We start from the raw sequence: 57,671 nt of genomic DNA, 5'->3' as shown, positions 1-57,671 counted from the left end.
CAGGAACCGGGCTGCACCTGGGGACAGGCCGGTCGCGGTGCCGATGGCAGTGATGGCAGCAATGGTCAGCCGGGGGCACCGGGGGCGCTGGTCAAACTGGCAGTGCCGCACGACTTTCCGGCCGACCGGATCAAGGTTCAGGTGGCCGGTGGTGTCGGTGGCCTGGCCGGCCCTGGCGGCAAACCGGGTGCGGGTGGCAAGGCCAAGGGCTGCCTGGTTTACAAGGCCGATGGCGGCAAGAGCGGTAAACCTGGGGCTGATGGTCAGCCTGGGCCAGAAGGCGCGGCGGGTTCGGTGACTGTGCAGCGGTTGTAAAACTCACCAAGCCCCCTGTGGAGAGGGAGCTTGTCTGTGGCGAGGGGGCTTGCCCCCGTTGGGCCGCGAAGCGGCCCCAATTCCGATAATCGCAATACTGCTGAAGGTTAGCGGTGTCTGGATTTACGACTGCTTCGCAGCCGAACGGGAGGTGCGGCGATCCGACAAGCCCCCTCGCCACAAAAGCTCGGCAGATTTAAAACATCGGCCGTGCTGCAGCAATCGCCACCACAGCCAACCCCACCAACAAATTGATCCCCACCAATCGGCGAATCCGCCCCAGTACCGCCGCCCCGGCCGGCCAATCCTGCTCGGCCACGGCTGCGCGCAACTCCGGCAGCATCAGCGCCTGAATGCGGATAAACAACGCGGTCATCACCACATACAACCCCATCATCACCTGCACATAGCGCGGTGCGGCTTCAAAACCGTTGAAGTGCAGATGTAGCATGCCCACGCCGCTGATTGGCAGCAGTACAACCGCCACCCAGACCCAGCGGAAAAAACCTTGAAACACTTCTACCCACAACTTCAGTCGGGCAGGGCCTTCAAGTGCCTTCATCGCGGCGGGGCGCAGGACCATCCAGGCGAAAAACATGCCGCCGACCCACACCAGGGCGGCCAGTACATGCAGGCTATAAACGAGGCTAAAAGGTGTCATTGGGTTACTCCGTTCTGCGCAGGATTCATTAGCGGGGTATGATAGCGACCGAACCGAACTACTGAAAATTTATCCAGCGTTTTTTGCGCCCGACAATCCATGATCAGCACCGAACTCAAAACCACGATCCAGGGCGCCTACTCGCGTTTTCTCGAAGCCAAGAGCCTCAAGCCGCGCTACGGCCAACGCCTGATGATCGCCGAAGTCGCCAAGGTCCTGGGTGATATCGACACCGACGACGAAGGCCGGCGCAGTGGCGACCCCGCGATAGTCGCGGTGGAAGCCGGCACCGGTACCGGCAAGACCGTGGCCTACAGCCTGGCGGCGATTCCCACGGCCAAGGCCGCCGGCAAGCGCCTGGTGATCGCCACGGCTACCGTGGCCCTGCAGGAGCAGATCGTCTACAAGGACTTGCCCGACCTGATGCGCAACAGCGGGCTGAACTTCAGCTTCGCCCTGGCCAAGGGGCGCGGGCGCTACATGTGCCTGTCCAAGCTCGACATGCTGCTCCAGGAAGGCCACGCGCAGACTGCCACTGCGCAACTGTTCGAAGAAGAAGGCTTCAAGATCGAGGTCGACGAGGCCAGCCAGAAGCTGTTCACCAGCATGATCGAGAAGCTCGCCGGCAATAAGTGGGACGGCGACCGCGACAGTTGGTCCACCGCCCTGGAAGACGCCGACTGGGCGCGCCTGACCACCGATCACAGCCAGTGCACCAACCGCCATTGCCCGAACTTCGGCCAGTGCGCCTTCTACAAGGCCCGCGAAGGCATGGGCAAGGTCGACGTGATTGTCACCAACCACGACATGGTCCTGGCTGACCTGGCCCTGGGCGGCGGCGCTGTGCTGCCGGACCCGCGCGACACCATCTACGTGTTCGACGAAGGCCATCACCTGCCGGACAAGGCCATCGGTCACTTCGCCCATTACACGCGCCTGCGCTCCACCGCCGACTGGCTGGAAACCACCGCCAAGAACCTCACCAAACTGCTGGCCCAACACCCGTTGCCCGGCGACCTGGGCAAGTTGATCGAGCAGGTGCCGGAGCTGGCGCGGGAGATCAAGACCCAGCAGCAATTCATGTTCACCGCCTGCGAGCAGATTGCCGATTTCAAACCCGGCGAAGACGTTGAAGGCCGCGAGCGCCCGCGTCACCGATTCGTCGGCGGGGTGATTCCCGAGCACATGCGTGAAATGGGCATCGAACTGAAGAAAGGCTTCGCGCGCCTGACCGATCTGTTTACCCGCCTGACCGACCTGCTCAAGGAAGGCATGGACGGCGAGGTCAACATTGGCATCGCCAGCAACCAGGCTGAAGAGTGGTATCCGCTGTTCGGCAGCCTGTTGTCGCGTTCTTCCGGCAACTGGGAGCTGTGGACAGCCTTCACCGTCGAAGACCCGGAAGACAACCCGCCCATGGCCCGCTGGCTGACCCTGGCCGAAAGCGGTTCGCTGTTCGACATCGAGGTCAACGCAAGTCCCATCCTCGCGGCGGAAATGCTCCGGCGCAACCTGTGGAACGTGGCGTATGGCTGTCTGGTGACTTCGGCGACCTTGACGGCCCTCGGCACCTTCGACCGCTTCCGCATGCGCGCCGGCTTGCCGAAAAAAGCCGTGACAGCGGTGGTGCCGAGCCCGTTCCATCACGCCGACGCCGGTGTGCTGCGGGTGCCGAACCTGAACGCCGACCCGCGTGATGCAGCGGCGCATACCGCCGCGATCATTCGTGATCTGCCTGAATTGGTCGAAGGCTCGCGGGGCACACTGGTGCTGTTTTCCTCGCGTAAACAGATGCAGGACGTGTTCGATGGCCTCGACCGCGACTGGCGCAAGCAAGTGTTCATTCAAGGCAACCTGTCGAAACAGGAAACCCTGAACAAGCACAAGGCGCGAGTCGATGGCGGGGATTCCAGCGTGTTGTTCGGCCTGGCGAGCTTCGCCGAAGGGGTCGACTTGCCCGGTGCCTATTGCGAGCACGTGGTCATTGCCAAGATTCCTTTCTCGGTACCCGATGATCCCGTCGAAGCGGCGCTGTCGGAATGGATCGAAGCCCGGGGTGGCAATCCGTTCATGGAAATCTCCGTGCCGGACGCCTCGCTGAAGCTGGTCCAGGCCTGCGGGCGCTTGCTGCGCACCGAAGAAGACCGCGGCACCATCACCTTGCTCGACCGGCGCCTGGTGACCCAGCGCTATGGCAAAGCCATCCTCAACGCGTTGCCGCCGTTCCGTCGAGAAATTTCCTGAAGCACCGGTGGGCAGTTTTGCCCACCGCGTTGTCTATCTCTCTGCCATCGCTTTTCCACTGGCCCATTGAAGGTCGTTAGGGAGATTTTCGTTCTCATGATTTGCCGTTCGTTGCCTGCCGTATTTGCCCTGCTGTTCGCAACACCGCTGTTGGCCGCTCCTGCCAGCCAGCAGACGCTGTTCAACTTTGTGCGCCCCGCCGACGTGGTCCAGGTGGCGACTCAGGACGCCAGCCTGCCGCAGTCCAACGCCGAGCAAACCCCTGAAGGCGAAGTGCTGCGCCGGGTGACGTTCAACCCGGTCGCCCGGCCGACTTTGCGCCTGACCCCGCAAACCGGTGCCTGGGACTGGTCGCAGTCGGGCGTCATGAGCCTGCGGATCCAGAGTGCGATGAACTGGGCCTTGACCCTGTACGTAACCATTCAGAGCAACGACGGCAAGACACTGGTCAGCCGCGTCGATCTGCCGGCGGGGCCTGCGCAAACCCTGTTGGTGCCTTTGCAGGCGACATCACCGCTGAGCCAGGGCATGAAGGCTGGCCCGCCGATGCCGATGACCGTCGAGGGGCAGCGTGTGTTGCTGGCCAGTAGTGCCGGTGAGCTGGATCGCAGCCAGGTGGTGTCCGTGACTTTGTCGATGGACCAGCCGAAAGCCGCGCAAAGCATCCTGCTGGAGCGCTTTGGTGTGCAGGACGACGAGTCGGTCACCCAAGCCGTGTATGGCGGGTTGGTGGACGCGTATGGCCAGTCGACCCGGGCTAAATGGCCGGAAAAAGTCAGCAGCGACGAACAACTTAAAGGTGCAGCTGGCAAGGAGCAGCAGCAACTGAAAACCTGGCTGGCCGAGCGCGAAAAGTCCTCCCTGGACAAATTCGGTGGTTTGACCAAAGGCCCGTCATTCAAGGCCAGCGGCTTTTTCCGCACGGAGAAGCGTAACGATCGCTGGTATCTGGTGACGCCTGAAGGCCACCCGTTCTATTCCCTCGGGGTCAATACCGTTGCCCCGGATGTCAACCAGACCTATGTTGCCGGTCGCGAGTGGATGTTCGAATCCCTGCCCAAGGCTGACGAGACCCTGGCCAATCACTACGGCGAAGGCGACAACCGTGGCGGTAACGGTGCCGATCAAGGGCGCGGCTACAACGCCGGGCGCTGGTACGACTTCTACGGTGCCAACCTGCAGCGTCTGTATGGCGATCCATGCGCGAAGGGCAGCGATGCCAAGGCCAGTGTCGCCGAAGCGGCGGTAGAGAAAGCTGCTGAGCCAAAATCTGTCGAACCGTGCAAAGTGCTGTTCGACGAGCAGCGCTGGGCCAGTCACACCCTTGACCGCTTGCAGGCCTGGGGCTTCAACACCATTGGCAACTGGAGCGCACCCGTACTGGGCAACGCTGATCGCGTGCCGTACACCTTGCCGCTGTCGATTGTCGGCGACTATGCCAGCATCAGCACCGGTACCGACTGGTGGGGCGGCATGCCCGACCCGTTCGACCCGCGTTTCGCCATGGCCACTGAACGGGCCGTGGCCATTGCCGCCCGCGATCATCGTGACGATCCGTGGCTGATCGGTTACTACGCCGACAACGAACTGGCCTGGGCCGGTCCCGGCGATGACCCGAAAGCCCGTTATGCCCTGGCCTACGGCACCTTGAAAATGACCACCGACGTGCCGGCCAAGCGCGCGTTCCTCAAGCAACTGCGCGACAAGTACCGCAACCAGGCGGGCCTGTCGAAAGCCTGGGGCATTGATCTGCCGGCCTGGGAATTGATGGAAGACCCGGGGTTCGTGCCGCCACTGCCAAGCGCCGATCACCCGGAAATCGAAGCCGACTTCAAATACTTCCAGAAGGTCTTTGCCGACACTTATTTCAAGACCATCTCCGACTCACTCAAATGGCACGCGCCGAACCAGCTGCTGCTCGGCGGCCGTTTCGCGATCAGTACGCCGGAAGCCGTGGAGTCCTGCGCCCAGTATTGCGACGTGTTGAGCTTCAACATGTACACCCTGCAACCCCGGGATGGTTACGACTTCGCCAAACTGCGCAGTCTCGACAAACCGGTGCTGATCACCGAGTTCAATTTCGGCTCGGCTGATCGTGGGCCGTTCTGGGGCGGCGTCACGCCGTTGGTGAAGGAGGAGGACCGCGGTCCGGCGTACGCCAACTTCCTCAAGCAGGCATTGAGCGAGCCGTCGATTGTTGGCGTGCATTGGTTCCAGTACCTCGATCAACCGGTCACCGGGCGCCTGCTTGACGGTGAAAACGGTCACTTCGGGTTGGTGGGTATCACTGATCTGCCGTTCCAGGGCTTTGTCGACAGCGTGCGCAAGAGCAATCTGGCGACGGTCGAGCATTTGGGCAAAGAGGCCGAGAAGGCTGCGGCCGCAGCCGACAAAGCCAGCCACGATGCCGAGGGCGGCAGGAAAGCCGAGGCCGGAAAGGGCCCGGGGAAGGGCGCCGGTGGGCATTCGGGGAAAGGCCATTAATCGCTGAAACCGCGTCATCGTTCTTCGCGAGCAAGCCCGCTCCCACATTCGACCGTGTTCTTCCAGAAGGAATACGGGCGAATGTGGGAGCGGGCTTGCTCGCGAAGGCGTCTATACAGACGCGATGCATTTCCGATCAGTTTTATGAGTGACAGACCATCCAGCCCAACCCTGTTCCCAAAACCCTCAAGGGCTGGAACAATGCCCGCCACTTTGTAGAGCGTTAATCCGGGGAGTTGCGGGTGCAGATTCAGGGTCATTACGAGCTTAAGTTCGAAGCGGTGCGAGAGGCGTTCGCGGCGCTGTTCGACGATCCCCAGGAGCGTGGCGCAGCGTTGTGCATTCAGATAGGTGGCGAAACCGTCGTCGATCTGTGGGCCGGCACTGCCGACAAGGACGGGGCCGAGGCCTGGCACAGCGATACCATTGCCAACCTGTTCTCCTGCACCAAGACCTTTACCGCCGTCACCGCGCTGCAACTGGTGGCCGAAGGCAAGCTGCAACTGGATGCCCCGGTTGCGCGCTACTGGCCCGAATTTGCCGCTGCCGGCAAAGAGTCCGTCACCCTGCGTCAACTGCTCTGCCATCAGGCCGGCCTTCCGGCATTGCGCGAATTACTGGCCCCTGAAGCCCTGTACGACTGGCAAACCATGGTCGACGCCCTGGCCGCCGAAACGCCGTGGTGGACGCCGGGCGAAGGTCACGGTTACGCGGCGATCACCTATGGCTGGCTGGTCGGTGAATTGCTGCGCCGTGCCGACGGTCGTGGGCCGGGGGAGTCCATCGTGGCGCGGGTCGCCAGGCCGTTGGGACTGGACTTTCATGTGGGGTTGGCCGACGAAGAGTTCTATCGTGTGGCCCACATTGCGCGGGGCAAGGGCAATGTCGGCGATGCTGCCGCCCAGCGCCTGCTGCAAGTGACCATGCGTGAGCCAACGGCCATGACGACCCGGGCGTTCACCAACCCGCCGTCGATCATGACCAGCACCAACAAACCCGAGTGGCGACGCATGCAACAGCCAGCCGCCAATGGCCATGGCAATGCCCGCAGCCTGGCCGGGTTCTACGCCGGCCTGCTCGACGGCAGCCTGCTGGAAAGCGAAATGCTCGATGAATTGACTCGTGAGCACAGCCTCGGCGAGGACAAGACTTTATTGACACGGACCCGTTTCGGCCTGGGTTGCATGCTCGATCAACCGGACGTTGCCAATGCCACGTTCGGCCTTGGCCCGCGGGCGTTTGGTCATCCGGGTGCCGGCGGTTCCATCGGTTTTGCTGACCCGGAGCACGATGTGGCCTTCGGATTTGTGACAAATACCCTGGGGCCGTACGTCTTGATGGACCCACGCGCGCAAAAGCTGGTGCGGGTCCTGGCCACTTGTCTGTAAAAACGATTATCGGGTTCCCGGACTGGAACCCGATAACCTTTCCAGTTTCAAAGCGTCTGTTTACACGGGCCGATGTGGCTAATGCCGATCAGTCAAGCGGTAAGGCGATCTGTAGCAGCTGCCGAGCCTGCGAGGCTGCGTTCGGCTGCATGGCAGTCGTGAGTCCAGCTGACGCGGCCTGCCTGATGTACCGCGATTACTGATTTACGACTGCTTCGCAGCCGAACGCAGCCTCGCGGGCTCGGCAGCTGCTACAAAGGTGTCGCGGCTGAAATTGCTTAACTGACTGGCATTAGGCCGATGTGGCCTGATTTTTTTGACTTCATTTTTGTGGATATCCAATGTCATCCAATAAAACCCTCGCCTTGGCCCTGTGCTTCGCCATTACCGGTTGCGCACAGACTCCACAGAAAGACGTGACGGCACCTGTCGCCAAGACTGAAAGCAGCAGCCACTGGTACTGGCCGTTCAGTTCCGACGACAGCGCCGGCAAACCCGCGGTCAAGCCGGAAGTGAAACCTGAAGTCAAACCCGTTGCAGTGGCCAAGGCCGGAACCGATAGCGGCAGCAAGTGGTACTGGCCGTTCGGCGGCAGCGAGCAGAGCGCGGCCAAGGCTGTGCCGATGCCAGACCCGAAAGTCACCCAAGCCTGGCTTGACGACTACGAACCGCGTCTGCGCGAGGCGATCAAGGGCAGCAACCTGGAGCTTGAGCGCCGCGAAAACGTGCTGGTGGTGACTGCGCCGGTCGAAGGCTCGTTCAACCCGGATCGCCCGGCCATGTTGTTGCCGGTCACACTCGGTCCGTTTACTCGCGTTGCCAAAATCCTTGAAGCCGATCCAAAGACCGCTGTCCTGATCCTCGGTCACAGCGATACGTCCGGCGCTGCTGCTGCCAACGTCAAACTGAGCCAGGAGCGTGCCCAGGCCGTTGCGGCAATTTTCCGACTCAGTGGTTTGCAGCGTGATCGCTTGATGCTGCGTGGCCTGGGCGGTGATGCGCCGCGTGCCGCCAACGACAGCGTGCAAGGGCGTGCGTTGAATCGCCGCGTGGAGCTGCTGGTGACCCCGCAAAACACCATGGCCGCACTGCTGAGCAAGTACAACATGCCGGCGCCGGCCCCTGTGACCAAGGTCACTGCCGCTGACGTCAAGCCGGTCGCCAAGCCTGTGACACCGGCCCCGGCTGCTAAAAAAGCGACCGTCCCGACCACGAAAAAAGCGCCAGCCAAAAAAGCTCCGGCCAAGAAAGCACCTGCGAAAACTGCAACGCCGGCGAAGAAGACCACGCCAGCCAAAGCCTCCGCGGCTGACAAGAAAGTCTCCGCCACCGATACTGCAAAGCAGTGATCCGTTAACCAAAAGGAATGCGCCATGACCAAGGGCCTGGCTGATATGCGTCGTGACTACACCCGTGATGGCTTGACCGAGGCACAAGCCCCGGCCGAGCCGTTTGCGCTGTTCCATCAGTGGTTCGCCGACGCGGTGAAAACCGAACAGGCGCCCGTGGAAGCCAACGCAATGACCCTGGCCACCGTCGACCCGGACGGTCGACCACACTGTCGCATTCTGTTGCTCAAGGGCCTGGACGAGCTGGGCTTCACCTTTTTCACCAACTACGAAAGCGCCAAGGGCCAGCACCTGGCCGCGAATCCGTTCGCGGCCATGACGTTTTTCTGGCCCGCGCTGGAGCGCCAGGTGCGCATCGAAGGGCGGGTGGTGAAGGTTACGCCTGAGGAGTCCGACGCCTATTATCAGGTCCGCCCACTGGGAAGTCGCCTGGGGGCCTGGGCTTCGCCGCAGAGCCGCGTGATCGCCGATCGTGGCGAACTCGAAGCGCTGCTCAAGGACACCGAGCAACGTTTCAGCGATACCCAGCCGCATTGCCCGGAACACTGGGGCGGTTATCGCCTGCTGCCGGAACGCATCGAATTCTGGCAGGGTCGCCCAAGCCGCCTGCACGATCGCCTCAATTACCGCCAGCAGGGCGCCGACTGGATTCTTGAACGTCTGGCACCCTGAAGTCTATCGACCGGGATAGCCTGCCGCAGCGGCCTCCAGCCACTTCGGCAGGTCTCGACGCTTGATCTTCTGCGCCCGGGCGCTCGCCAACTGTTCGAGCATGAAGGCTTTTTTCTGCTCGTCCTTGCCCGCCAGCGCTAGCGCCAGGTCTCGGTCCATCCAGCGTTTGATCCGCACGTACAGCCACCAATGGAAGTACAAACCGGCAACAGTCGTGACGACGATGATAAAGTAGTCCATGAGAATCCTTGGCCAGTGGGCAGTTTTCCGATTTTGCCGCTACTGTGTGAGTTCGTGGAGGCGCCTTAACGGAGCCTGAATCAAACCAATTTTACCCGGGCGATGCCGTGACAGGCGTCAAGCTGCGGAGTTTAATGAATATCTGTTTTTTTGGAGTTGATGCTATGCGTAAGTCTGTTCTGCTGGTTGCTTCCTTTTCCACGATGGCGATGTTGCTCACGGGTTGCCAATCGAACCTGACCGGTGACTCCTACTCCCGTGACGAGGCGCGTCGCGTGCAGACCGTTCGCATGGGCACCATCGAAGCATTGCGCCCGGTGAAAATCGAAGGCACCAAAACCCCGATCGGCGGCGCTGCAGGCGCAGTGGTCGGCGGCGTTGGCGGCAGCTCCATCGGTGGCGGCAAAGGCAGCGTCGTTGCTGCCGTCATCGGTGCTGTGGCCGGCGGTCTGCTCGGTTCGGCCGCCGAAGAAGGCCTGACCCGCACCCAGGGCGTGGAAATCACCGTGCGCGAAGACGATGGCAGCATGCGCGCCTACGTTCAGGAAGTTCAGCCGAACGAAGTGTTCCGTGTTGGCGAGCGTGTGCGCATTGCCAGTGTGAATGGCACCAGCCGCGTTTCGCACTAAGCGAAAACGCCGGATAAACAAAAAACCCGATCAGGTGACTGATCGGGTTTTTTGTTTTTAGCTGAGGTGAGTCTTGATTGGCGCCAGGCGTTATCGGTATATCAGGATGCCAGGTTGGAGCTCTTGCGGCTCGCCATCGCCGTTACCCCATAACCGATCAGCGCGGCCAGAATCGAACCTGTCAGGATCCCCATGCGGTCCATCCCGGCGAAATCACTCACGCCCGGCTCAAAGGCCAGCGAGCCGACAAACAGACTCATCGTGAAACCGATGCCGCAGAGAATCGCCACGCCCAGTATCTGGCCCCAATTGGCGCCTTGGGGCAGGGCGGCGATACCGGTTTTCACGGCCAGCCAGGTCAGGCCGAAGACACCGACAGTCTTGCCCAGCAGCAGCCCGATGGCGATGCCCATGGGCACGTGGTGGGTGAAGCTTTCGACGGTGACGCCGCTCAGGGACAGGCCGGCATTGGCGAAGGCGAACAGTGGCAGGATGCCGTAGGCCACCCACGGATGCAGGGCGTGTTCCAGGGTCAGCAGCGGGGAGGGCTCGGCATTTTTAGTGCGCAGCGGAATGCAGAAGGCCAGGGTCACGCCGGCCAGCGTGGCGTGGACACCACTCTTGAGCACGCAGACCCAGAGGATCAGGCCAATGATCATGTACGGCCCGAGCTTGACCACACCAAGCCGGTTCATCCCGATCAGCGCCGCAATACAGGCTGCGGCCAGCGCCAGGGACAGGGTCGACAGCGCGCCGGAATAGAAGATCGCAATGATGATGATTGCGCCGAGGTCGTCGATGATCGCCAGGGTCATCAGGAACAGTTTCAGTGAGACCGGAACGCGTTTGCCCAGCAGCGCCAGCACGCCAAGGGCGAAGGCGATGTCGGTGGCGGTCGGGATTGCCCAGCCGTTCAGGGCCGGTGGCGTGTCGCGATTGAGATACCAGTAGATCAGCGCCGGCACCACCATGCCGCCAATCGCCGCTGCGCCAGGCAGGACGATTTGCGACGGTTTGGACAACTGGCCGTCGAGGACTTCGCGCTTTACTTCCAGGCCGATCAGCAGGAAGAACAGCGCCATCAGGCCGTCGTTGATCCACAGCAGCAACGGTTTGGCGATTTTCAGCGCGCCGATCTGCGCCACCACGGGGGTGTCCAGCAGGCCGTTGTACAGCCACGACAGCGGCGAGTTGTTGATGATCAGAGCCAGAACGGCAGCGGCGATCAATAACAGACCGCTGGCAGCTTCCAACTGAAAGAAACGCGTGAAAGTGCTACGCAGAGGCAAGGTCGCTCTCCATCCGTGAATTCAAAAGGTGTTACACCCTAACAAGTACCGTTAGTTGTTAAAACAAAAGTTATATTCTTTTTTGTTATATGTCGTTACAACGTGATCTGCCAGCAGCGAACTGAGCCTAGCAGTTGCCGGGCGTATTGGATCTCAGCTGTACCTGTGCTGGATGTAGGTTTTTTCCTAAGCTTGATGGTTGAGCCCTGTGACAAGGCCGACTCTTGCCTGATTCAATGAGAAAACCATCATGAGCGACAACCGACAGTGGTCCCGCGAAGCGATCCGGATCATCGAAGCCGACTACCAGCGCAGCGCCGACACCCACCTGATCCCTTTGCCGCTGCCAGGTTTTCCGGGTATCGAGTTGTACTTCAAGGATGAGTCCAGCCACCCCACGGGTAGCCTGAAGCACCGGCTGGCGCGCTCGTTGTTCCTCTATGCACTGTGTAACGGCTGGCTCAAGCCCGGTGCGCCGGTGATTGAAGCATCCAGCGGTTCGACGGCGATTTCCGAAGCGTACTTCGCGCGCATGCTGGGCTTGCCGTTCATTGCAGTGATGCCGGCAACTACCTCGAAAGAAAAGATCGCGCAAATTGCCTTCTACGGTGGCCAAAGCCATCTGGTGGATGACCCGACACAGATCTACGCCGAGTCCGAGCGTCTGGCTCGCGAACACGACGGGCATTTCATCGACCAGTTCACTTACGCCGAGCGCGCCACCGACTGGCGGGCGAACAACAACATTGCCGAGTCGATTTTTCATCAGATGCGTTTCGAGCAGCATCCCGAGCCGAGCTGGCTGATTTCCAGCCCAGGCACTGGCGGCACCACGGCCACCCTGGGCCGTTACGTGCGTTATCGCCAGCATTGCACCCGCGTGCTGTGTGCCGATGCCGAGCGTTCGGTGTTCTTCGATTACTACCAGACCGGCGATGCCAGCCTGCGCCTGGACCACGGCTCGCGCATCGAAGGCATTGGCCGGCCGCGTGTGGAAGCGTCGTTTCTGCCCAAGGTGATCGACGCGATGGTCAAGGTGCCGGATGCCCTGTCACTGGCGGCCATGCACTACCTGGCCGAGCGCCTGGGACGCCATGTGGGCGGGTCGAGCGGGACCAACCTGATCGGCGCATTGATGGCTGCTCAGCACATGAAGGCGGCGGGGGAGACGGGGTCGATGGTGGCGATTCTATGTGACAGCGGAGAGCGCTACGCCACGACCTATTACGATCCGGAGTGGCTCAAGGCTCAGGGGTATGAGTTGAGTGGCTTGATGGCAGCGGTGGCCGCGACGGTGGAGAGAGGGGAGCCGCTGCCGGACTCGGTTTTGCGCGCCAATATCTGACACGGCGAAGATCAAATGTGGGAGCGGGCTTGCTCGCGAAAGCGGTCAATCAGCCAACACATATGTTGGATGTGAAACCGTCTTCGCGAGCAAGCCCGCTCCCACATTAGAGTGCTATCAGGCCTCGAGGCCGAGGATGTCCCGGGCCACTGCTTCTGCAATGCGAATACCATCAACACCCGCTGACAGAATCCCGCCCGCATAACCGGCACCTTCACCGGCCGGGAACAAGCCTTTCACGTTCAGGCTCTGCATCGACTCGTTGCGGGTAATACGCAGCGGCGACGAAGTACGGGTCTCGATCCCGGTCAACACCGCGTCGTGCAGCGAGTAACCGCGAATCTGCTTTTCGAATGCCGGCAAGGCTTCGCGAATCGCTTCGATGGCGAACGCCGGCAGCGCCAGCGCCAGGTCACCCAGGGCAACTCCCGGTTTGTAGGATGGTTCGACCGTGCCCAGTTCGGTGGACGGTTTGCCCGCGATAAAATCGCCGACCAGTTGCGCCGGGGCTTCGTAGTTGCTGCCGCCCAGCACAAAGGCATGGGATTCCAGGCGTTCCTGCAGCTCGATTCCGGCCAGCGGGCCGCCCGGATAATCGACTTCCGGGGTGATACCGACGACGATCCCGGAGTTGGCATTGCGCTCGTTACGCGAGTACTGGCTCATGCCATTGGTAACCACGCGGTTCGGCTCGGACGTCGCCGCCACTACAGTACCGCCCGGGCACATGCAGAAGCTGTAGACCGAGCGGCCGTTCTTGGCGTGGTGCACCAGTTTGTAGTCGGCGGCGCCCAGTTTCGGGTGGCCGGCGTACTTGCCCAGGCGCGCACGGTCGATCAGCGACTGCGGATGCTCGATGCGGAAACCCACCGAGAACGGCTTGGCTTCCATGAACACGCCACGGCCGTGGAGCATGCGGAAGGTGTCGCGGGCGCTGTGGCCGAGGGCCAGGATCACGTGTTTCGAGTGTATCTGCTCACCGCCATTGAGTTCGACGCCGACCAGTTGGCCGTCTTCGAGCAGCACGTCGGTGACCCGCTGCTGGAAACGCACTTCACCGCCCAGAGCGCGAATCTGCTCACGCATGTTTTCCACCACGCCGGTCAGACGGAACGTGCCGATGTGCGGTTTGCTGACGTAGAGGATTTCTTCCGGTGCGCCGGCTTTGACGAACTCGTGCAGGACCTTGCGACCGATGAACTTCGGGTCCTTGATCTGGCTGTAGAGCTTGCCGTCGGAGAATGTCCCCGCGCCGCCTTCGCCGAATTGCACGTTGGATTCCGGATTGAGCACGCTTTTGCGCCACAGGCCCCAGGTGTCCTTGGTGCGCTGGCGCACTTCAGTGCCGCGTTCGAGGATGATCGGCTTGAAGCCCATTTGCGCCAGCAGCAGCCCGGCGAAAATTCCGCACGGGCCGAAGCCGACGACGATCGGACGTGCGCTCAGGTCGGCCGGTGCCTGGCCAACCATTTTGTAGCTGACATCCGGCGCCACGTTGACGTTACGGTCATCGGCGAACTTGTGCAGCACCGCCGCCTCATCGCGAACTTCAAGGTCGATGGTGTAGATGAAACACAGCTCGGAGGACTTTTTACGCGCATCGTAGCTGCGTTTGAACAAGGTGAAATCGAGCAGGTCATCGCTGTTGATGCCCAGGCGCTGCACGATGGCAGGGCGCAGGTCTTCATCGGGATGGTCGATCGGCAACTTGAGTTCGGTAATTCGTAACATGGCGGGATCCGGTTCGCGGGGCGCACAACTGCGCCAGGGCGTTTGAAACCCGCGATTATAAGCCTCAATGGCCGCGTCCAGTGAGGCAAAAACCGCCTCCCGTCGAATCAGTCGTCGCGTGATCCGCCGAAATAGCCGCATCCGCGCTGAACCTGGCCATCAATTCGCAGTTCGGCGCTCATGTGCTGGATGCTGCCGGTGCTGCTGTCGACGCAACGTTGCGGTGCAACCCACAGTTCGATGTGCTGATTGTTGGCTTCGGTGCTGAGATTGAAACGGCCATCGCCCAGTTGCTCTTCGACGTAAGGCACAGCCAAGGGGGGCTGGCCGGCGCGGTCGATGACCATGCCTTTGCCGCTGACTTTCACGCTCCATTCCGGGGTGTGGCCGGCGGCGCGCAGGATCAGTTGCTTGAAATTCGGATCGTCGCACGCGGTGCCCGAGCGCTCGACGCGGTACAACTGCTCAAGATCGAACTGGCCGTCACCACCGCTGCCGGCTATAACCCGCCCGCGCACGTCGGCAAACAGCTTGCCCTGCTTGTCCGCCAGGTTTGCGGCCTGCTGCAGGACGCTGGTACCGCCCGTGTCGTTGACCACATAGCGGTTTGCCTGGTTGCACGGCTGGAACACCAGTTTGCCGTCCGCCGCGGTCAACTGGCCTTGCATGCGTGTCTGGCCGACATGGGAGGCGCTCTGCCGCTCACCCTCGAACAACTGGCAAGCGGCGAACAGCGGAAGCAGGGCAACGAGGACTAAGGAACGGGCAACACACATCTTGGGGTCTCCTGACAAGTGCCGCCACGTTACTCAGGCTGACCGTTCATCACAAGCCATGAGTTGGACTTGTCACTGAGTCGAAGCTGCGCAAGTAACATTCGGCTTTACTTCAGGCACCAGGGCGAGAGGGATTTTGGCGTAACCTCGTCGTCCTTTTTCGTGGGAGATCGTATGAAAATTGCCGGAAAGCTGGTTTTTGCAGTGTTGCTAATGTCGGGAGCGCTACAGTGTTTCGCCGCTGAAATCGCGCTTTCGTCCGGGACGGACTTTACCGAAATGACGCTGAAACTCAGGCAGACCGACAACTTGAATCCCGATAGCGTGGAGCTGAAAGTACAGCTCAGCCCCGACGCGCAGCGCCGGTTCACACTCGTGACGCGTCAGGCAATGCATCAGTATTTGCAGCTGTCGATCAACGACATAGTGGTGTCAAACGCGATGATTCATGTGGTGATCGAAGGCCCTGGGCTGGTGATAATGGTGCCGCGTAAAATTGCACGCGATCTTCTGCCCACATTGCTGGAGCCTTCGACACCCTGATGCGACGCTGAAGCAGCGCCGCATGCCGAGCCAGTTCAACCCACGTGAAACGTCTGGCCCGTCTGCAACCCTTCGACACTTTTGGCATAGGCCAACGCCACATCCGCTGCAGGAACCGGCTTGAAGCCGCGGAAATACGGTGCGTACTTGCCCATGGCTTCGACCAGCACGTTGGGGCTGATCGAGTTGACGCGCAGGCCGCGGGGCAGCTCGATGGCGGCGGCGCGGACGAAACTGTCCAGCGCGCCATTGACCAGCGCTGCCGAGGCCCCGCTGTAAATCGGATCGTGACTGAGCACGCCAGTGGTGAAGGTGAACGAGGCGCCGTCATTGGCAAACTCGCGGCCGATCAGCAGCAGGTTGACCTGGCCCATCAGTTTGTCTTTCAGGCCCAGAGCAAAGCTCTCTTCGGTCATCTCGTTGAGCGGCGCGAAGGTCACGTTGCCGGCGGCACAGACCAGGGCATCGAACTTGCCGGTTTGTTCGAACAGTTTGCGAATCGAAGCGCTGTCGCTGATGTCCACCTGAAAGTCGCCGCTGGTGCGACCGATGCGGATGATTTCGTGGCGTTGCGACAGTTCCTTGTCGATGGCCGAACCGATGGTGCCGCCTGCGCCGATCAAAAGAATTTTCATGGAGGCTGATCCTCGTTGTGGGTTGAACGAGGTATCAGTTTAGGGTGGTTTTTTCCGTAAATAAGCGCACTAATAGGCAACCTTTGGTTTTCAAATGGAAACAATCCGTGAGCGAGATGGATGACCTGGCCGCGTTCGCCGTATTGATCGAAGCGGGAAGTTTCACCCTGGCGGCGCAACAGCTCGGTTGCAGCAAAGGCCAGCTGTCCAAGCGCATCAGCCAGCTGGAAGCGCAGTTTTCCGTGGTGCTGTTGCAACGTACCACTCGCCGCTTGAGCCTGACTGCAGCCGGTGCGGCGTTGTTGCCACAGGCACAGGCGCTGGTGGTGCAAGTCGAGCGGGCGCGTCAGGCCCTGGCGCGTCTGAAGGACGACATGGCTGGTCCGGTGCGGATGACGGTGCCGGTGTCGCTCGGTGAAACCTTCTTCGATGGTCTGTTGCTGGAGTTCTCCGCCAAATACCCTCAGGTGCAGATCGAGCTGGAGCTCAACAACAGCTACCGTGATCTGTCCCGCGACGGCTTCGACCTGGCGATTCGCTCTGACGTGGCCATTGACCAGCGACTGGTGGCGCGCCCGTTGCTGGCGTGGCAAGAACTGACCTGTGCCAGCCCGGCCTATCTGGACCAATACGGTGAACCGCAAACGCCCCAGGCGCTGGTCGAGCATCGCTGCCTGCTCAACAGCCATTACAGCGGCCGCGAAGAATGGCTGTATCACCAGCAGCACGAGTTGTTGCGGGTGCGGGTATCGGGGCCGTTCGCCAGCAACCACTACAACCTGTTGAAGAAAGCCGCACTGGTCGGCGCCGGTATTGCGCGCCTGCCATCCTACTGTTTGCCAACCGAACTGGCCGACGGGCGTTTGCGCTGGCTGCTGCGCGATTATCAGACCCGCAGCATGCCGATGTACCTGGTGCATCCGTATCAGGGTGGGTTGCCCAAGCGCACGCAGGTACTGGCGGATTATTCATTCAAAAGAGATGTTGCCTGACCCACCGCTATCGCGAGCAAGCTCGCTCCCACAGGGATTTTCGTCATCACCCGAGATTGTGGCGGGCATAAAAAAACGGCCCGCGAAGGCCGTCTTTTGTTTACCGCAATGGCTCAACCGCCGAGGTACGCTTCGCGCACTTTCGGGTCGGTGAGCAGCGCTTCACCGGTGCCTTGCATCACCACCCGGCCGTTCTCCAGAACGTAGGCGCGGTCAGCGATCTTCAGCGCCTGGTTGGCGTTCTGTTCGACCAGGAACACGGTCACACCGTCCTTGCGCAGCTGTTCGATGATGTCGAAGATCTGCTGGATGATGATCGGTGCCAGTCCCAGGGAAGGCTCGTCGAGCAACAACAGCTTGGGCTTGCTCATCAGCGCACGGCCGATGGCGAGCATTTGCTGTTCGCCGCCGGACATGGTGCCGCCACGCTGGGCGAAGCGTTCTTTCAGGCGCGGGAAAAGTCCGAGGACCTTGTCCATCTGTTCCTGATAATCGCCCTTGTCGGTGAAGAAACCACCCATGGAGAGGTTTTCTTCCACTGTCAGGCGGGAAAACACCCGACGACCTTCCGGCACCACGGCAATGCTCTTGCGCATGATATGCGAGGAGTCCTGGCCGACCAGTTCCTCACCCATGTAGCGGATGCTGCCGCTGTGGGCCTGCGGCGAACCGCAGAGCGTCATCAGCAGCGTGGACTTGCCGGCACCGTTGGCGCCGATCAGGGTCACGATCTCGCCCTGACGGACTTCGACGTTGACGCTGTGCAGGGCCTGGATCTTGCCGTAGAAGGTGGAAACGTTTTCGAACTGCAGCATTTACGCTTCCCCCAGGTAGGCTTTGATCACTTCAGGATTGTCGCGGATCTGTTCCGGCGTACCGTTGGCCAGGGGGGTGCCCTGGTTGATCACGACGATGTGGTCGGAAATGCTCATGACCAGTTTCATGTCGTGCTCGATCAGCAGCACGGTGACGTTGTGTTCTTCACGCAGCACACTGATCAGCGCCTTGAGGTCTTCGGTTTCCTTCGGGTTCAGGCCTGCGGCCGGTTCGTCGAGCATGAGGATCCGAGGGCGGGTCATCATGCAGCGAGCGATTTCCAGGCGACGTTGCTGACCGTAGGCCAGGGTGCCGGCCGGACGGTTGGCGAACTCCTTGAGGTGAACCTTTTCCAGCCAGTACTCGGCGTACTCCATGGCCTCGCGTTCGCTTTTGCGGAACGCCGGGGTCTTGAACAGGCCGGACAGGAAGTTGGTGTTCAGGTGACGGTGCTGGGCGATCAGGAGGTTCTCGACCGCGGTCATGTCCTTGAACAGCCGCACGTTCTGGAAAGTACGCACCACGCCTTTGAGGGCGATCTTGTGGCCGGGCAGGCCCTCGATGGCCTCGCCGTCCAGCAGGATGCTGCCGCCGCTCGGCTTGTAGAAGCCGGTCAGGCAGTTGAATACGGTGGTCTTGCCGGCGCCGTTGGGGCCGATCAAGGCCACGACCTGTTTTTCCTTCACGCTTAAGGCTACGCCGTTGACCGCCAGCAAACCGCCGAAGCGCATGCTCAGGTTTTCTACTTTCAGGATCTCGCGGCTCATTTGCGCAGCTCCATGTGAGGACGTTGCATGGGCAGCAGACCTTGAGGACGCCAGATCATCATCAGCACCATCAAGGCACCGAACATCAACATGCGGTATTCGCTGAAGTCACGCATCAGCTCGGGCAACAGGATCATCACGACAGCCGCGAGGACCACGCCCAACTGCGAGCCCATGCCGCCCAGCACCACGATGGCGAGGATGGTGGCCGACTCGATGAAGGTGAACGATTCCGGCGTGACCAGCCCTTGACGCGCGGCGAAGAAGCTACCGGCGAAACCGGCGAAGCAGGCACCCAGGGTGAAGGCCGACAGCTTGATCACGGTCGGGTTCAGGCCCAGGGCACGGCAGGCGATTTCGTCTTCGCGCAAGGCTTCCCAGGCACGGCCGATCGGCATGCGCAGCAGGCGGTTGATCACGAACAGCGCGAACAGCGCCAGCAACAACGCAACGAGGTAGAGGAAAACCACCTTGCTGACGGGGTTGTAGGTCAGGCCGAAGAACTCGTGGAAGGTTTGCATGCCTTCGGCGGCCGTTCTATCGAAGCTCAGGCCGAACAGCGTCGGTTTGGGGATGTTGCTGATGCCGTTCGGTCCGCCGGTGAGGTCGGTCAGGTTGCGCAGGAACAGACGGATGATCTCACCGAAGCCCAGGGTCACGATCGCCAGGTAGTCACCGCGCAAACGCAGTACCGGGAAACCCAGCAGGAAACCGAAGGTGGCCGCCATCAACCCGGCGATCGGCAGGCAGATCCAGAAGCTCAGGCCGTAGTAGTGCGACAGCAGCGCATAGCTGTAGGCGCCCACCGCGTAGAAACCGACGTAGCCCAGGTCGAGCAACCCCGCCAGACCGACCACAATGTTCAGGCCCAGACCGAGCAGTACATAGATCAGAATCAGCGTGGCGATATCCACCGCACCGCGCGAACCGAAGAACGGCCACACCAGAGCGACCACGATCAACCCCATGATGATCCAGCGTTGGGTGCTGGGCAGGGTCATGAAGTGGCTGACCTTCGGCGAAACCAGCGAGCCTTTCGGCGCTGACTTCATCATGGTGCTCCACTGCTTGTCGAACAGCACCCGCAGGAACATCAGCACCGAGCTGGCGGTGATGATGAACAGCGTAGAGGTACTGGCACCCAGTACTTCGAGGTTGATGCCGGCGATGGACAGTTTCAGACCGAGTACCGGATAGGCCACGGCCCAGACCAGCAGGGCGCTGAACAGCGCTTGTTTAAGATTCCTAGTCATACTTTCTCAATCTCCGGACGCCCCAACAGGCCGGTTGGCCGGAATAACAACACCAGAACCAGAAGGCCGAAAGCCACCACGTCCTTGTACTGGTCACCGAATATATCGGCGCCGAATGCTTCGGCCACCCCCAGCACCAGGCCACCGAGCATGGCGCCCGGAATGCTGCCGATGCCACCCAGTACCGCCGCGGTAAAGGCCTTGAGACCCACCAGGAATCCGGCGTTCGGGTTGATCACGCCATACTGCATGCTGAGCAATACAGCCGCCACGGCCGCCAGGGCAGCACCGATAACGAAGGTCAGGGCGATGATGTTGTTGGTGTTGATGCCCAGCAGGTTGGCCATCTTGATGTCTTCGGCACAGGCCCGGCAGGCACGTCCCAAGCGTGAACGCGAGATGAACTGGGTGAGGCAGAGCATCACCACCAGGGTCACCACGAACACCAGGATCTGCATGTAGGAGATCAGCACTTCCTGTGCGCCGCCCGGACCGAAGCTGAAACTGCCCGGAATCAGGTTGGGGATCGATTTGTCCTTGGAGTCCTGCGAGAGCAATACGGAGTTTTGCAGGAAGATCGACATGCCGATGGCCGAGATCAGCGGGATCAGGCGGTTACTGCCCCGCAGAGGGCGGTAGGCGATCCGTTCGATGCTGTAGCCGTAGGCACTGGTTACAACGATGGTCGCCAGGAATGCGGCGGTCATCAACAGTGGCAGAGAATGGATACCCAGCATGGCCAGTCCGGCAAGGACGATGAAGGCCACGTAGGAGCCGATCATGTAGACCTCGCCATGGGCGAAGTTGATCATTCCAATAATGCCGTAAACCATTGTGTAGCCAATGGCAATCAGGGCATAGGTGCTGCCAATGGTCAGACCATTAACCAGCTGTTGGAAGAAGTGATAGATCTCAGGCATTACAACGCTCCTAAAAACCTGATACGCATTTCACTGGTGGAGTCATGTTCCGGCCCGGGCTATGTGGTCTGTAGCCACCTTCGCACGAGCGTTTGCCAGCGAACCGCTGGTGACGGTTTTAAGATTTTCAGGTAAGTCAGCTCCCGGATCGCGGGACTCTGACCCATTAACCTCGTAAAACAAAGCCCACTGCTTGCGCAGTGGGCTCTATTACTTATGGAGCCAGTTTACTGAGGCGAAACTTCGGTCTTTGGTTTACCGAAATGCCACTGATAAACCACGAACTTGAAGTTCTTCAGGTCGCCCTTCTCGTCGAACGACAGGTCGCCGGTCGGAGTCTTGAAGGTGCCGGCGCGGATAGCTGCGGCCACTTTGGCAGTGTCTTCGCTCTTCGCTGCCTTGATGCCTTCAGAGATCACTTCGACGGCCGAGTAGGCCGGGAACACGAACGGGCCGCTCGGGTCCTGTTTCTTGGCGGCGAACGCCTCAACCAGCGCCTTGTTGGACGGGTCCTGGTCGAAAGACTTCGGCAGGGTCACCAACAGGCCTTCGGAAGCGTCCTGGGCGATTTGCGAGATGGAGTCGTTGCCGACGCCTTCAGGCCCCATGAACTTGGCGTTCAGACCCTTTTCCTTGGATTGACGCAGGATCAGGCCCAGTTCAGGGTGGTAGCCGCCGTAGTAGACGAAGTCGACGTTGGCTTGCTTGAGCTTCTGGATGATCGAGGAGAAATCCTTGTCGCCGGCGTTGAGGCCTTCGAACACGGCAACCTTGACGCCTTTCTTCTCAAGGGTCTGTTTAACGGAAGTGGCGATGCCTTCACCGTATTGCTGTTTGTCGTGCAGCACAGCAACGATTTTCGGTTTTACGTGATCGGCAATGTAGTTACCGGCGGCAGGGCCCTGGGCGCTGTCCAGACCGATGGTGCGGAACACCATTTTGTAGCCACGATTGGTGATGTCCGGGCTGGTGGCAGCCGGGGTGATCATGATCACGCCTTCGTCTTCGTAGATGTCCGAAGCCGGTTGAGTGGAGCTGGAGCAGAGGTGACCTACAACGAATTTCACACCATCGTTGACCACTTTGTTGGCGACGGCCACGGCTTGTTTAGGGTCGCACGCGTCGTCGTATTCCTTGGCTTCGAGCATCTTGCCGTCGACGCCGCCCTTGGCGTTGATCTGCTCGATGGCCATCTTGGCGCCGATGAACTGCATGTCGCCGTATTGAGTGACCGGACCGGTTTTAGGGCCGGCGATGCCGATCTTGATGGTGTCAGCTGCGAACGAATGGCTGGCAACCCCGGCCAGAACCATAGCGGCAAACAGTTTGGAAATCTGCTTAGTAGCCTTAGTCATAGTGCTCCACTCTTACTGTTGTAGTTTTTATAGTCCTGGCGCCTTGGGCAGCAGAACCGGGTCAGATAGCTGCGACATTCCCCGGAAAAGCCCCTCGGCAACTGTACCGGTACAGTGTAGAGCGCCGATTGTCAGCCTGGGAAGGCGGCGCCGAGGGGCAAAACCTGCAAGTGTCGCTTTATTGAAAGTAAAAGACAGAATTGCGGCGGGGACATTGAGAGGCTTATAGCCGGATTCATTGCATTCCCTGGCTTTCCTGCGTTTTTCATTTCGGTCACTCAATTGCATCCGGGTTTTTCTGCCGGACCACCGACGTTATCATTCGCGTCGATTTCTTTTCCGGACAGTCCCATGAATCAAGAACCTAGCACCCTCTATGCCAAGCTGCTTGGTGAAACTGCATCTATTACCTGGAAAGAGCTGGAGCCGTTCTTCGCCAAGGGTGCCCTATTGTGGGTCGATCCCGGCCTGGATTTGATCGCCGCCGCCGAGGCCGTGGCCCAGGATGAAGGGGAGAAAGTGGCTGCCTGGCTGGCCACTGACAAGCTCGCCAAACTGTCTGAAACGCGGGCGCTGGACCTTTTTGAACGTGATCCGCAGTTGTGGGCGGTGGTTGTTTCGCCGTGGATTCTGATCCAGGAAAGGGCGCTGGCTTAAAAGGTTGCACCTGTTTGGTGCGCTCTTTTCAAAGGGAAAAGTGTGTAGCCGAGTAGCGTGATGGCATGTTGCCGTAGAGAAAGGCCACAGCTTCACGGTGACGTAAACGTAACGGGAACAGTTGAGAGCGCAACTGAACGGCTGCTCAATTGTTTCTTAATGTTGATTAAGTGGTGCGTTTGAGGGCGCCATCGCGAGCAGGCTCGCTCCCACAGGTGACCGCGTTCTTTCAGTCAGAACGCGAATCATGTGGGAGCGAGCCTGCTCGCGATTGGCAGCGACGCGGTTTTTCGCCGGTCCTAGTACGCAGTCTTGCCCGTATGGTTATTCAACGAAATAACCTTGGTCTTGCCAATGCGGTGACGGTAGATCTCGCGCAGGTACTTGATCGCTTTCTTCACACAGTCGCGTGACAGGCGGATGTCGTTGATCGAGACGAATTTTTCCTTGTCGTTGATCAGCTCGCGATATTTCTTCTCGTACATCGGCTTGATCGCGTACCAGTTGGTATCGAGGATCTTCGCCGGGTTCTCGAATTCGTTGAGCAAGTCGTCGATGCGGTCCTCATCGAATTCCTCCTGGACGATGAAGTCCAGAATCGAGTTGTCCAGGGTCTCGTCGAAACGGTACGCAGGCTTCGCAAAGCAGCGCTTGATGAAGGCCACGATCAGCGTCAGGAAGTCGTCCGACAGGCACGGGCTCTTGGCGATCAGGGTGGTCAGTGACAGGTTGGCGGAGGCACCGATCACCAGCGCGTAGCGCTTGAGCGTGGTGTTGGGGAACAGGCTGTTGAGGTGAGTCTTCAACCGGTTCAGATCCATGTAGGACAGCTTGTAGTCTTTCGGCAAGGAAACGATCGACACCACCGACGAGCAATTCTTGAAGAAGTGCAGGTCATGCAGGGCCGCCGCGTCGTAACCCGAGTTCTTGTACTGCTCCAGCGACGCACGATAGCGCTTGGATTCGATCGGCAACAGGCTGATGCCTTCGATGGCCTGGGTGACCTTGTTGAAATGCGGCAGGTCGATCGAACGGAAGAACAGGTCGTCGATGTTCAGGCGTTGCGGCTCTTTCTCGAATACCTTGAATTTGTCGCTGCTCGGCGGCGGGGTTTCCGGCACCACGGACTCGGCATAGGCAATCGCCACCGGGCCGGCCAGGCTCATGAACAGGTCGTTGGCGTCCAGGCGGATGGTTTCGCCGATGTCGATGCCGGCGCGACGGAAATAGTTCTGGTCGTAGTCGGTGGTAACCGCCTGGGCCGTCAGAATGTTGAAGATCTGCTGCGAGATATATTGGTTGGCGTGCTTTTCCATCGCATTGACATCAATGTTCTGGATGTTGCCGTCATCGTTTTCTTCGGCGTAACGCATGATGTCGTTGGAAATCAGCATCATCGCGTTCCATGGGCGGATACGACCCATGACGCTGGCTTCGCTGCTGTCTTCATTGGCGAAGTTGTAGGAGAAGTCCCATTCTTCCGACAGGTATTTGCACAGCAGGCGGCCGGCATTGATGTGCAGCGCCTCGGACATTTCACTGCGGTGATCGGAAATGTTCGGCAGTACACAGATGCCACTGGTGAAGATCGGTTCGAAGACGAAGGAGTGGCCGCTCTTGCTGTCGTGCTCGTCCATCGGCTTTGTGTCGAACGTCTTGTTCATGTACGAGTGCTGCTGGGCCAGGCCGAATTCCGAGGCCATGCCCGAACCGGTACCGCCGCCGGCACTGAAGATCGAGAAATACAGGCGCGACTGGTTGGCCTTGATGCCGCAGCTGTCGATCAGGTACGAGTGAATCATTTTCCAGTCAGGGCTGGAGAAACGCTGGGTGTCCTTGTTCAGGATGATCTTGGCCAGATACTGGCCGAGGATTGGCGCGTTACCGGCGCCACCGGCGTGGACTTCCGACAAGTCCATGATTTTCATCTTGCTGTAGTCGCGCAGGAAGCCGCTTTTTTCGCCCTTGCGCGAGAAGCGGATGCGTCCGGCAATGTCCTTGTCCAGGTCGCCGAGCATCACCAGAGGCTCGACCAGAAACACCGGCTTGGTGTTTTTGTTCTGGCCCAGGCGCAGGTTGTTGCGGATCCACTGGGCCGGGCTGTAGCCCTTTTCGGCAAAACGCTTGTCCGGTGACAGGCGATCTTCGTTGTTGAATTCGTTGAGGTAGAACTTGCGGGCGTTGTACACCAGCTCCGCCACGTCCAGCGCAATGTTCGAGCCGCAGCGGCCCAGGCCGATCAGGCACACCGAGGGGAATTCCTGATCGTTGTGCTGTTCGCTGTCGCCTTCCAGGTGCGGTGCGCGCGGGAACACCATGTCGCGCAGGCCGTCGAGGTTGTCGAGGATGCGGTCGGTGTTGGTTTCCGTGAAGTACAGGTATTGCTGGGTCGCCAACGGACGGGATTGAATCAATGGCTTCGGTGATGACGGGCTGTTGGCCGCGGGGCTCAACGTCAGATCGGTTACCGCAGTGGCCGGGTTGTTTTTAGAAGTCATTGTTCGCCATCTACCTGGGCTGATTGGTTGGCCGACTCGCTGTCGTCGAACCGTCACGGAATAGAATCGCGTCTTTTTTCAGCGCGTACTCGGACCATGCCTTGGTCTTTAGCCTGAGCATCACTCGGGGGGGAATCCTTTCCTAAGTCATGATGAATCGGCCAGTATTCGGTGATCTTTAATCAAAAGGAGGCTAAATGATGTCAATGCTACCTTCGCTAGGGTTTGCCGGGATCGGCCTGATGGGGTTGCCGATGTGCCGGCGCCTGCTGGCCGCGGGTTATTCGCTGGCGGTATGGAATCGCAACCCGGACAAGTGCAAGCCGCTGGTGGAAGCCGGCGCCCGTCAGGTCGCCAGCCCGGCCGAACTGTGCCGGCACGCTGACGTGGTGATGTTGTGCCTGGCGGATACGTCGGTCGTACGCGAGGTAGTGTTTGGTCCGACAGGCATTATCGAAGGGGCGAAAAAAGGCCAGCTACTGGTGGATTTTTCCAGCCTGGAGCCCAACGCAACGCGGGAGATGGCCGCAGACCTCGCCAGTAGAACCGGCATGCACTGGCTCGACACGCCGGTGTCCGGCGGCGTGGTGGGGGCTGAGGCCGGGAGCCTGGCGATCATGGTCGGCGGTGACGTACAGGATCTGGAACGGGTCCGGCCTGTTCTGTTGAGCCTGGGGCAGCGTGTGACGCACATGGGCGGCGTCGGGGCAGGGCAGGTGACCAAGGCGTGCAATCAGATGATCGTCGCCTGCAATGCATTGGTGATTGCCGAAGTGGTCGCGCTGGCGGAGCGTTCCGGGGTTGATGCGAGCCTGATCGCCGAAGCGCTGGCCGGCGGCTTTGCCGATTCGAAACCGTTGCAGATCCTGGCACCGCAGATGGCGGAAAACCGTTTCGAACCGGTCAAGTGGCATGTGCGCACGTTGCTCAAGGATCTTGATACTGCGGTGAAGTTTTCCCGTGAACAAGGCTCGGCAACACCGATCAGCGGTCTGGCCGCGCAGTTGATGCGCCTGCATGGGAGTCAGGGTTTCCTTGAGAAAGACCCGTCTACGTTAGTGCAGATGTACCGTGAGCCAGGCTCGGCGTCGTGACGGTATAGGCGTGCTTGCGCTGGTTGATTTCGTTCAGCACCGGATGCAGCTCGGCCAGTGGTACCGGCCGGCTCAGCAGATAGCCCTGGACGAAGTCACAGCCGTGGTTTTCCAGGAATTGGTATTGCTCGAAGGTTTCCACCCCTTCGGTGACCACTTGCAGGTGAAGGGTATGGGCCATGACGATAATCGCCTGGACAATCTCCATGTCCTGGGTGGCCTTGGGGATGTCCTGGATGAAGGAACGGTCGATTTTCAGCGTGTTGAGTGGCAAGCGCTTGAGGTAGGCCAGGGATGAATAGCCGGTGCCGAAGTCATCGATCGACAGCGAAACGCCGAGGGCGCGAATCTGTCGCAGCAACACCAGTGTGTTGGCGATATTGCCCATCAAGGCGTTTTCCGTGACTTCCAGTTCCAACCGGTTGGGCGCCACACCGGCGACCCGCAATGCGTACTCGATTTCATCGGCCAGTTCTTCGCGTGCGAGGTTCAGCGGCGAGCAATTCACGGCGATCTTGAGGTCTTCACAGCCTTTGCGCGACAACTCACCCAGATCCTCGCAGGCCTTGCGCAGCACCCAGTTGTCCAGCTCGGCGATCAGGCCGTTGGCCTCGGCGATGGCGATAAAACGATCCGGTACGAGTAAACCATGGACCGGGTGTTGCCAGCGAATCAAGGCTTCGAGCTTGCTGACCTGACCGGTCTTGAGGTCATAGATCGGCTGGTAATAGAGCATCAGTCCGGTATCTTCACGCAGGGCGTGGCGCAATTCTTCTTCCAGCTGCAGCTCCAGTATGGCGCGGGCTTTCAGGTTGGCGCTGAAAAAATTCAGCCCGTTGCGGCCGCTGCCCTTGGACTGATACAGCGCCAGGTCGGCGTTCTTCAGCAGTTCCTCACACGTCTTGCCGTCTTCCGGAAACAGACTGATGCCGATGCTGGTGGTCATGACCATGCGCCTGCCGGCCAGCTCGATGGGCTCCTTCATTTTCAGCATGATGCGTTGGGCCATATGCCGCGCCTCCTCACGATCATGCAGGTTGATGAGCAGGCAGAACTCGTCACCACCGAAGCGTGCGACCACATCCTCGTGACTGCGAATCGAGCTCTTGATGTGTTGGGCAAGTACTTTGAGCAGATCGTCACCGGCATCGTGACCAAGGCTGTCGTTGATCCGCTTGAAATGGTCGATGTCCAGGAACATGACCGCCAGCATCCCGCCTTCGTTGGTTTTCTCCATGAGTTTTTCGGCGAAGATCTGGTTGAACCCGCGGCGGTTGATCAGGTTGGTCAGCGGGTCGTAGTGCGCCACCTGTTGCAGTGACATGCGCGCCTGGTCCAGTTGGCTGAGCAGGGAGTTGACCCGCTGCAGGTCGTGATCCTTGTGTTGCAGTTTCTTGTCCGCCAGTGCCGCGCTGATGCTGCTGCCGATGATCAGCAGGGCCATGACCGTTACGGTCAGTGCCAGTTGCAGTTGGCTGTGTTCGCCGGTTTGCGCTGGCAGGCTGTCGCCCGGCAGCACCATGTTGAAGGCGGCCATCGCAGTGAGGTGCATGCTGAGGATGCCAGCCCCGAGCAACAGGCTGGCGCTGTATTTGAAGAGCTGATGCAGCATGCCGGTGCCGTCGCGCAGATACCATGCCAGCAACAAGGCTGCCAGCGCGGCACCGATCGCGATCGCGATGGAAAGGGCGAACAGGCCCGGATGGTAATAGACCTCGGCATTGGAGTGCATGGCCGTCATGCCCACGTAATGCATGGTCGCGATACCCAGGCCGATCCCGATCGATGATGTGAGGCACTGTCGGAAACTCAGCTCAGGAAGGCTGAGGGTGTGCATGGCCAGCCACGCGGCGAGCAGCGCGATGGTTAGTGAGAACACTGTGACAGGCAGTTGATAGTGAAGATCGATAGGTGTCTGGAATGCCAGCATCGCGACGAAGTGCATGGCCCAGATACCGCCGGCCAGGCATCCGCTGCCAACCCAGCGCCAGCGTGTCTTGGAAGCGGAATTTTCAGCGTGAGCAACCCGTTCGGCCATGTCCAGCGTCGCGAAACAGCCGACACAGGCGACCAGGTAAGCCAGCAGCACCAGAAAAGGGTCATGTGTGCAATTAAGTACTACCTGCCCACTCTCTGGTAGCTCGGTAAGGAAATGCAAACCAAGCCATTCCATAGCATGCCCCATTGTTATCCTCAGGCTGGCGCAAGGAGCGCCGGCGAATGCCTTGGAGTATAGAGGGCATGGATGGAGCGCAAGCGGTGGTGGCACATTGATGCCAATCTTTTTGATATTAGGCTAATAGCGATTAGTGCTATGACTCAGGCGAATTGCTTCTGAGGCGTCTCGAATACGGGTTGCAGGGCCGGCAAGCCGAAAGCGGCACGGGCCGCGTCGCAATCGGGATTGGCCACGCCATCGACCCAGGAAGCTTCGAATTCCCGACAGGTGCTGGAGCGTTTTTCGTAAATCGAGCATTGCACCGTACTGCCCACCTCTCCCACCAGACTGGTGCAGCGTACGGGTTTGCAGCCGGTGCCGAGCATCGCGACCCGACTGGGGCTGATCTGCTCGACAAGCTCATCGGGTACCGTCCCCCCGGACGAAGCGCATTCACCCCAGAAAAATGACACGCGAAAATGAGAACAGCAGGCACCGCAATTCAGACACGGACTGGCTTCGGACATGGGCGATTATCGTAAGGAGGAGTGGAGACACAGGGGGGAAACAAGGCCGCTATTCTAGGCTTCGCCAACGGCTTGGGAAGGGGGGGTGAAAGGTATTTTTTATCGGCCGGACGAACTGCTGGATATCCATCCGGAGAACGCTGCGACCCTGTGGGAGCGGGCTTGCTCGCGAAGGCGGTCTGTCAGTCACCGCCTGTATTGAATGTGCCGGCCTTTTCGCGAGCAAGCCCGCTCCCACAGGCTGTGCGCCATGGGCAGGTATCAGCCTGGCGAATAATGAAAGACAGTTATGACCGGCCTGTCTAGATTGCAAAGTCCGGGGGCAGTGACGCCCCAAAAACAATAAAAGAGACGGACCCATGCAGAACTCGACCCAAGCGGCCAATGCCTGGCGCATCCTGTTCCTGTTGTTCCTGGCCAACCTGTTCAATTTTTTCGACCGCACCATCCCGGCGATCATCATCGAGCCCATTCGCATGGAATGGCACCTCAGTGATTTCCAGTTGGGGATCATCGGGACGGCATTCACCATCGTCTACGCCATTGCCGGCTTGCCGCTGGGGCGCATGGCCGATACCGGCTCGCGCAGCAAACTGATGGGGTGGGGGTTGGCGGTGTGGAGCGGGCTGACGGCTGTCAACGGCATGGTGGGCAGTTTCTGGAGTTTCCTGATCGTGCGCATGGGCATCGGCATCGGCGAGGCCAGCTATGCGCCGGCCGCCAATTCGCTGATCGGCGACTTGTTTCCGGCACATCGTCGGGCGCGGGCCATGGGCATCTTCATGCTCGGTCTGCCATTGGGGCTGTTGCTGGCGTTCTTCACCATCGGTGCGATGGTCAAGGCCTTCGATAGCTGGCGCGCGCCGTTTTTTATCGCGGCGGTGCCCGGGCTGATCCTCGCGATCTTCATGTTTTTTATCAAGGAACCGAAGCGCGGCGCCGCCGAGAACGTTCAGGTTTCGCAGGAAAAGATCGATCGGCCGATCCGTCGGGTATTGGCCGTGCCGACCTTCCTGTGGCTGGTGATGGCCGGCCTGTGTTTCAACTTCGCCACTTATGCCTGCAACTCGTTTCTGGTGCCGATGCTGCAACGCTACTTCCTGATGCCGTTGCAGGAAGCAGCGGTCGCTACCGGGGTTATTGTCGGCGTGACCGGGCTGTTCGGCCTGACTCTGGGGGGCTGGATCGCGGACAAGATTCACCAACGGGTCGCCAACGGGCGCCTGTTGTTTGCGGCCTTCAGCCTGATGATTTCGACACTCTGCACCGCGTGGGCACTGCATTCCGGGCGAATCGAGATCGGTGTGTTTGTGGCGGTGTTCAGTCTCGGATGGTTGTTTGCCTATAACTTCTACACCTGCGTGTACACGGCGATTCAGGATGTGGTCGAGCCGCGGTTGCGGGCAACGGCGATGGCGCTGTTCTTTGCCGGGTTGTACCTGTTGGGCGGTGGTCTGGGGCCGGTGGTGGTCGGGGCCTTGTCGGATCACTTTGCGCACACGGCGATGCTTGCGGCGGGGGCGGAACAGATGACCGAAGCCTTCAAGGCGGTCGGCCTGCATGACGCGATGTACCTGATTCCGGTGGCGCTGTTACTCACCGTGGTGTTTCTGTTCCTGGCTTCGTGTTGTTTTGTGCGCGATGCCAAGCGGATGAAGGAAGGGTTGGTGGCTGTTGTTGAGCCTGAAGGTTCTGCGGTGACTGCTTAACCGCTATCGTCGGAACGCCGCCCGGAGCAAGCTCGCTCCCACAGTGGATCTTCGGTGCAAATGAGATCCCTGTAGGAGCGAGCCTGCTCGCGATGAGGCCATCCGCATCACTGCAAAAACCAGATAAACAAAAAAGGCCCGCATCGCTGCGGGCCTTCTATTTAACAGGGCAAAGGAGGGGATTAACCCGCCACCAGCACCCGGATCGCTTCCAGTCGCAGCGCAGCCTTGTCGAGCATGGCCAGGCCTTGCTCGCGTTGTGCGCGCAGGGCCATCAGTTCGCTGTCGCGTACGGTCGGGTTGACCGCTTGCAGCGCGGTCAGACGTGCCAGTTCTTCTTCGGTATCGGCAGCCAGGCGACGCTGCGCCTCGGCGACACGTTCAGTGTGGCGAGGCAGGATCTTCGCTTCACCGGCATTGATCCGTGGCGTCAGTTGGTCACGCTGGGCCTGGATGAACTTGTTGGCGCTGGCACGGGGCACGCTTTCGAGCTGATCGTTCAAGGTTTCGAACGACACGCGGGCCGACAGGTCGTTGCCGTTGGTATCGAGCAGGCAGCGCAGGGCAGCCGGCGGCAGGTAGCGGCCCAGTTGCAGTGAGCGTGGTGCAACCACTTCGCTGACATACAACAGTTCCAGCAACACGGTGCCCGGCTTGAGTGCCTTGTTCTTGATCAGCGCCACGGCGGTGTTGCCCATGGAACCGGATAGCACCAGATCCATGCCGCCCTGAACCATCGGGTGCTCCCAGGTGATGAACTGCATGTCTTCACGAGACAGCGCCTGGTTACGGTCGTAAGTGATGGTCACGCCTTCGTCGTCGCCCAGCGGGAAGCTGGCGTCGAGCATTTTTTCGCTCGGCTTGAGGATCAGGGCGTTTTCCGAGTGGTCTTCGCTGTCGATGCCAAAGGCGTCAAACAGGGTTTCCATGTAGATCGGCAGCGCGAACTGGTCGTCTTGCTCAAGGATATCTTCCACCAGCGCATCGCCTTCGCCCGCGCCACCGGAGTTCAGCTCCAGCAAGCGGTCACGGCCGGTGTGCAGCTCGGCCTCCAGGCGCTCACGCTCGGTGCGGGCTTCGTCGATCAGCGCTTGCCACTCGCCATCGTCGGCTTCTTCGAGCAGCGGCAGCAGGCGCGGGCCGAACTGGTGCTGCAGGGCGTTGCCGGTCGGGCAGGTATTGAGGAACGCGTTCAGCGCTTCGTGGTACCACTGGAACAGACGCTCTTGCGGGCTGGTTTCCAGGTACGGCACGTGCAGTTCGATGATGTGCTTCTGGCCGATCCGGTCCAGACGACCGATGCGTTGCTCCAGCAGGTCCGGGTGGGACGGCAGGTCGAACAGCACCAGGTGATGGGAGAACTGGAAGTTGCGACCTTCACTGCCGATTTCCGAGCAAATCAGCACTTGCGCGCCGAACTCTTCGTCGGCGAAGTAGGCGGCGGCGCGGTCACGCTCGAGGATGTTCATGCCCTCGTGGAACACCGTGGCCGGGATGCCGGAGCGCACGCGCAGGGCGTCCTCCAGGTCCATGGCGGTTTCGGCGTGGGCGCAGATCACCAGCACTTTGGTGCGCTTGAGCATTTTCAGCTGGTCGATCAGCCACTCGACGCGCGGGTCGAACTTCCACCAGCGTTCTTCTTCGCTGGCATCCGGTTGGGCCTGGAAACTGACTTCCGGGTACAGCTCGGCGTGATCGCCCAACGGCAGCTCAAGGTATTCGTCCGGGCACGGCAGCGGGTACGGGTGCAGCTTGCGCTCCGGGAAGCCTTGCACGGCGGCGCGGGTGTTACGGAACAGCACGCGGCCGGTGCCATGACGGTCGAGCAGCTCGCGCACCAGGCGGGCGCTGGCTTCGGTATCGCCATCGTTGACGGCGGCCAGCAGGGCTTCGCCTTCGTTGCCGAGGAAACCGTGGATGGTCTTGTGGGCTTGCGGCGACAAGCGTCCCTGATCCAGCAACTCCTGAACGGCTTCAGCCACCGGGCGATAGTTTTCGCTTTCGGCGCGGAAGGCTTGCAGGTCGTGGAAGCGGTTCGGGTCGAGCAGGCGCAGACGCGCGAAGTGGCTGTCCTGGCCCAGTTGTTCCGGGGTGGCGGTCAACAGCAGCACGCCAGGAATGGTTTCGGCGAGTTGCTCGACCAGCGAGTACTCAGGGCTGACCTGATCTTCGTGCCACACCAGGTGGTGAGCCTCGTCGACCACCAGCAAGTCCCAGCCCGCCGCGAACAGTGCGTCCTGGGCTTTCTCGTCGTCCACCAGCCACTCAAGCGCGACCAGCGCGAGTTGGGTGTCTTCGAACGGGTTGCTGGCATCGCTTTCGATGAAGCGCTCTTCGTCGAACAGCGCGACCTGCAGGTTGAAGCGGCGGCGCATCTCTACCAGCCACTGGTGCTGCAGGTTCTCCGGAACCAGGATCAGCACACGGCTGGCACGGCCCGAGAGCAATTGGCGATGGATCACCAGGCCGGCTTCGATGGTTTTGCCCAGGCCCACTTCGTCGGCCAGCAGAACCCGTGGCGCGATACGGTCGGCGACTTCGCGGGCAATGTGCAACTGGTGCGCGATCGGTTGCGCGCGCACGCCACCCAGCCCCCACAGCGAGGACTGCAATTGGCGGCTGGTGTGTTCCAGGGTGTGATAACGCAGGGAGAACCAGGCCAGTGGATCGATCTGGCCGGCGAACAGACGGTCGCTGGCCAGGCGGAACTGGATGAAGTTCGACAGCTGGGTTTCCGGCAGGGTGACCACTTCGCTCTGCCCGTTGAGGCCGTGGTAAACCAGCAGGCCATCAATGTCGTCGACTTCGCGTACGGTCAGTTTCCAGCCTTCGAAGTGAGTGATGGTGTCACCCGGCGAAAACCGCACACGGGTCAGAGGCGCATTCCGTAGCGCGTACTGGCGGGTGTCGCCAGTGGCCGGGTAGAGCACGGTCAACAAGCGGCCGTCCTGTGCCAGAACGGTGCCTAAACCCAGCTCGGCTTCGCTGTCACTGATCCAGCGTTGCCCCGGTTGATACTGCTGCGCCATGCTGCCTGACTCCCACCTGAAAAAGCGGGCTATCTTAACGGAATGAGCGCTTCAGGGCCAAAGGACTCTCAGAAAAACTCACAGTCATACGTTAGCCCACCTGTGCATGACGCGCCGCTCAGTGCACTAATGAGTGCCAATTGGGTCACAGTTTGCGACCGATGGCTCAAGTCGCCATCCCCGCAGCCGACAGCCTGCTGACAGGAGACCGAAAACCATGCTGCCACCGATGCTCCCCTTGAGTGCCGTGCCGATCACTTCACAGACTGACCCGATCCGCCAGCGTCCGGATATTCCACCGGTGGTGCCGGTGCAGGAAAGCTCCAGTGAAAGCACCATTGACCTGCAAAAGCGCAATCCTGAGGAAGACGGGTTAGTGCTGCGCGAGGAACAGCGCCGCAGGCAGGAGCAGGAACGGCGCCGCCGTGAAGCCGACAATGACCCCGAGGCGCACCTGGCGATTCCCGGCGATGAACTCAATGCCGACAACACCGTGCCGGTGGCGCCGCTGATGGAAGATCAGCCGCGGCAGGGGCTGTGGGTCGATATCGAGATTTGAGCGCAGGCTGGTCAGCGCGGCCGTCAGGCCGCATTATTGGCGCAGGGTTGCCGAACGCTACGGTGGCTGAAATTCATTTCAAGCGATGCACTGACCGCCATGAGCCAAGATGACAAACTGATTGACCTCAACGCTGAACGCGCCAAGCGTATCCATGACCTCAATGACAAGCGGCTCAATGAAGTCCGCCAGGCGTTCGAGCAGGCCATGCCGTTGGGCAAGGCAAAGAAAAAGCCGAAAAACAAACCGAAAAAGCGCTGAAGTCCCCCCGCATTCATTGATGCGGGTCAAACTTTCCCCTTCCTCTTGCCCAGTCTCGGGCGACATTGATCCCGGTCAATATTCTCTCCTGCCCGTTTGGTTAACTTAGCCCTATCGCAACAGGCCAGGTGCAGGAGACGCGTCATGTTTTTCGACAACGTGGTGATCGCCGGAGTGCTGACTGTCAGCCTCATGTTTGTGTTTTTTGCAGGGTTCGGACTTTTTATCTGGAAGGATTCGCAGAAGCGGAAATAACCGTGGTTCTTTCTGGGTGTAATGAGCACGCAAGGCATTTTGGGCAACTTCGGTTGCCCTTTTTTTTGCCTGTAAAACTCTATCGATACACGCAAACCCTGTGGGAGCGAGCTTGCTCGCGATGAGGCCATAACATTCAGCATCTATATTGACTGCAAGGCCGCTATCGCGAGCAAGCTCGCTCCCACTATGATTTGTGGTGTGGCGAAAATTATGGCAATAAAAAAGGCGCGATCCTTGCGGAGCGCGCCTTTTTCGTTTGGCTGCTTATCAGCTGCCAAGTGCCTTCGAGGCCAGCCAGAACAACCCGGCCGACAGGGCCACGGTGGCTGGCAGGGTCAATACCCAGGCCAGCAGGATGGTTCTGACGGTGCCGCCTTGCAGGCCGCTCTTGTTGGCGACCATGGTGCCCGCCACGCCCGAGGAAAGCACGTGGGTGGTGGAAACCGGCAGGCTGAAGATGTTCGCCATGCCGATCAGGCTGGCAGTGGTGATCTGAGCCGACATGCCTTGGGAGTAGGTCATGCCCTGCTTGCCGATCTTCTCGCCAATGGTCAGTACCACGCGTTTCCAGCCGACCATGGTGCCCAGGCCCAGGGCCAGTGCAACCGCCAGGATCACCCAGAACGGAGCGTATTCGGTAGTTGTCGTCAGGTCCTTGCGCAGCTTGTCCAGGTCAGCCTTTTCACGGGCCCCGAGAGTTGGCAACTTGCTGACTTTCTTCGCTGTATCGTCCAGGCAGAGCAGATAGCGACGGACTTCGATACGGCTTTCCGCCGACAGCGAATGGTAGTCAGCTACACCCTTGAGGGTGCCGAGCAGGGCGGCAATGGTCGGTTCGGTCTGTTGCGGGTTGCAACGGAATTTCTCCGGCAGATCGCCTTCCACGCTCTTGCCCAGGGCCAGGAATTCGCCCAGGGTTTCGGAATTGCGCTGGTAGAACTGGCTCAGGTGCAGGGTCGCGTCGCGAGTCCGCTCGATCTGATAGGTCGTGCTGTTCAGGTCGAGGACGAACTGCGCTGGCACGATACCGATCAGGACCAGCATGATCAGGCCGATACCTTTCTGGCCATCGTTGGAACCGTGCACGAAACTCACGGCCATGGCCGAGATCACCAGTACCAGGCGATTCCAGAACGGCGGGTGTTTCTTGTCGTCGATCTTGCGGCGCTGTTCCGGCGTCTTGTGCATCTTCGACAGCGGACGCCACCATTTAAGACCGATCAGGATCAGCGCGGCGATCAGGAAACCTGCCATTGGCGAGAACACCAGTGACATGCCGATATCGATCGCCTTTTGCCAGTTCACCCCGTCGGCCAACGGAATATCGTTGATCAGGGCGTTGGCCAGGCCGACACCGAGGATCGAACCGATCAGCGTGTGGGAACTGGAGGCGGGGATACCGAAGTACCAGGTGCCCAGGTTCCAGGTGATGGCGGCGGCGAGCAACGAGAACACCATGGCCAGTCCGTGACCGGTGTTCACATTGATCAGCAGTTCTACCGGCAGCAGGTGGACGATGGCATACGCCACGCCGACCCCGCCCAGCAGCACGCCGAGGAAGTTGAACACACCGGAGAAGAACACTGCCAGGTGAGGCGGCATGGCCTTGGTGTAGATAACGGTCGCCACCGCGTTAGCGGTGTCATGAAAGCCGTTGATGAACTCGAAGGCGAGGACAAAGGCCAGGGCGAGCAAGAGGCTCACAAGCACCCAAGCATCCAGTCCGCTGAATAAATCGATCATGAAGGTTTTCTGACCCGGTCATAAGGGGGCGCGATTATGCCAGAAAAGACTGCTAATCAATGCACTAGCTGCTCGTCGGTAACATTCTTCAACGATTTTTTTTGCCGCAGCACCTGAAAACCCACGGTTTTGCTGTGTTTTTTAAGTCATTGATTTTATTGAAAAAATATACTGTCACAAAACCTTCACGGCCCGCTGAGAGGGGCTTGAAAAGTTGTGTGAAAAATCTGAGAAATAGGTCAGATACCGGAAATCTGCCGGATTCGACGACGGTGATGGCCGCTGCCCGCTCGTAGCGGGCGCGCAAGGCAACATCGATACATCCCGCTTTTAACGGGTGCAGAGGCAGGCCCTTGTAAGGATCAGGCAGAAGCAGTCACGGCTCTTCGGCTTTGAGTTCCTTTTCCATTTTTTGAAGTTCTTGCTGGAAAACCTGATCCTGAACGGTGGCGCGTTTGCGCCAGGGTTTGCGTTCGGGTTCGGGTTGAGCGGCGTAAGTGGTGACTTCTCCGCCGTAAACTTCCTTGTAACGTTGTTCCTGGCGCTCTAGCTCCGCGCGCAGTTCGTCTTTCGTCACAGTGCTACCTGATTGAGTTGGGATTAATTCTGGTGAAAACGCGCTGCATCAAATCGATTGATCACGTTCGTCGAATGGGCAATGCCCGGAAGGCATTGTTTAGGCAACAGGGTGATCAATACTTCCATGTCGCAGGCGGCCACGGCACCAGAGATAAACAGCTGTCGTAGCTTCAGTTTCCTGTTTCAGCAAGCGCACCGGCAAAGCTGTGCAATGCAGGTCTGGCGCTCGCTATGGGCAACGGCGACGAAACATCGCCTTGCCCGGTAAGCGGGTTCGGTATGTAAAAAACCGAAGCGCTACTGAATTGTATTATAGCGGCCGATTTGAAGAACACTATCTCCAAAAAGTTAAAAGTGGATCTTGGTGTGTGACCATTTTGTTGCTCGAAACTTTACGATGAACTAGAACGTCGACTGATGCCACGTTGCTGCGATGCCTTTCTGACGCCATTAAGTCGAGCAAGTTACGGTAATTAGATTGGGCCATTAAGTCTTGGGTCGAGACGATGTAAACATAGGTTACTGAGTCGGCGAAAAACCGCACATCGGCTGATTTGGCTGTTTACACGGCGGATTGCGATTATCGGTCGAGCGTTCGATAATCGCCCAGAGTTGGCCGGTCGGGCTTGAGCGTCAGACGCTAGCCCCTTGTAATAGTCGCTGATCCGAGTGGGAAAAAGGTCCTTATATGAACGATCAAATGCGCAATTCCTTCGCTTCAGTGGCTCCGCCCATCGTTGCTTCACCGGCCAAGCGGATCCAGGCACTGACTGGCGACCCGGATTTCATGACGTCTCTGGCCCGTGGCCTGGCCGTGGTGCAAGCGTTTCAGGAGCGCAAACGGCACCTGACCATCGCCCAGATCAGCCACCGCACGGAAATTCCCCGCGCCGCCGTGCGCCGTTGCCTGCACACCCTGATCAAACTCGGCTACGCCACCACCGACGGCCGCACCTATTCGCTGCTGCCCAAAGTGCTGACCCTCGGCCATGCCTATGTGTCATCAACGCCGCTGGCGGTTTCCGCCCAGCCTTACCTGGACCGCATGAGCGAGCAACTGCACGAGGCCTGCAACATGGCCACGCTGGAGGGTGATGACATTCTGTACATCGCCCGCTCCGCGACCACGCAGCGGCTGATTTCGGTGGACCTGTCGGTGGGCGGTCGCTTGCCGGCCTATTGCACGTCGATGGGGCGGATTCTGCTGGCCGCGCTGGATGACACGTCGCTGGGCGAATACCTCGATCACGCCGAATTGCAGGCCAAGACAAGCCGCACGATTCACACCCCCGAGGCATTGCTCGAATGCCTGCAAGAGGTGCGACAGCAAGGCTGGTGCATCGTCGACCAGGAACTTGAGCAAGGGCTGCGTTCGATTGCCGTTCCGGTGTACGACGCCTCCGGCCAGGTGGTCGCGGCCCTCAATGTCAGCACCCATGCCGGGCGAGTCAGTCGCAATGAGCTGGAACAGCGTTTTCTGCCCGGGCTGCTGAGTGCCAGCCGCGACCTCAGTACCCAGCTGTTCACCTAAGGTGTTCGATAAACGCACAGAGTCGCGCTTGGCGAATTGACGCTGTTTCCCGTGGATCATTAATGTCGCTGCTGCGTCAGCCCCGGCTGGCTCCTTTTCGACTGTGATCCATGGAATAAAAATAATGAACCAACCTCAGTCTGCTGTAGGAAACTGCCTCGACGTGCAGTCCTTCATCAATGCCCAACCCATTTCACGCTACCAGTGGCGGGTAGTGATCCTGTGTTTCCTGATTGTCTTCCTCGATGGCCTCGATACCGCGGCCATGGGTTTCATCGCGCCGGCGTTGTCGCAGGACTGGGGCATCGATCGCGCCAGCCTAGGGCCGGTGATGAGCGCGGCGCTGATCGGCATGGTGTTCGGCGCACTTGGTTCGGGGCCATTGGCTGACCGCTTCGGCCGAAAAGTCGTACTGGTCGGTGCGGTGCTGGTGTTCGGCGCCTTCAGCCTGGCCTCGGCCTACAGCACCAATGTCGATCAGTTACTGGTGTTGCGCTTCCTGACCGGCCTGGGTTTGGGCGCCGGTATGCCAAACGCTACGACCCTGCTGTCGGAGTACACCCCGGAGCGCAAAAAGTCCCTGCTGGTGACCAGCATGTTCTGCGGTTTCAACCTCGGCATGGCTGGTGGCGGATTCATTTCGGCCAAGCTGATTCCGGCGTTCGGCTGGCACAGCCTGTTGCTGATCGGCGGGATTCTGCCGTTGATCCTTGCTGTGGTCCTGTTGTTCTGGCTGCCGGAATCGGCGCGATACCTTGTAGTCCGTAACCGTGGCACCGACAAAGTGCGCAAGACCCTGGCACCCATCGACCCGACACTGGTGGCCCAGGCGTCCAGCTTCAGCGTGCCGGAACAGAAAACCGTGAAGGCGCGCAATGTGTTCGCGGTGATTTTCTCCGGCACCTACAGCGCCGGTACCTTGCTGTTGTGGTTGACCTATTTCATGGGCCTGGTGATCGTTTATCTGCTGACCAGCTGGCTGCCGACGCTGATGCGTGACAGTGGCGCGAGCATGGAGCAGGCAGCCTTCATTGGCGCGCTGTTCCAGTTTGGTGGCGTGCTGAGTGCGGTGGGCGTGGGCTGGGCGATGGATCGGTTCAATCCGCACAAAGTCATCGGCATTTTCTACCTGCTGGCCGGGGTGTTTGCCTACGCGGTAGGGCAGAGCCTGGGCAACATCGCGCTGCTGGCGACTCTGGTGCTGGTGGCCGGGATGTGCGTCAACGGTGCGCAATCGGCGATGCCGTCGCTAGCGGCGCGATTTTATCCAACTCAAGGGCGGGCCACCGGGGTGTCGTGGATGCTCGGCATCGGCCGCTTCGGCGCCATCCTCGGTGCCTGGATGGGCGCGACGCTGTTGGGGCTGGGCTGGAACTTCGAGCAAGTGCTGACGGCGCTGGTGATCCCGGCGGCTTTGGCAACAACAGCGGTGGTGATCAAGGGCATGGTCAGTCATGCGGATGCGACATGACAGCCTGATCCGGAGTCTCGTGTTGGTTTGAGGACCCATTCGCGGGCAAGCCCGCTCCCACAGGGATACGCGGTCACCTGTGGGAGCGGGCTTGCTCGCGAAGCTTTTGATCTGCATTGTTAGTCGAGCAACAATATGTTCGATTATCGAACGGTTAGTCGATTATCGGATTGTTTGGCGTTTTGCACAGGCTTAACCTTCAGTCATTCCGGCGCTGCGCATCGGCGCCTTCTTCCACTGTCGGTTAACAACAAACGGGAGCCTGCCCCATGGCTGAAATCCTTTCGCTGCACGACGCGGTGAAGAAATTCGTAAACGACGGCGATACCGTCGCGCTCGAAGGCTTTACCCACCTGATCCCTACGGCGGCGGGTCATGAAATCATTCGTCAGGGCAAGAAAGATCTGACGCTGGTGCGGATGACGCCTGACCTGATCTACGACCAGTTGATCGGTGCCGGTTGTGCCCGCAAGCTGATTTTTTCCTGGGGCGGCAACCCGGGTGTCGGCTCCCTGCATCGCCTGCGTGACGCGGTGGAGAAACAGTGGCCGCATGCGCTGGAGATCGAAGAGCACAGCCACGCCGACCTGGCCAATGCCTACGTCGCCGGCGCCTCCGGCCTGCCATTCGCAGTACTGCGTGCCTACGCCGGTTCCGACTTGCCGAAGGTCAACCCGCTGATCAAATCCGTCACCTGCCCATTCACTGGCGAGGTGCTGGCCGCCGTGCCTTCGGTACGCCCGGACATTACCGTGATTCACGCGCAGAAAGCCGACCGCAAAGGCAATGTGCTGCTGTGGGGCATTCTCGGCGTGCAGAAAGAAGCCGCGCTGGCCGCCAAGCGCTGCATCGTCACCGTTGAGGAAATCGTCGACGACCTCAATGCACCGATGAACTCCTGTGTACTGCCAACCTGGGCCTTGAGCGCGGTTTGCCACGTGCCTGGCGGCGCGCATCCGTCCTACGCCCACGGCTACAACGAGCGCGACAACCGCTTCTACCAGGCCTGGGACCCGATTGCCCGCGACCGTGAAACCTTCACCGCGTGGATCAACGAATACATCCACGGCAGCGCTGACTTCAGCGAGTTCCAGGCCAAACTGGCCGCCGCTTCGGAGGCGAAGTAATGACTTACACCACCAATGAAATGATGACCGTCGCCGCCGCCCGCCGCTTGAAGAACGGTTCAGTGTGCTTCGTCGGCATCGGCCTGCCGTCGAAAGCGGCCAACCTGGCGCGCCTGACGTCCTCGCCGGATGTGGTCCTGATCTATGAATCGGGTCCGATCGGTGCCAAGCCAAGCGTACTGCCGCTGTCGATCGGTGACGGTGAGCTGGCGGAAACCGCCGACACCGTGGTCCCGACCGGCGAGATTTTCCGCTACTGGCTGCAGGGCGGGCGCATTGACGTTGGTTTTCTCGGTGCTGCGCAAGTGGACCGTTTCGGCAACATCAACACCACCGTAGTCGGCGATTACCACGCACCGAAAGTGCGTCTGCCGGGTGCCGGTGGCGCGCCGGAAATTGCCGGTTCGGCCAAGAGCGTGCTGATCATCCTCAAGCAATCGGCGCGTTCGTTTGTCGACAAACTCGATTTCATTACGTCCGTCGGCCATGGCGAGGGCGGTGATTCGCGCAAGCGTCTCGGTCTGCCGGGCGCCGGTCCCGTCGGCATCATCACTGACCTGTGCACCATGGAGCCGGAAGAGGGCACCCACGAGTTCGTGGTCACCGCGCTGCACCCGGGCGTGACCCGGGAGCAAGTGGTCGCCGCCACCGGTTGGCCGATTCGCTTTGCCGACAGCGTTGCAACCACCGCCGAGCCGACCGAAGTCGAGCTGACCGCGCTGCGTGATCTGGAAGCCCGTACCGCCGCCGCCCACGGCCAAGCCCCTGGAGAAGCCTGATGCGTGACGTTTATATCTGCGATGCGATTCGCACCCCCATCGGCCGTTTCGGCGGTGGTCTGTCGACGGTACGTGCCGACGATCTGGCTGCCGTGCCGATCAAGGCCTTGATGGAGCGTAACCCGTCGGTGGACTGGAACGCGGTGGACGAAGTGTTCCTCGGCTGCGCCAACCAGGCCGGGGAAGACAACCGCAACGTAGCGCGCATGGCGCTGCTGCTGGCGGGCCTGCCGGAAACCATTCCCGGCGTGACCCTTAACCGCCTCTGCGCTTCGGGCATGGATGCCATCGGCACCGCGTTTCGTGCCATCGCCAGCGGCGAGATGGAGCTGGCGATTGCCGGTGGCGTCGAGTCGATGTCCCGTGCGCCGTTCGTGATGGGCAAGGCCGACGCTGCGTTCTCGCGCAACATGAAGCTCGAAGACACCACCATCGGCTGGCGCTTCATTAACCCGTTGATGAAAGCCCGGTACGGTGTGGACGCGATGCCGCAGACCGGTGACAACGTGGCCGACGATTACCAGGTCTCCCGCGCCGATCAGGACGCCTTTGCCTTGCGCAGTCAGCAACGCACGGCTGCCGCACAAGCCACCGGGTTCTTCGCCGAAGAAATCGTCGAAGTGCGCATTGCCCACAAGAAGGGCGAAACCGTGGTCAGCCAGGACGAACATCCTCGCGCCGACACCACCCTGGAAGCCCTGACCAAACTCAAACCGGTCAATGGCCCCGATAAAACCGTCACCGCCGGTAATGCCTCGGGTGTAAACGACGGTGCAGCAGCGTTGATCCTGGCCTCGGCCGAAGCGGTGAAGAAACATGGCCTGACCGCCCGCGCCAAAGTGCTGGGCATGGCCAGCGCCGGTGTTGCGCCGCGGGTGATGGGCATTGGCCCGGTGCCGGCGGTGCGTAAACTGACCGAGCGCCTCGGCGTGGCAGTCAGCGATTTCGATGTGATTGAACTCAACGAAGCCTTCGCCAGCCAAGGCCTGGCGGTGCTGCGTGAACTGGGGATCGCGGACGACGCGGCCCAGGTCAACCCGAACGGTGGCGCGATTGCCTTGGGCCATCCGTTGGGCATGACTGGCGCGCGACTGGTGTTGACTGCGTTGCATCAGCTGGAAAAAAACGGCGGCAAGAAAGGCTTGGCGACCATGTGCGTCGGCGTTGGCCAGGGTCTGGCCTTGGCGATCGAGCGCGTTTGAGCGTCCTGTCGGCTAACAAGAACTGAGGAAAGTGTAATGACTGACAAGCCTGGATACCGCCGCCCGCAGGCGGGCACTCAGCCGCAATACCTGCACCCGACCTATCAATCCACCAACCTGCGCTCGCCGTCCAAGCCATTGGTGTTCCTGCCGCATTCGTTGTCGGAAATCACCGGGCCGACCATCGGCGCCGAGCGGGTCAACGAGAAAGACAACGACCTGACCGCCCAGCACGAGGGGCAGCCACAGGGTGAGCGCATCATCATTCACGGCCGTGTACTGGATGAAAACGGTCTGCCGGTGCCGGGGATTCTGGTGGAGATCTGGCAGGCCAACGCCGCCGGTCGCTACGCCCATGCCCGCGATCTGCACGACGCACCGCTGGACCCGAACTTCACCGGTACCGGCCGCACCGTGACCGACGCCGATGGCTGGTATCAGTTCCAGACCATCAAGCCCGGCGCCTATCCGTGGGGCAACCACCACAACGCGTGGCGCCCGGCGCACATCCATTTCTCGCTGTTCGGCCCGAGCATCCTGACGCGCCTGGTGACGCAGATGTATTTCCCTGGCGACCCGTTGCTGGCGTACGACCCGATCTACAACTGCGTGCCCGATACCAGCGCCAAGGAGCGTTTGATCGCCACGTTCGATCTGGAAAAAACCGTCCCTTCCTATGCCCTCGGTTATCGCTGGGACATCGTTTTGCGCGGCCGCGACGCCACGCCGATGGAGAAATAAGATGACGCTGACTGCGACCACGTCCCACACCGTCGGGCCGTACTACCACATCGGCCTGACCTGGCTGAACCGCGAAAACCTGACCGTCGAACAAACCCTGGGCGAGCGCGTGGCGATCACCGGCCAAGTGGTCGACGGCAATGGCGACATCGTCAATGACGCGATGCTGGAAGTCTGGCAGGCCAACGCCGCCGGCAAATACGACCACCCGGAAGACGACCAGGACAAACCCCTGGACCCGAACTTCGAAGGCTTTGGCCGGGTGCCGGTGGACGCCGAAGGGCGTTTTCGTTTCACCACCATCAAACCGGGTACGGTTGAGGGGCTCAAAGGCACGACCCAGGCACCGCATCTGGTGGTACTGGTGTTTGCCCGTGGCCTGGTGAAGCATTTGCTGACGCGGATTTACTTTGATGGCGAGGCGGCCAACGTGAACGATCCGCTGCTGGAGTGTGTGCCAGTTGATCGTCGCGGCACGTTGATCGCCAGGCAGGATGCGTCGGGTGTTTATCAGTGGAATGTGATTCTGCAAGGCACCGATGCCGAGACGGTGTTCTTCGATTATTGAGTGAACACCGCTACACCTGTGGGAGCGAGCTTGCTCGCGATCGCGGTGTGTCAGGCAACATTGATACTGGATGTGCCGACGCCTTCGCGAGCAAGCTCGCTCCCACAGGGATATGTGTTCGCCAATGCATCTGTGGAACGGGATTGTTGCAAAGTGTGTCTAGACTCTCACTGTCCCCATTGAGTGAAAAAACAATGACAACACCCACAGCTCCTATAGCTCTTTATACGGGCGAAGAACGCAGCAAGCGGATCTTCGCCATTGTCGGTGCCTCGTCCGGCAACCTGGTCGAATGGTTCGACTTCTACGTCTACGCCTTCAGTGCGATCTATTTCGCCCCGGCGTTTTTTCCGTCCGATAACCCCACGGTGCAACTGGTCAACACCGCCGGTGTGTTCGCCGCCGGGTTCCTGATGCGGCCGATTGGCGGCTGGATTTTCGGTCGGGTGGCGGACAGGCACGGGCGCAAGAATTCGATGTTGATCTCGATTCTGATGATGTGCTTCGGCTCGTTGCTTATCGCCTGCCTGCCGACCTACAACAGCATTGGGGTCTGGGCACCGGTCCTGCTGCTGTTCGCCCGTTTGCTGCAAGGCTTGTCGGTGGGCGGTGAGTACGGCACTACCGCGACCTACATGAGCGAAGTGGCGCTCAAGGGGCAGCGTGGGTTCTTCGCTTCGTTCCAGTACGTGACCCTGATTGGCGGCCAGTTGCTCGCGGTATTGCTGGTGGTGATCCTGCAACAGTTCCTCACCGAAGATGACCTGCGTGCCTACGGCTGGCGGATACCGTTCGTGGCGGGGGCCATGGCGGCGCTGGTTTCGCTGTATCTGCGTCGTTCGCTGAAAGAAACTTCCAGCAAGGAAATGCGCGAAAACAAGGACGCCGGCAGCATCAGCGCCCTGTTTCGCGACCATAAAGCCGCGTTCATCACCGTGCTCGGTTACACCGCCGGTGGCTCGCTGATTTTCTACACCTTCACCACGTACATGCAGAAGTACCTGGTGAACACCGCCGGCATGCCGGCCAAGACCGCCAGCTACATCATGACCGGCGCGCTGTTCCTCTATATGTGCATGCAACCGGTTTTCGGCATGCTCGCCGACAAGATCGGCCGGCGTAACTCGATGCTCTGGTTCGGCGCCCTCGGTACGCTGTTCACCGTGCCGATCCTGTTGAGCCTGAAAAGTGTCAGCAGTCCGTTCCTGGCTTTTGTGTTGATTACCGTAGCGCTGGCGATTGTCAGTTTCTACACCTCGATCAGCGGTTTGGTAAAAGCCGAGATGTTCCCACCGGAAGTGCGTGCCCTGGGCGTTGGCCTGGCATACGCCGTGGCGAATGCGATTTTCGGTGGCTCGGCGGAATATGTGGCCCTGAGCCTCAAGGCCGTGGGCATGGAAAACTCCTTCTACTGGTACGTTACGGTGATGATGGCGGTGGCCTTCCTGTTCAGCCTGCGTCTGCCGAAACAGGCCGCGTATCTGCATCACGACCTTTGATCTTCATGCGCGGGCCGCAAAGGCCCGCGCCTTCAGGAACTGTTTATGAACCAGCGACCGGGCAATCAATTGTTCGATGCCTATTTCACTGCCCGCGATATGCGTGACGTGTTCTGTGATCAGGCCCGGGTCCAGGCCATGCTCGATTTCGAAGCGGCACTGGCCCGGGCCGAAGCGCGGGTCGGGTTGATTCCATCGAGTGCTGTCGCGCCGATTGAAGCGGCTTGCCGCGCCGGGCTTTACGACTTTGCGGCGTTGGGCGAGGCGATTGCCACGGCGGGTAACTCGGCGATTCCGTTGGTCAAGGCGCTGGGCAAACAGATCGCGGCCACCGATGCCGAAGCCGAACGCTATGTGCATCTGGGCGCGACCAGCCAGGACGTGATGGACAGTGGCCTGGTGCTGCAACTGCGCCACGCACTGGAACTGATCGAAAGCGACCTGGCACAACTGGGGCAGACCCTCGCGTCCCAGGCCCGGCGATACGCGACCACGCCATTGGCCGGACGCACCTGGTTGCAGCATGCGACGCCGGTCACCCTCGGCATGAAAATCGCCGGTTGGCTGGGGGCGGTGACGCGCAGTCGTCAACGCTTGACCGAACTCAAGCCGCGCCTGCTGGTGCTGCAATTCGGCGGTGCGTCCGGAACCCTCGCGGCCCTTGGTGAACAGGCCATGCCAATTGCCCGGGCGCTGGCAGAAGAACTGCAACTGGCCTTGCCTGAGCAGCCGTGGCATACCCAACGCGATCGCGTGGTGGAGTTCGGGGCCGTGCTCGGCCTGATCGCCGGCAGTCTCGGCAAACTCGGTCGCGACATCAGCCTGCTGATGCAAACCGAGGCCGGCGAAGTGTTCGAGCCCTCGGCGCCGGGCAAGGGCGGTTCTTCGACCATGCCGCACAAACGCAATCCGGTGGGCGCGGCGGTGTTGATCGGCGCGGCAACGCGTGTACCCGGTTTGCTCTCGACGCTGTTCAGCGCCATGCCTCAGGAACACGAGCGCAGCCTCGGCCTGTGGCATGCCGAATGGGAAACCCTGCCGGAAATTTGCTGCCTGGTGTCGGGCAGTCTGCAGCAAGCGATATTGATCGCCCAGGGACTGGAAGTGGATGCCGGACGCATGGCGCGCAACCTCGATCTGACCCAGGGCCTGGTACTCGCCGAAGCGGTGAGCATCGTCCTCGCCCAACGGGTCGGTCGCGATACCGCACACCATCTACTCGAACAATGCTGCAAACGCGCCGTGGCCGAGCAGCGTCATCTGCGCGCGGTCCTCGGCGACGAACCGCAAGTGACCGCCGAACTGTCGGCGGCTGAACTCGATCATTTGCTGGACCCTGCCCATTACCTCGGCCAAGCCCATACCTGGGTCGAGCGGGCGGTGGCTGAACATTCTGCATTGACTGCCTGAAGGAGACTTGCTGTGGCTTTTGTACAACTCGCCGAGGGCGAACTGCATTACCAACTCGATGGACCGGTCGATGCGCCGGTACTGGTGCTGTCCAACTCCCTGGGCACGAACCTGCACATGTGGGACGCGCAAATCCCGGCGTTCTCCGAGCATTTTCGCGTGTTGCGCTTCGACACCCGTGGTCACGGCCAGTCGCTGGTGACGCCGGGGCCTTACAGTATCGAGCAGCTGGGCCACGACGTACTCGCCTTGCTGGATGCCTTGCACATCGAGCGTGCGCATTTCTGCGGTTTGTCCATGGGCGGGCTGATTGGCCAGTGGCTGGGGATCAATGCCGGCGAACGCCTGAACAAGCTGATCGTGTGCAACACGGCGGCGAAAATCGGCGATCCGTCGGTGTGGAACCCGCGTATCGAAATGGTGCTGCGTGATCGTCAGGCGGCCATGGTTGCCCTGCGCGATGCGTCGATTGCCCGCTGGTTCACCCCGGACTTCTCCGAAGCCAACCCGGCGGCGGCCAAGCAGATTACCGACATGCTCGCGGCCACTTCGCCCGAAGGTTACGCGGCCAACTGCGCGGCGGTGCGCGATGCCGATTTCCGTGATCAGTTGTCCTCGATCAAGGCGCCGCTGCTGGTGATTGCGGGCGCTCAGGATGCGGTCACGCCGCCGTCCGGTGGGCATTTCATTCAGGAACAAGTGCCAGGCGCCGAGTACGCGGAGTTCTACGCTGCGCACTTGTCCAACGTCCAGGCGGGCAATGCGTTCAGCGAGCGCGTGCTGGCGTTTCTGTCGGCTCATTGAGGAGAATTTCGTGGACGAGAAACAACGTTATGACGAGGGGCTGAAGGTCCGCCGCGCAGTCCTCGGCGATGCCCACGTCGACCGCAGCCTGAATGCCCTGACCGAGTTCAACTCGGAGTTCCAGGAGATGATCACTCGCCACGCCTGGGGTGACATCTGGACGCGCCCGGGTCTGCCACGCCACACCCGCAGCTTGATCACCATTGCCATGCTGATCGGCATGAACCGCAACGAAGAACTCAAGTTGCACCTGCGCGCTGCCGCCAACAACGGTGTCAGCCGTGGCGAGATCAAGGAAGTGATCATGCAGAGTGCGATTTACTGCGGGATTCCGGCGGCCAATGCAACGTTCCACCTGGCCGAGTCGGTTTGGGATGAGTTGGGGGTTGAGTCGCGGGAGTAAGCGGTAACGCCGTACTACCTGTGGGAGCGAGCTTGCTCGCGATTGCGGTGTAACAGTCAATGCAGATGTTGAATGTTATGGCCTCATCGCGAGCAAGCTCGCTCCCACATTTGTTTTGTATTTACAGCAAACTGATCGGATAGCTGATGATCAACCGGTTCTCGTCGAACTCGTTGTTGCTGTAGTCGCGGCGTATGGTCGAGTTGCGCCATTTCAGGTTCAGGTCTTTCAGCGCACCGCTCTGCACGGTGTAGCCCAGTTCACTTTCACGCCCCCATTCCTTGCCATCGGTGATGCTGCCGGTGTGCACATTATCGCCGCTGATATAGCGGTTCATCAGGGTCAGGCCCGGTACGCCGAGGGCGACGAAGTTGTAGTCGTGGCGTACCTGCCAGGACTTTTCCCGGGCATTGTCGTAGCTGGAGTTGTAGCTGTCGTTGGCCAGGGTGCCACCGCTGGTGCCGTTGACCCGCATCCAGGCGTTGTCGCCGGTGAGTTTTTGCAGGCCGACGTAGAACGTGTTGCCGCCGTGTTTGGCCGAGAACAAACCGTACATGGTTTTGTTGTCCAGCTCGCCGGCCCGGGCGCTGCCGTCATCCTTGCCGTAGAAGAACCCCAGGTTGGCGCCCAGGGTCCAGTCGCCAAGCGGCTGGCTGTGGATCAGATTGATGAATTGCTGGCTGTAGATGTCCTTGAGCTCGGCATTCCACAGACCGACCTGGGTGCGTTTGTCGTTGAACACGTACTCGCCGCCCTCGAAGTTGAAACGGTCAGAGGTGAACGCGGCTTTGCCGGTCATCGACATGTCGCCCATGCTGCTGTCGTCGCGCGGGCTGTTCTGGCGGAACTGGCCGCCATAGAGCGTCAGGCCATTGATTTCCTTCGACGTGATCTGGCCACCACGGAAGGTTTGCGGCAACGAACGACCGTCGTCAGAGCGCAGGATTGGCAGCACCGGCATCCATTCGCCAACCTTCACCTCGGTCTGCGACAGCTTGGCCTTGAACGCCACGTTGGTGCGGCCGAAGTTGTCTGCAGGGCGGCCGTCATGATCCAGCGGCAGCAGTTGTGTCCCGCCGGTGCCTTTGCCGCCGTCGAGCTTCACCGAATACAAACCGAGCACATCCATGCCGAACCCGACGGTGCCTTGGGTAAAGCCGGATTTGGCATCGAGAATGAAACTTTGCGTCCACTCTTCAGCCTTGCCCTGAGCCTTGGTCGGGTTGGTGAAGTTGCGGTTGATGTAGAAGTTGCGCAGGTTCAGGTTGACCTTGGCCCCTTCGACAAAACCCGATTCCTCGGCGCTGGCGGGCAGGGCCGCGCTGGTCAGGGCAATAGCGATCAGGCCGGGAACGAAGTACTGCGCGGGAGAAGGCGTCATGGGCTCGGGTCTCTCTAATTCTTGGGGATGAAACGGGGTGATGCCGCAACCCGGGGTTGCAGACGAATATTTGAAATCATCAATAGCGAAGCGGATCAGCCGGAGAGGGCAGGGCGCGGGGACATGGTGTCGAACCTGTTGTTATTGGTTTTGTGGTTCGGATGGTGCGGGGAATGTACTGGATGGTTCAATTGCTGAAAGCGGGTTTTGGGCGATTATCGAACGTAACATGTAGCCGGATTTTGTGTGGCCTGTGCGGGCCTCATCGCGAGCAAGCTCGCTCCCACAGGAGGGCCGGGTTTGGCAAAAATCTTATGCACGCTGTAAGTCCACTGTGGGAGCGAGCTTGCTCGCGATGGGGCCATGACGGACAACGCATCTTTTCCCGCAAACAACAAAAAGCCCACCAATCGGTGGGCTTCGTGTCTTCACAGTGCTATCAGAAGTATTTCATCTTCGGCGCTTCTTCTTTCAACGGCTCGTTCTGCGCCGTCTGTTCGTTCCAGCCACCACCCAGGGCCTTGTACAGGTTGACCTGGCTGACCAGCTGCGCCAAACGGTCGGTGATCAACACTTGTTGCGCACTGAACAGCTGACGCTGGGCATCGAGGAAGGTCAGGTTGCTGTCGACACCGATGCGGTAACGACGCTCGGCAAGGCCGTAGTACATCTGGTTGGCACTGACGAAATCTTTCTGTGCCTGCAACTGCTGGACGTAGGTCTGGCGGGCGGCCAGGCCGTCGGCAACTTCCTGGAAGGCCGTTTGAATGGACTTCTCGTAGTTCGCCACGCTGATGTCTTTCTGGATTTTCGAGTAATCCAGGCTGGCGCTCAGGGCGCCGGCGTTGAAGATAGGCAGGTTGATCTGCGGCTGGAACAGCCAGGTGCCCGAACCACCCTTGAACAGACCGGACAGGTCCGGGCTCAGGGTGCCGGCATTGGCCGTGAGGCTGATGCTCGGGAAGAACGCAGCCCGCGCTGCGCCGATGTTGGCGTTGGCGGCCTTCAGGTTGTACTCGGCTTGAAGGATGTCCGGACGACGATGCAGCAGGTCCGATGGCAGGCCGGGAGGAACGTCGCTCAGCAAGTCGTCGTCAAGTGGTTTGGCCGCTTGCAGATTGGCCGGGACTCCAGTGCCGAGCAGCAGCACCAGGCTGTTCTCATCCTGAGCGACCTGACGGGTGTACTTGGCCAGTTGCGCACGGGCGTTTTCCACCGAGGTGCGCGACTGTGCCAGGTCCAGGGCCGAGGCGACGCCGACTTCGTTGCTGCGGGCGGTGAGCTTGTAGCTCTCCTCGAAGGTCGCGAGAGTATCCTGGGTCAGCTTGTACAGTTCCTTGTCGGCCTGCCAGGTCAGGTAGGCATTGGCCACGCTGGCCACCAGGCTGATCTGGGTGCTGCGACGGCCTTCTTCGGTGGCGAAGTACTTCTGCAACGCTTCTTCGTTCAGGCTGCGAATGCGACCGAACAGGTCGAGTTCATAGGCGCTGACCCCGACCGTGGCCGAGTAGGAGCTGGTGATGCCGGCTTCGCCGGTTTGCGAAGCATTAGCCGGAACGCGCTGACGGCTCCCGGTGCCATTGGCCGAGACAGCCGGGAACAGATCGGCACGGGAGATGCGGTACTGAGCCGCAAACGCGTCGATGTTCAGGGCCGCGACACGCAGGTCACGGTTGTTTTCCAGGGCAACCTGGATCAGCTGTTGCAGCGCCGGGTCATGGAAAAACTGCTTCCAGCCCTGCTCGGCGGCAGCTTGCGCCGGTGCCTGGGCCGGCGAGTACGCCAGGCCCTGCGGGTACTGCCCAGCCACCGGTGCTTCGGGCTGCTGATAATCTGGTATCAGCGAGCAGCCACCGAGCACAAAGGCGGCGACTGCCAGGGAGAGTAGCGACTTGCTCATTAGCCAGCCTCTTTAGAAGGTTCAATGGCAGCGTCCTGGTCGGCGATTTTGCGCTGGCCAATGGACGACACGGTGACGAAGAACAGCGGGACCCAGAAGATCGCCAGCACAGTGGCCGTGATCATACCGCCAATCACGCCGGTACCGATTGCATGCTGGCTACCGGAACCTGCGCCGGTGGATATCGCCAGTGGTACCACACCGAGGACGAAGGCGAGCGAGGTCATGATGATTGGTCGCAGACGCATGCGGCTGGCTTCAATTGCCGCATCGCGCAGGCTACGCCCTTGTTCGTGCAGTTCCTTTGCAAATTCGACAATCAGAATGGCGTTTTTCGCCGCCAGACCGATGGTCGTCAACAGACCTACCTGGAAGTACACGTCGTTGGACAAACCGCGCAGGCTGGTGGCCATCAATGCGCCGATGATCCCCAGCGGTACCACCAACATCACCGCGATCGGAATCGACCAGCTCTCATACAACGCCGCCAGACACAGGAACACCATCAGCAGCGACAGCGCGTACAGCGCCGGCGCTTGCGAACCGGACAGACGCTCCTCGTACGACAGGCCGGTCCAGGAAATACCGACACCCGCCGGCAGTTTCCTGGCAATGGCTTCGACTTCGAGCATGGCTTCACCGGTGGAGTAACCCGGTGCCGGGGCACCGAGGATTTCCATCGCTTCCACGCCATTGTAGCGAGCCAGTTTCGGCGAACCGTAAATCCACTCGCCCTTGGCGAACGCCGAGAACGGAACCATGGTGCCGACGCTGTTGCGCACGTACCACTTCTGCAGGTCTTCAGGGCTCATTCGAGCGCCTGGCTGGCCTTGCACGTAAACCTTCTTCACGCGACCGCGGTCGATGAAGTCGTTGACGTAGCTACTGCCCAGGGCAATCGACAGCGTGTTGTTGATGTCGGCGATGGTAATGCCCAGGGCACTGGCCTTCTCGTCATCGATTTCCAGCTGGTATTGCGGTTCGTCATTCAGGCCGTTAGGACGCACCTGAGTCAGAATCTTGCTTTGCGCGGCCATGCCGAGGAACTGGTTTCGCGCTTGCATCAGCTTGTCGTGGCCGATACCGGCGCGGTCCTGCAGGAACACGTCGAAACCGGTGGCGTTACCCAGCTCCAGTACCGCCGGTGGTGCGAAGGCGAACACCATGGCATCGCGGAAGGTGAAGAAGTGCTGTTGGGCACGAGCCGCCACCTTGAACACGTTGTTGTCGGCGTTACGCTCGTCCCACGGTCTGAGCATGATGAACGCCATACCCGAACTCTGACCACGGCCGGCGAAGTTGAAGCCGGTCACGGTAAACACCGAGTTCACCGCATCGCCTTCACCGCCATCCTTGCCCGGACGCAGCAGGAATTCACGCATCTCGTCCACGACCACCTGGGTGCGCTGGGCACTGGAGCCGGCCGGGGTCTGCACCTGGGCGAACAGTACACCCTGGTCTTCTTCGGGCAGGAACGCCGTTGGAATGCGGGTGAACAGCCAGATCATGCCGACGATGATGATCAGGTAGGCCAGCAGGTACGGGGCCTTTTGCGCGAGCATGTTGCCCACGCCGCGCTCGTAGCTGCGTACGCCTCGGTCGAAGTTGCGGTTGAACCAGCCGAAGAAGCCGCGTTTCGGCGTGCCATGCTCGCCTTTCGGAATCGCCTTGAGCATGGTCGCGCAGAGCGCCGGGGTAAAGATCAGTGCAACCAGTACCGACAGGGCCATGGCCGAAACGATGGTGATCGAGAACTGCTTGTAGATCACGCCGGTGGAACCGCTGAAGAACGCCATTGGCAGCAGAACCGCCGACAGCACCAGGGCAATACCCACCAGTGCTCCCTGGATCTGGCCCATGGATTTCTTGGTGGCTTCCTTCGGTGACAGGCCTTCTTCGCTCATCACCCGTTCGACGTTTTCCACCACGACGATGGCGTCGTCCACCAGCAAGCCGATGGCCAGCACCATACCGAACATGGTCAGGGTGTTGATGCTGAAACCGGCTGCCGCGAGGATCCCGAATGTACCGAGCAATACCACCGGCACGGTCATCGTGGTGATGATGGTGGCGCGGAAGTTCTGCAGGAACAGGAACATCACCAGGAACACCAGCGCGACCGCTTCGACCAGGGTGTGAACCACGCCCTTGATCGATTCGGTCACCACCGGGGTGGTGTCATACGGGAATACCACTTCCATCCCTTGGGGGAAGAACGGCTTGAGGTTGTCGATGGTCGCGCGCAGGGCCTTGGCGGTGTCGAGGGCGTTGGCACCGGTGGCCAGTTTCACGGCCAGGCCGGATGCCGGTGCACCGTTGAACTGGGCATTGATGCTGTAGTTCTCACCCCCCAAACCGATGTCGGCGACATCTTTCAAGCGTACCTGGGAGCCATCCTTGTTGACCTTGAGCAGGATCTTGTCGAATTGCTCTGCGGTCTGCAGACGGGTCTTGCCAATGATCGTCGCGTTCAACTGGGTGCCGGGCAGGGCCGGCAGGCCGCCGAGCTGGCCGGACGACACCTGGACGTTCTGAGCAGCGATGGCGGTTTTGGCGTCGATCGGGGTCAGGTTGAATTTGTTCAACTTGGCCGGGTCAAGCCAGATCCGCATGGCGTACTGGGAACCGAACACCTGGAAGTCGCCGACACCGGCGGTCCGCGAGATCGGGTCCTGCATGTTCGACACGATGTAGTTGGACAGGTCGTCCTTGGTCATGCTGCCGTCACGCGACACCACGCCGATCACCAACAGGAAGTTCTTCACGGCCTTGGTGACACGGATACCTTGCTGCTGCACTTCCTGCGGCAGCAGCGGGGTGGCCAGGTTCAGCTTGTTCTGGACCTGAACCTGCGCGGTATCGGAGTTGGTGCCTTGCTCGAAGGTCGCCGTAATGGTCATGGTGCCGTCGGAGTTACTTTCCGACGAGACATAACGCAGGTTGTCGATACCGTTGAGCTGTTGCTCGATCACTTGCACCACGGTGTCCTGCACGGTTTGCGCAGACGCGCCCGGGTAAGCCACGGAGATGGCGATCGCTGGAGGCGCAATGCTCGGGTACTGGTTGATCGGCAGTTTGAGGATCGATAGTGCCCCGACCAGCATGATCACCAGGGCAATTACCCAGGCGAAAATCGGACGGTCGATAAAGAATTTCGACATGGTTTACTCCCCTTTGCCGTTGGAAGCCTGTTCAGCTGTCTTCACGGGGGCCGGGTTCTTTGCGGCTACATTGGTCGCCTCACTGGCTTTGACTTCGATGCCGGGTTTGACGAATTGCAGGCCTTCGGTGATCAGGCGATCGCCGGCCTTCAGGCCGTCTTCGATCAGCCATTGATTGCCGACGGTGCGGTTGGCCTTGAGTTGACGCAGTTCGACCTTGTTGTCCGGGCCGACAACCAGTGCGGTCGGGGTACCCTTGAGGTCGCGGGTCACGCCTTGCTGCGGGGCCAGGATCGCCGCGCTGTTCACGCCGGCCAGCAACTTGGCGTGCACGAACATGCCTGGCAGAAGGGTGTGATCAGGGTTCGGGAAAATGGCGCGCAAGGTGACGGAGCCGGTGGTCTGGTCAACCGAGACTTCGGAGAACTCCAGCTTGCCGTCCAGCTTGTACTCGCTGCCGTCTTCGAGGGTCAGTTTGACCGATGCCGTGTTATCGCCAGCCTTTTGCAGGCGACCGCTTTCCAGCTCACGGCGCAGTTGCAACAGCTCGACCGAGGACTGCGTCACGTCGACGTAGATCGGGTCGATTTGCTGAATCACCGCCATCGCGTCGACCTGGGCATTGCTGACCAGCGCGCCTTCAGTCACCGAGGAGCGGCCGATGCGGCCGGTCAACGGGGCGTAGACCTTGGTGTATCGCACGTTGATCTGGGCGGTCTGCAGCGCCGCTTCCGATTGCAGGCGATTGGCCACGGCAGTGTCGTATTCCTGACGGCTTACGGCTTGTTCGTCGACCAGTTGCTTGTAGCGGTCGGAAATCGACTTGGTCGAACGCAGGTTGGCTTCGGCGCTTTTCAACGTCGCTTCATAGACCGACGGATCGATCTGGTACAGCTGCTGGCCGGCCTTGACGTCGCTGCCTTCCTTGAACTGACGTTTGAGAATAATGCCGTTCACCTGCGGGCGAACTTCGGCAATGCGGAACGCACTGGTACGACCTGGCAGATCGGACGTCAGGGTGAAAGCTTGCGGTTGCAGAGTCACGACGCCGACCTGAGGTGGTGGGGCGGCCGGTGCTGCCTCTTCCTTTTTGCATCCGCTGAGTAGCGATGCCAGGGCGACGGCGGCGACCAGAGCGGTAACAGCTGGCTTGAATTGCATGAAAATCCTCGGGTCAGGCGCGCAAGAAGCGCACTAGAAGGGTGGAAGGTTGAAAAATGTTTGCCGAGTGGATAAGTAGCTTGCTAAGGAATATACTTACATACATGGCTGTTTGTAAATACCCAGGCTGCGTATCAACGTCGTTACACAAGCCGTTTCACAAGCCGTTGAAAGGTTGGAATTCTAGGCCGGGGACGAACCCCAAGAACGTTCGCCCCACTTTTATTCAGCTGATATTCAGACATCGCTGAAGCACCCTGATTGAGGTTGTACTGTCATGGTCCGTCGTACCAAAGAGGAAGCTCAGGAAACCCGCGCGCAAATTCTCGTGGCGGCCGAAAAGGCCTTTTACGAGCGAGGCGTGGCGCGTACGACCCTGGCGGACATCGCCACCCTGGCTGGCGTCACTCGTGGGGCCATTTACTGGCATTTCAGCAACAAGGCGGATCTGGTGCAGGCCATGCTCGACACCTTGCATGAGCCGCTGGAAGAAATGGCCAAGGCCAGCGAAAGCGAAGACGAGCTCGATCCCCTGGGCTGCATGCGCAAGCTTCTGATTCATTTGTTTCATCAAATTGCGCTGGACCCGAAAACCCGGCGCATTAATGAGATTTTGTTTCATAAGTGCGAATTCACCGATGAAATGTGCGACCTGCGCCAACAGCGCGTGTCAGCCAGCCTCGAATGCAATGTGCGGATCGGCCTGGCCCTGAGCAATGCCGTGAATCGCGGCCAGTTGCCGGAAAACCTCGACACCGCCCGCGCCGCCATCAGCTTGCATGCTTATATTGATGGCATCCTCTACCAGTGGTTGCTGGCCCCCGACGGTTTTGAATTGCACACCGAAGCCGAGCGCTGGGTCGATACCGGTTTGGACATGCTGCGCTTGAGCCCCAGCCTGCGCAAATGAAACAAAATGCTTAATTGGCTCCGTGTATGGACTCTTTTGTCACTTGATGTGCCGTAATGGCGTAATGCCAGTCAGTTAAGCGCTAATGCGATCTGTAGCAGCTGCCGAGCCCGCGAGGCTGCGTTCGGCTGCATAGCAGTCGTGAGT

General features: G+C 60.2%; 49 protein-coding genes (1 of these 49 running past the window's edge). 28 read left to right on the top strand and 21 right to left on the bottom strand.

Annotation, left to right across the window (positions count from 1 at the left end; all coding sequences use genetic code 11):
- On the top strand, positions 1-315 hold the final stretch of the coding sequence (locus AB4Z35_RS00245; protein WP_442095638.1) for a collagen-like protein. Its footprint begins 444 nt before the window's first position; only the last 315 of its 759 coding nucleotides appear in the window; its start codon lies off the left edge, out of view; the stop codon is at positions 313-315.
- 196 nt (positions 316-511) lie between these two features.
- On the opposite strand, the gene AB4Z35_RS00240 is transcribed toward AB4Z35_RS00245, so the two are convergent.
- Positions 512-976 (bottom strand): CopD family protein, encoded by a 465-nt coding sequence (locus AB4Z35_RS00240; RefSeq protein WP_442095637.1) that lies wholly within the window; start codon positions 974-976, stop codon positions 512-514.
- Positions 977-1,075: 99 nt separating this feature from the next.
- Here AB4Z35_RS00240 and dinG point away from each other — a divergent pair, with 99 nt between their 5' ends.
- The 5 genes from dinG to pdxH all read left to right on the top strand — a co-directional run bounded on the left by dinG (position 1,076) and on the right by pdxH (position 9,113).
- Positions 1,076-3,220 carry an ATP-dependent DNA helicase DinG gene (dinG, locus tag AB4Z35_RS00235; protein ID WP_008016067.1) on the top strand — a complete coding sequence of 715 codons (2,145 nt, stop codon included), beginning with the start codon at positions 1,076-1,078 and terminating at the stop codon, positions 3,218-3,220.
- Between the two features lie 96 nt (positions 3,221-3,316).
- A complete protein-coding gene (locus AB4Z35_RS00230; RefSeq protein ID WP_442095636.1) occupies positions 3,317-5,704 on the top strand; it encodes a beta-agarase in 2,388 nt (795 codons plus the stop codon).
- A 242-nt stretch (positions 5,705-5,946) separates the two neighbouring features.
- Entirely contained in the window at positions 5,947-7,092 is a 1,146-nt protein-coding gene (locus AB4Z35_RS00225; RefSeq protein WP_007996802.1) for an EstA family serine hydrolase, read from the top strand.
- 341 nt (positions 7,093-7,433) lie between these two features.
- Positions 7,434-8,441, top strand: coding sequence for an OmpA family protein (locus AB4Z35_RS00220; protein ID WP_442095635.1), 1,008 nt, complete (start codon positions 7,434-7,436; stop codon positions 8,439-8,441).
- 24 nt (positions 8,442-8,465) lie between these two features.
- The gene (gene pdxH / locus AB4Z35_RS00215) at positions 8,466-9,113 is read left to right on the top strand and encodes a pyridoxamine 5'-phosphate oxidase (RefSeq protein WP_108227863.1); all 648 of its coding nucleotides are present in this window, start codon (positions 8,466-8,468) and stop codon (positions 9,111-9,113) included.
- A 3-nt stretch (positions 9,114-9,116) separates the two neighbouring features.
- On the opposite strand, the gene AB4Z35_RS00210 is transcribed toward pdxH, so the two are convergent.
- Entirely contained in the window at positions 9,117-9,353 is a 237-nt protein-coding gene (locus AB4Z35_RS00210; RefSeq protein ID WP_007996796.1) for a hypothetical protein, read from the bottom strand.
- Between the two features lie 164 nt (positions 9,354-9,517).
- Here AB4Z35_RS00210 and AB4Z35_RS00205 point away from each other — a divergent pair, with 164 nt between their 5' ends.
- Entirely contained in the window at positions 9,518-9,982 is a 465-nt protein-coding gene (locus AB4Z35_RS00205; RefSeq protein WP_111281476.1) for a glycine zipper 2TM domain-containing protein, read from the top strand.
- Positions 9,983-10,083: 101 nt separating this feature from the next.
- Here AB4Z35_RS00205 and nhaA read toward each other — a convergent pair whose 3' ends face one another.
- Positions 10,084-11,271: a Na+/H+ antiporter NhaA gene (gene nhaA / locus AB4Z35_RS00200; protein ID WP_108227862.1), complete on the bottom strand. Its 1,188-nt coding sequence runs from the start codon at positions 11,269-11,271 to the stop codon at positions 10,084-10,086.
- A gap of 247 nt (positions 11,272-11,518) precedes the next feature.
- Here nhaA and AB4Z35_RS00195 point away from each other — a divergent pair, with 247 nt between their 5' ends.
- Positions 11,519-12,616 carry a PLP-dependent cysteine synthase family protein gene (locus AB4Z35_RS00195; RefSeq protein ID WP_177323273.1) on the top strand — a complete coding sequence of 366 codons (1,098 nt, stop codon included), beginning with the start codon at positions 11,519-11,521 and terminating at the stop codon, positions 12,614-12,616.
- Between the two features lie 117 nt (positions 12,617-12,733).
- Here the strand turns inward: AB4Z35_RS00195 and AB4Z35_RS00190 are convergent, their stop codons facing one another.
- Positions 12,734-14,347 carry an NAD(P)/FAD-dependent oxidoreductase gene (locus AB4Z35_RS00190; RefSeq protein WP_442095634.1) on the bottom strand — a complete coding sequence of 538 codons (1,614 nt, stop codon included), beginning with the start codon at positions 14,345-14,347 and terminating at the stop codon, positions 12,734-12,736.
- 107 nt (positions 14,348-14,454) lie between these two features.
- The gene (locus tag AB4Z35_RS00185) at positions 14,455-15,123 is read right to left on the bottom strand and encodes a COG3650 family protein (RefSeq protein ID WP_442095633.1); all 669 of its coding nucleotides are present in this window, start codon (positions 15,121-15,123) and stop codon (positions 14,455-14,457) included.
- Between the two features lie 174 nt (positions 15,124-15,297).
- Here AB4Z35_RS00185 and AB4Z35_RS00180 point away from each other — a divergent pair, with 174 nt between their 5' ends.
- On the top strand, positions 15,298-15,666 hold the full coding sequence (locus tag AB4Z35_RS00180) for a hypothetical protein (RefSeq protein WP_442095632.1): 369 nt from the start codon (positions 15,298-15,300) through the stop codon (positions 15,664-15,666).
- Positions 15,667-15,701: 35 nt separating this feature from the next.
- On the opposite strand, the gene AB4Z35_RS00175 is transcribed toward AB4Z35_RS00180, so the two are convergent.
- Complete coding sequence (locus AB4Z35_RS00175; RefSeq protein WP_442095631.1) at positions 15,702-16,301, bottom strand: short chain dehydrogenase; 600 nt, start codon at positions 16,299-16,301, stop codon at positions 15,702-15,704.
- A 107-nt stretch (positions 16,302-16,408) separates the two neighbouring features.
- Between AB4Z35_RS00175 and AB4Z35_RS00170 the strand changes: the two genes are divergently transcribed.
- A complete protein-coding gene (locus AB4Z35_RS00170; protein WP_442095630.1) occupies positions 16,409-17,293 on the top strand; it encodes a LysR family transcriptional regulator in 885 nt (294 codons plus the stop codon).
- 113 nt (positions 17,294-17,406) lie between these two features.
- On the opposite strand, the gene AB4Z35_RS00165 is transcribed toward AB4Z35_RS00170, so the two are convergent.
- From AB4Z35_RS00165 to AB4Z35_RS00145, 5 genes are all read right to left on the bottom strand, one after another.
- Positions 17,407-18,108 (bottom strand): ABC transporter ATP-binding protein, encoded by a 702-nt coding sequence (locus AB4Z35_RS00165; RefSeq protein ID WP_108227855.1) that lies wholly within the window; start codon positions 18,106-18,108, stop codon positions 17,407-17,409.
- Complete coding sequence (gene livG, locus AB4Z35_RS00160; protein WP_442095629.1) at positions 18,109-18,876, bottom strand: high-affinity branched-chain amino acid ABC transporter ATP-binding protein LivG; 768 nt, start codon at positions 18,874-18,876, stop codon at positions 18,109-18,111.
- On the bottom strand, positions 18,873-20,129 hold the full coding sequence (locus AB4Z35_RS00155; protein ID WP_442095628.1) for a high-affinity branched-chain amino acid ABC transporter permease LivM: 1,257 nt from the start codon (positions 20,127-20,129) through the stop codon (positions 18,873-18,875). The genes livG and AB4Z35_RS00155 overlap by 4 nt, the downstream gene beginning before the upstream one ends.
- Complete coding sequence (gene livH / locus AB4Z35_RS00150) at positions 20,126-21,049, bottom strand: high-affinity branched-chain amino acid ABC transporter permease LivH (RefSeq protein ID WP_046043982.1); 924 nt, start codon at positions 21,047-21,049, stop codon at positions 20,126-20,128. Before livH ends, AB4Z35_RS00155 begins: the two co-directional genes overlap by 4 nt.
- A gap of 227 nt (positions 21,050-21,276) precedes the next feature.
- Positions 21,277-22,404, bottom strand: coding sequence for a branched-chain amino acid ABC transporter substrate-binding protein (locus AB4Z35_RS00145; protein ID WP_442095627.1), 1,128 nt, complete (start codon positions 22,402-22,404; stop codon positions 21,277-21,279).
- A gap of 351 nt (positions 22,405-22,755) precedes the next feature.
- Here AB4Z35_RS00145 and AB4Z35_RS00140 point away from each other — a divergent pair, with 351 nt between their 5' ends.
- Entirely contained in the window at positions 22,756-23,061 is a 306-nt protein-coding gene (locus AB4Z35_RS00140; RefSeq protein WP_442095626.1) for a DUF2288 domain-containing protein, read from the top strand.
- A 299-nt stretch (positions 23,062-23,360) separates the two neighbouring features.
- Here AB4Z35_RS00140 and AB4Z35_RS00135 read toward each other — a convergent pair whose 3' ends face one another.
- Positions 23,361-25,559, bottom strand: a complete 2,199-nt coding sequence (locus AB4Z35_RS00135) for a hypothetical protein (protein ID WP_442095625.1) — start codon at positions 25,557-25,559, stop codon at positions 23,361-23,363.
- A 197-nt stretch (positions 25,560-25,756) separates the two neighbouring features.
- Here AB4Z35_RS00135 and AB4Z35_RS00130 point away from each other — a divergent pair, with 197 nt between their 5' ends.
- Positions 25,757-26,653: an NAD(P)-dependent oxidoreductase gene (locus tag AB4Z35_RS00130; protein ID WP_442095624.1), complete on the top strand. Its 897-nt coding sequence runs from the start codon at positions 25,757-25,759 to the stop codon at positions 26,651-26,653.
- Here the strand turns inward: AB4Z35_RS00130 and AB4Z35_RS00125 are convergent.
- Together AB4Z35_RS00125 and AB4Z35_RS00120 are read right to left on the bottom strand one after the other, a co-directional pair.
- Entirely contained in the window at positions 26,610-28,826 is a 2,217-nt protein-coding gene (locus AB4Z35_RS00125) for a putative bifunctional diguanylate cyclase/phosphodiesterase (RefSeq protein ID WP_442095623.1), read from the bottom strand. The genes AB4Z35_RS00130 and AB4Z35_RS00125 overlap by 44 nt on opposite strands.
- 146 nt (positions 28,827-28,972) lie before the next feature.
- Positions 28,973-29,338: a YkgJ family cysteine cluster protein gene (locus AB4Z35_RS00120; protein ID WP_116262168.1), complete on the bottom strand. Its 366-nt coding sequence runs from the start codon at positions 29,336-29,338 to the stop codon at positions 28,973-28,975.
- A 359-nt stretch (positions 29,339-29,697) separates the two neighbouring features.
- Between AB4Z35_RS00120 and AB4Z35_RS00115 the strand changes: the two genes are divergently transcribed.
- Positions 29,698-31,047: a spinster family MFS transporter gene (locus AB4Z35_RS00115; RefSeq protein ID WP_442095622.1), complete on the top strand. Its 1,350-nt coding sequence runs from the start codon at positions 29,698-29,700 to the stop codon at positions 31,045-31,047.
- Positions 31,048-31,229: 182 nt separating this feature from the next.
- On the opposite strand, the gene rapA is transcribed toward AB4Z35_RS00115, so the two are convergent.
- Positions 31,230-34,076: an RNA polymerase-associated protein RapA gene (gene rapA / locus AB4Z35_RS00110; RefSeq protein ID WP_442095621.1), complete on the bottom strand. Its 2,847-nt coding sequence runs from the start codon at positions 34,074-34,076 to the stop codon at positions 31,230-31,232.
- 217 nt (positions 34,077-34,293) lie between these two features.
- Between rapA and AB4Z35_RS00105 the strand changes: the two genes are divergently transcribed.
- The 3 genes from AB4Z35_RS00105 to ccoM all read left to right on the top strand — a co-directional run bounded on the left by AB4Z35_RS00105 (position 34,294) and on the right by ccoM (position 35,151).
- The gene (locus AB4Z35_RS00105) at positions 34,294-34,635 is read left to right on the top strand and encodes a hypothetical protein (protein ID WP_007998360.1); all 342 of its coding nucleotides are present in this window, start codon (positions 34,294-34,296) and stop codon (positions 34,633-34,635) included.
- 99 nt (positions 34,636-34,734) lie between these two features.
- Positions 34,735-34,896, top strand: coding sequence for a hypothetical protein (locus AB4Z35_RS00100; RefSeq protein ID WP_007998358.1), 162 nt, complete (start codon positions 34,735-34,737; stop codon positions 34,894-34,896).
- A gap of 144 nt (positions 34,897-35,040) precedes the next feature.
- Positions 35,041-35,151 carry a cytochrome c oxidase subunit CcoM gene (ccoM, locus tag AB4Z35_RS00095; RefSeq protein ID WP_007998356.1) on the top strand — a complete coding sequence of 37 codons (111 nt, stop codon included), beginning with the start codon at positions 35,041-35,043 and terminating at the stop codon, positions 35,149-35,151.
- A gap of 270 nt (positions 35,152-35,421) precedes the next feature.
- Here the strand turns inward: ccoM and AB4Z35_RS00090 are convergent, their stop codons facing one another.
- Together AB4Z35_RS00090 and AB4Z35_RS00085 are read right to left on the bottom strand one after the other, a co-directional pair.
- Entirely contained in the window at positions 35,422-36,897 is a 1,476-nt protein-coding gene (locus AB4Z35_RS00090) for an inorganic phosphate transporter (protein WP_442095620.1), read from the bottom strand.
- Positions 36,898-37,273: 376 nt separating this feature from the next.
- Positions 37,274-37,474, bottom strand: a complete 201-nt coding sequence (locus AB4Z35_RS00085; protein WP_007986337.1) for a hypothetical protein — start codon at positions 37,472-37,474, stop codon at positions 37,274-37,276.
- A gap of 690 nt (positions 37,475-38,164) precedes the next feature.
- Here AB4Z35_RS00085 and pcaR point away from each other — a divergent pair.
- The 11 genes from pcaR to pcaC all read left to right on the top strand — a co-directional run bounded on the left by pcaR (position 38,165) and on the right by pcaC (position 49,011).
- Positions 38,165-39,007: a pca regulon transcriptional regulator PcaR gene (pcaR, locus tag AB4Z35_RS00080; RefSeq protein ID WP_007986334.1), complete on the top strand. Its 843-nt coding sequence runs from the start codon at positions 38,165-38,167 to the stop codon at positions 39,005-39,007.
- A gap of 124 nt (positions 39,008-39,131) precedes the next feature.
- On the top strand, positions 39,132-40,478 hold the full coding sequence (locus AB4Z35_RS00075) for an MFS transporter (RefSeq protein WP_442095619.1): 1,347 nt from the start codon (positions 39,132-39,134) through the stop codon (positions 40,476-40,478).
- Between the two features lie 269 nt (positions 40,479-40,747).
- Complete coding sequence (locus AB4Z35_RS00070; protein WP_007986329.1) at positions 40,748-41,605, top strand: CoA transferase subunit A; 858 nt, start codon at positions 40,748-40,750, stop codon at positions 41,603-41,605.
- Positions 41,605-42,384, top strand: a complete 780-nt coding sequence (locus AB4Z35_RS00065) for a CoA-transferase subunit beta (protein WP_277535285.1) — start codon at positions 41,605-41,607, stop codon at positions 42,382-42,384. The genes AB4Z35_RS00070 and AB4Z35_RS00065 overlap by 1 nt, the downstream gene beginning before the upstream one ends.
- On the top strand, positions 42,381-43,586 hold the full coding sequence (gene pcaF / locus AB4Z35_RS00060; protein ID WP_442095902.1) for a 3-oxoadipyl-CoA thiolase: 1,206 nt from the start codon (positions 42,381-42,383) through the stop codon (positions 43,584-43,586). The genes AB4Z35_RS00065 and pcaF overlap by 4 nt, the downstream gene beginning before the upstream one ends.
- A gap of 36 nt (positions 43,587-43,622) precedes the next feature.
- On the top strand, positions 43,623-44,327 hold the full coding sequence (pcaH, locus tag AB4Z35_RS00055; RefSeq protein ID WP_442095618.1) for a protocatechuate 3,4-dioxygenase subunit beta: 705 nt from the start codon (positions 43,623-43,625) through the stop codon (positions 44,325-44,327).
- 1 nt (position 44,328) lies between these two features.
- Entirely contained in the window at positions 44,329-44,895 is a 567-nt protein-coding gene (pcaG, locus tag AB4Z35_RS00050; protein ID WP_442095617.1) for a protocatechuate 3,4-dioxygenase subunit alpha, read from the top strand.
- A gap of 194 nt (positions 44,896-45,089) precedes the next feature.
- Positions 45,090-46,394, top strand: coding sequence for an MFS family transporter (locus AB4Z35_RS00045; RefSeq protein ID WP_442095616.1), 1,305 nt, complete (start codon positions 45,090-45,092; stop codon positions 46,392-46,394).
- A gap of 45 nt (positions 46,395-46,439) precedes the next feature.
- Positions 46,440-47,804, top strand: coding sequence for a 3-carboxy-cis,cis-muconate cycloisomerase (locus AB4Z35_RS00040; protein ID WP_442095615.1), 1,365 nt, complete (start codon positions 46,440-46,442; stop codon positions 47,802-47,804).
- 12 nt (positions 47,805-47,816) lie between these two features.
- Positions 47,817-48,608 (top strand): 3-oxoadipate enol-lactonase, encoded by a 792-nt coding sequence (gene pcaD / locus AB4Z35_RS00035; RefSeq protein WP_442095614.1) that lies wholly within the window; start codon positions 47,817-47,819, stop codon positions 48,606-48,608.
- Positions 48,609-48,618: 10 nt separating this feature from the next.
- The gene (pcaC, locus tag AB4Z35_RS00030) at positions 48,619-49,011 is read left to right on the top strand and encodes a 4-carboxymuconolactone decarboxylase (RefSeq protein ID WP_007986313.1); all 393 of its coding nucleotides are present in this window, start codon (positions 48,619-48,621) and stop codon (positions 49,009-49,011) included.
- 121 nt (positions 49,012-49,132) lie between these two features.
- On the opposite strand, the gene AB4Z35_RS00025 is transcribed toward pcaC, so the two are convergent.
- The 4 genes from AB4Z35_RS00025 to AB4Z35_RS00010 all read right to left on the bottom strand — a co-directional run bounded on the left by AB4Z35_RS00025 (position 49,133) and on the right by AB4Z35_RS00010 (position 56,614).
- Positions 49,133-50,392 (bottom strand): OprD family porin, encoded by a 1,260-nt coding sequence (locus AB4Z35_RS00025; protein WP_442095613.1) that lies wholly within the window; start codon positions 50,390-50,392, stop codon positions 49,133-49,135.
- 439 nt (positions 50,393-50,831) lie between these two features.
- Positions 50,832-52,292 carry an efflux RND transporter outer membrane subunit EmhC gene (emhC, locus tag AB4Z35_RS00020; RefSeq protein WP_442095612.1) on the bottom strand — a complete coding sequence of 487 codons (1,461 nt, stop codon included), beginning with the start codon at positions 52,290-52,292 and terminating at the stop codon, positions 50,832-50,834.
- Positions 52,292-55,453: an efflux RND transporter permease subunit EmhB gene (emhB, locus tag AB4Z35_RS00015; RefSeq protein ID WP_007996084.1), complete on the bottom strand. Its 3,162-nt coding sequence runs from the start codon at positions 55,451-55,453 to the stop codon at positions 52,292-52,294. The genes emhC and emhB overlap by 1 nt, the downstream gene beginning before the upstream one ends.
- 3 nt (positions 55,454-55,456) lie before the next feature.
- Positions 55,457-56,614, bottom strand: a complete 1,158-nt coding sequence (locus tag AB4Z35_RS00010) for an efflux RND transporter periplasmic adaptor subunit (protein WP_442095611.1) — start codon at positions 56,612-56,614, stop codon at positions 55,457-55,459.
- A 277-nt stretch (positions 56,615-56,891) separates the two neighbouring features.
- Between AB4Z35_RS00010 and emhR the strand changes: the two genes are divergently transcribed.
- On the top strand, positions 56,892-57,524 hold the full coding sequence (gene emhR / locus AB4Z35_RS00005) for an efflux system transcriptional repressor EmhR (protein WP_007986303.1): 633 nt from the start codon (positions 56,892-56,894) through the stop codon (positions 57,522-57,524).
- The last annotated feature ends 147 nt before the right edge of the window (positions 57,525-57,671 follow it).

Source organism: Pseudomonas sp. KB_15 (assembly GCF_052114525.1).
Classification (GTDB): Bacteria; Pseudomonadota; Gammaproteobacteria; order Pseudomonadales; family Pseudomonadaceae; genus Aquipseudomonas.
This window is presented reverse-complemented; position numbering and strand designations above follow the sequence as displayed.

Coding starts and splice junctions, on each gene's coding strand:
- AB4Z35_RS00240 (WP_442095637.1), bottom strand. CDS start 976: ATGACACCTTTTAGCCTCGTTTATAGCCTGCATGTACTGGCCGCCCTG.
- dinG (WP_008016067.1), top strand. CDS start 1,076: ATGATCAGCACCGAACTCAAAACCACGATCCAGGGCGCCTACTCGCGT.
- AB4Z35_RS00230 (WP_442095636.1), top strand. CDS start 3,317: ATGATTTGCCGTTCGTTGCCTGCCGTATTTGCCCTGCTGTTCGCAACA.
- AB4Z35_RS00220 (WP_442095635.1), top strand. CDS start 7,434: ATGTCATCCAATAAAACCCTCGCCTTGGCCCTGTGCTTCGCCATTACC.
- pdxH (WP_108227863.1), top strand. CDS start 8,466: ATGACCAAGGGCCTGGCTGATATGCGTCGTGACTACACCCGTGATGGC.
- AB4Z35_RS00210 (WP_007996796.1), bottom strand. CDS start 9,353: ATGGACTACTTTATCATCGTCGTCACGACTGTTGCCGGTTTGTACTTC.
- AB4Z35_RS00205 (WP_111281476.1), top strand. CDS start 9,518: ATGCGTAAGTCTGTTCTGCTGGTTGCTTCCTTTTCCACGATGGCGATG.
- AB4Z35_RS00190 (WP_442095634.1), bottom strand. CDS start 14,347: ATGTTACGAATTACCGAACTCAAGTTGCCGATCGACCATCCCGATGAA.
- AB4Z35_RS00185 (WP_442095633.1), bottom strand. CDS start 15,123: ATGTGTGTTGCCCGTTCCTTAGTCCTCGTTGCCCTGCTTCCGCTGTTC.
- AB4Z35_RS00180 (WP_442095632.1), top strand. CDS start 15,298: ATGAAAATTGCCGGAAAGCTGGTTTTTGCAGTGTTGCTAATGTCGGGA.
- AB4Z35_RS00175 (WP_442095631.1), bottom strand. CDS start 16,301: ATGAAAATTCTTTTGATCGGCGCAGGCGGCACCATCGGTTCGGCCATC.
- AB4Z35_RS00165 (WP_108227855.1), bottom strand. CDS start 18,108: ATGCTGCAGTTCGAAAACGTTTCCACCTTCTACGGCAAGATCCAGGCC.
- livG (WP_442095629.1), bottom strand. CDS start 18,876: ATGAGCCGCGAGATCCTGAAAGTAGAAAACCTGAGCATGCGCTTCGGC.
- AB4Z35_RS00155 (WP_442095628.1), bottom strand. CDS start 20,129: ATGACTAGGAATCTTAAACAAGCGCTGTTCAGCGCCCTGCTGGTCTGG.
- livH (WP_046043982.1), bottom strand. CDS start 21,049: ATGCCTGAGATCTATCACTTCTTCCAACAGCTGGTTAATGGTCTGACC.
- AB4Z35_RS00145 (WP_442095627.1), bottom strand. CDS start 22,404: ATGACTAAGGCTACTAAGCAGATTTCCAAACTGTTTGCCGCTATGGTT.
- AB4Z35_RS00140 (WP_442095626.1), top strand. CDS start 22,756: ATGAATCAAGAACCTAGCACCCTCTATGCCAAGCTGCTTGGTGAAACT.
- AB4Z35_RS00135 (WP_442095625.1), bottom strand. CDS start 25,559: ATGACTTCTAAAAACAACCCGGCCACTGCGGTAACCGATCTGACGTTG.
- AB4Z35_RS00130 (WP_442095624.1), top strand. CDS start 25,757: ATGATGTCAATGCTACCTTCGCTAGGGTTTGCCGGGATCGGCCTGATG.
- AB4Z35_RS00125 (WP_442095623.1), bottom strand. CDS start 28,826: ATGGAATGGCTTGGTTTGCATTTCCTTACCGAGCTACCAGAGAGTGGG.
- AB4Z35_RS00120 (WP_116262168.1), bottom strand. CDS start 29,338: ATGTCCGAAGCCAGTCCGTGTCTGAATTGCGGTGCCTGCTGTTCTCAT.
- AB4Z35_RS00115 (WP_442095622.1), top strand. CDS start 29,698: ATGCAGAACTCGACCCAAGCGGCCAATGCCTGGCGCATCCTGTTCCTG.
- rapA (WP_442095621.1), bottom strand. CDS start 34,076: ATGGCGCAGCAGTATCAACCGGGGCAACGCTGGATCAGTGACAGCGAA.
- AB4Z35_RS00105 (WP_007998360.1), top strand. CDS start 34,294: ATGCTGCCACCGATGCTCCCCTTGAGTGCCGTGCCGATCACTTCACAG.
- AB4Z35_RS00100 (WP_007998358.1), top strand. CDS start 34,735: ATGAGCCAAGATGACAAACTGATTGACCTCAACGCTGAACGCGCCAAG.
- ccoM (WP_007998356.1), top strand. CDS start 35,041: ATGTTTTTCGACAACGTGGTGATCGCCGGAGTGCTGACTGTCAGCCTC.
- AB4Z35_RS00090 (WP_442095620.1), bottom strand. CDS start 36,897: ATGATCGATTTATTCAGCGGACTGGATGCTTGGGTGCTTGTGAGCCTC.
- pcaR (WP_007986334.1), top strand. CDS start 38,165: ATGAACGATCAAATGCGCAATTCCTTCGCTTCAGTGGCTCCGCCCATC.
- AB4Z35_RS00075 (WP_442095619.1), top strand. CDS start 39,132: ATGAACCAACCTCAGTCTGCTGTAGGAAACTGCCTCGACGTGCAGTCC.
- AB4Z35_RS00070 (WP_007986329.1), top strand. CDS start 40,748: ATGGCTGAAATCCTTTCGCTGCACGACGCGGTGAAGAAATTCGTAAAC.
- AB4Z35_RS00065 (WP_277535285.1), top strand. CDS start 41,605: ATGACTTACACCACCAATGAAATGATGACCGTCGCCGCCGCCCGCCGC.
- pcaH (WP_442095618.1), top strand. CDS start 43,623: ATGACTGACAAGCCTGGATACCGCCGCCCGCAGGCGGGCACTCAGCCG.
- pcaG (WP_442095617.1), top strand. CDS start 44,329: ATGACGCTGACTGCGACCACGTCCCACACCGTCGGGCCGTACTACCAC.
- AB4Z35_RS00045 (WP_442095616.1), top strand. CDS start 45,090: ATGACAACACCCACAGCTCCTATAGCTCTTTATACGGGCGAAGAACGC.
- AB4Z35_RS00040 (WP_442095615.1), top strand. CDS start 46,440: ATGAACCAGCGACCGGGCAATCAATTGTTCGATGCCTATTTCACTGCC.
- AB4Z35_RS00025 (WP_442095613.1), bottom strand. CDS start 50,392: ATGACGCCTTCTCCCGCGCAGTACTTCGTTCCCGGCCTGATCGCTATT.
- emhC (WP_442095612.1), bottom strand. CDS start 52,292: ATGAGCAAGTCGCTACTCTCCCTGGCAGTCGCCGCCTTTGTGCTCGGT.
- emhB (WP_007996084.1), bottom strand. CDS start 55,453: ATGTCGAAATTCTTTATCGACCGTCCGATTTTCGCCTGGGTAATTGCC.
- AB4Z35_RS00010 (WP_442095611.1), bottom strand. CDS start 56,614: ATGCAATTCAAGCCAGCTGTTACCGCTCTGGTCGCCGCCGTCGCCCTG.
- emhR (WP_007986303.1), top strand. CDS start 56,892: ATGGTCCGTCGTACCAAAGAGGAAGCTCAGGAAACCCGCGCGCAAATT.